The sequence below is a fragment of the Geodermatophilus sp. SYSU D01045 genome (assembly GCF_054050295.1).
This window is the reverse complement of record NZ_JBJGZB010000024.1, coordinates 1-56453: the sequence shown is the minus strand read 5'-3', so window position 1 is coordinate 56453 and position 56453 is coordinate 1. Positions and strand designations below refer to the sequence as shown.

The 56453-nt window shown below is 76.6% G+C and carries 56 protein-coding genes and 1 pseudogene (1 of these 57 running past the window's edge); 27 read left to right on the top strand and 30 right to left on the bottom strand.

The genetic code is table 11. The features are described from left to right. Positions 1 to 250, top strand: partial view of a PucR family transcriptional regulator gene (locus ACI798_RS18475; protein WP_456942804.1) — the 3' end only. 1697 nt of this gene lie to the left of the window's left edge; only the last 250 of its 1947 coding nucleotides appear in the window; the start codon falls outside the window, past its left edge; the stop codon is at positions 248 to 250. Here the strand turns inward: ACI798_RS18475 and ACI798_RS18470 are convergent. Beyond that, positions 232 to 1110: an SDR family NAD(P)-dependent oxidoreductase gene (locus tag ACI798_RS18470; protein ID WP_456942805.1), complete on the bottom strand. Its 879-nt coding sequence runs from the start codon at positions 1108 to 1110 to the stop codon at positions 232 to 234. The two genes, ACI798_RS18475 and ACI798_RS18470, sit on opposite strands and share 19 nt — an antisense overlap. An 82-nt stretch (positions 1111 to 1192) precedes the next feature. Between ACI798_RS18470 and ACI798_RS18465 the strand changes: the two genes are divergently transcribed. Together ACI798_RS18465 and ACI798_RS18460 are read left to right on the top strand one after the other, a co-directional pair. Next, positions 1193 to 1768, top strand: a complete 576-nt coding sequence (locus ACI798_RS18465) for a TetR/AcrR family transcriptional regulator (RefSeq protein WP_457048609.1) — start codon at positions 1193 to 1195, stop codon at positions 1766 to 1768. 37 nt (positions 1769 to 1805) lie between these two features. Then, on the top strand, positions 1806 to 2549 hold the full coding sequence (locus ACI798_RS18460; protein ID WP_456942807.1) for a DUF5995 family protein: 744 nt from the start codon (positions 1806 to 1808) through the stop codon (positions 2547 to 2549). Between the two features lie 86 nt (positions 2550 to 2635). Here the strand turns inward: ACI798_RS18460 and ACI798_RS18455 are convergent, their stop codons facing one another. After that, complete coding sequence (locus ACI798_RS18455; protein WP_456942808.1) at positions 2636 to 4216, bottom strand: helix-turn-helix domain-containing protein; 1581 nt, start codon at positions 4214 to 4216, stop codon at positions 2636 to 2638. Positions 4217 to 4302: 86 nt separating this feature from the next. Here ACI798_RS18455 and ACI798_RS18450 point away from each other — a divergent pair, with 86 nt between their 5' ends. Then, positions 4303 to 5055 carry an SDR family oxidoreductase gene (locus ACI798_RS18450; protein ID WP_457048608.1) on the top strand — a complete coding sequence of 251 codons (753 nt, stop codon included), beginning with the start codon at positions 4303 to 4305 and terminating at the stop codon, positions 5053 to 5055. An 88-nt stretch (positions 5056 to 5143) separates the two neighbouring features. After that, entirely contained in the window at positions 5144 to 6058 is a 915-nt protein-coding gene (locus ACI798_RS18445) for a DMT family transporter (protein ID WP_456942810.1), read from the top strand. Here the strand turns inward: ACI798_RS18445 and ACI798_RS18440 are convergent. From ACI798_RS18440 to ACI798_RS18430, 3 genes are read right to left on the bottom strand one after another with little or no spacing between them, the layout of a single operon-like run. Beyond that, positions 6049 to 6507 (bottom strand): pyridoxamine 5'-phosphate oxidase family protein, encoded by a 459-nt coding sequence (locus ACI798_RS18440; RefSeq protein ID WP_456942811.1) that lies wholly within the window; start codon positions 6505 to 6507, stop codon positions 6049 to 6051. The genes ACI798_RS18445 and ACI798_RS18440 overlap by 10 nt on opposite strands. A gap of 40 nt (positions 6508 to 6547) precedes the next feature. Then, positions 6548 to 7384 carry a DUF998 domain-containing protein gene (locus tag ACI798_RS18435; RefSeq protein ID WP_456942812.1) on the bottom strand — a complete coding sequence of 279 codons (837 nt, stop codon included), beginning with the start codon at positions 7382 to 7384 and terminating at the stop codon, positions 6548 to 6550. Between the two features lie 31 nt (positions 7385 to 7415). Next, on the bottom strand, positions 7416 to 7829 hold the full coding sequence (locus ACI798_RS18430; RefSeq protein WP_457048607.1) for a hypothetical protein: 414 nt from the start codon (positions 7827 to 7829) through the stop codon (positions 7416 to 7418). Positions 7830 to 7862: 33 nt separating this feature from the next. On the opposite strand from ACI798_RS18430, the gene ACI798_RS18425 reads away from it, so the two are divergent. After that, entirely contained in the window at positions 7863 to 9107 is a 1245-nt protein-coding gene (locus ACI798_RS18425; protein WP_456942814.1) for an MFS transporter, read from the top strand. 156 nt (positions 9108 to 9263) lie between these two features. On the opposite strand, the gene ACI798_RS18420 is transcribed toward ACI798_RS18425, so the two are convergent. Beyond that, the gene (locus ACI798_RS18420; RefSeq protein WP_456942815.1) at positions 9264 to 9464 is read right to left on the bottom strand and encodes a hypothetical protein; all 201 of its coding nucleotides are present in this window, start codon (positions 9462 to 9464) and stop codon (positions 9264 to 9266) included. A 67-nt stretch (positions 9465 to 9531) separates the two neighbouring features. Next, positions 9532 to 9696, bottom strand: coding sequence for a hypothetical protein (locus ACI798_RS18415; RefSeq protein WP_456938974.1), 165 nt, complete (start codon positions 9694 to 9696; stop codon positions 9532 to 9534). A 350-nt stretch (positions 9697 to 10046) separates the two neighbouring features. Here ACI798_RS18415 and ACI798_RS18410 point away from each other — a divergent pair, with 350 nt between their 5' ends. Further along, complete coding sequence (locus ACI798_RS18410; protein WP_457048606.1) at positions 10047 to 12674, top strand: ExeM/NucH family extracellular endonuclease; 2628 nt, start codon at positions 10047 to 10049, stop codon at positions 12672 to 12674. A gap of 74 nt (positions 12675 to 12748) precedes the next feature. On the opposite strand, the gene malQ is transcribed toward ACI798_RS18410, so the two are convergent. Beyond that, on the bottom strand, positions 12749 to 14641 hold the full coding sequence (malQ, locus tag ACI798_RS18405; protein ID WP_457048605.1) for a 4-alpha-glucanotransferase: 1893 nt from the start codon (positions 14639 to 14641) through the stop codon (positions 12749 to 12751). A 139-nt stretch (positions 14642 to 14780) separates the two neighbouring features. Between malQ and ACI798_RS18400 the strand changes: the two genes are divergently transcribed. From ACI798_RS18400 to ACI798_RS18390, 3 genes are all read left to right on the top strand, one after another. Continuing rightward, positions 14781 to 15812: a TIGR03885 family FMN-dependent LLM class oxidoreductase gene (locus ACI798_RS18400; protein WP_456942818.1), complete on the top strand. Its 1032-nt coding sequence runs from the start codon at positions 14781 to 14783 to the stop codon at positions 15810 to 15812. A 148-nt stretch (positions 15813 to 15960) separates the two neighbouring features. Continuing rightward, complete coding sequence (locus ACI798_RS18395) at positions 15961 to 17634, top strand: alpha-amylase family protein (RefSeq protein WP_457048604.1); 1674 nt, start codon at positions 15961 to 15963, stop codon at positions 17632 to 17634. A gap of 128 nt (positions 17635 to 17762) precedes the next feature. Next, the gene (locus ACI798_RS18390; RefSeq protein ID WP_457048603.1) at positions 17763 to 18329 is read left to right on the top strand and encodes a hypothetical protein; all 567 of its coding nucleotides are present in this window, start codon (positions 17763 to 17765) and stop codon (positions 18327 to 18329) included. 4 nt (positions 18330 to 18333) lie between these two features. Here the strand turns inward: ACI798_RS18390 and ACI798_RS18385 are convergent, their stop codons facing one another. The 3 genes from ACI798_RS18385 to ACI798_RS18375 all read right to left on the bottom strand — a co-directional run bounded on the left by ACI798_RS18385 (position 18334) and on the right by ACI798_RS18375 (position 20734). Then, positions 18334 to 19074 carry a hypothetical protein gene (locus tag ACI798_RS18385; RefSeq protein WP_457048602.1) on the bottom strand — a complete coding sequence of 247 codons (741 nt, stop codon included), beginning with the start codon at positions 19072 to 19074 and terminating at the stop codon, positions 18334 to 18336. A 125-nt stretch (positions 19075 to 19199) separates the two neighbouring features. Beyond that, the gene (locus ACI798_RS18380; protein WP_457048601.1) at positions 19200 to 19964 is read right to left on the bottom strand and encodes a sulfite exporter TauE/SafE family protein; all 765 of its coding nucleotides are present in this window, start codon (positions 19962 to 19964) and stop codon (positions 19200 to 19202) included. Beyond that, complete coding sequence (locus ACI798_RS18375; RefSeq protein ID WP_456942823.1) at positions 19961 to 20734, bottom strand: sulfite exporter TauE/SafE family protein; 774 nt, start codon at positions 20732 to 20734, stop codon at positions 19961 to 19963. The genes ACI798_RS18380 and ACI798_RS18375 overlap by 4 nt, the downstream gene beginning before the upstream one ends. A 77-nt stretch (positions 20735 to 20811) precedes the next feature. Here ACI798_RS18375 and ACI798_RS18370 point away from each other — a divergent pair, with 77 nt between their 5' ends. Further along, positions 20812 to 21699, top strand: coding sequence for an arginase family protein (locus tag ACI798_RS18370; protein WP_457048600.1), 888 nt, complete (start codon positions 20812 to 20814; stop codon positions 21697 to 21699). A 2-nt stretch (positions 21700 to 21701) separates the two neighbouring features. On the opposite strand, the gene ACI798_RS18365 is transcribed toward ACI798_RS18370, so the two are convergent. Continuing rightward, entirely contained in the window at positions 21702 to 24254 is a 2553-nt protein-coding gene (locus ACI798_RS18365) for a DEAD/DEAH box helicase (RefSeq protein WP_456942825.1), read from the bottom strand. A 139-nt stretch (positions 24255 to 24393) separates the two neighbouring features. On the opposite strand from ACI798_RS18365, the gene ACI798_RS18360 reads away from it, so the two are divergent. Further along, positions 24394 to 24531, top strand: coding sequence for a hypothetical protein (locus ACI798_RS18360; RefSeq protein ID WP_457048599.1), 138 nt, complete (start codon positions 24394 to 24396; stop codon positions 24529 to 24531). 107 nt (positions 24532 to 24638) lie between these two features. Beyond that, entirely contained in the window at positions 24639 to 25496 is an 858-nt protein-coding gene (locus tag ACI798_RS18355) for an SDR family oxidoreductase (RefSeq protein ID WP_456942826.1), read from the top strand. 25 nt (positions 25497 to 25521) lie between these two features. On the opposite strand, the gene mmuM is transcribed toward ACI798_RS18355, so the two are convergent. The 3 genes from mmuM to ACI798_RS18340 are packed head-to-tail and all read right to left on the bottom strand — an operon-like array spanning position 25522 to position 27521. After that, complete coding sequence (gene mmuM, locus ACI798_RS18350; RefSeq protein WP_457048598.1) at positions 25522 to 26424, bottom strand: homocysteine S-methyltransferase; 903 nt, start codon at positions 26422 to 26424, stop codon at positions 25522 to 25524. A 13-nt stretch (positions 26425 to 26437) separates the two neighbouring features. Next, a complete protein-coding gene (locus ACI798_RS18345; protein ID WP_456942828.1) occupies positions 26438 to 26899 on the bottom strand; it encodes a group II truncated hemoglobin in 462 nt (153 codons plus the stop codon). Between the two features lie 40 nt (positions 26900 to 26939). Further along, complete coding sequence (locus tag ACI798_RS18340) at positions 26940 to 27521, bottom strand: dihydrofolate reductase family protein (protein WP_457048597.1); 582 nt, start codon at positions 27519 to 27521, stop codon at positions 26940 to 26942. Positions 27522 to 27600: 79 nt separating this feature from the next. Between ACI798_RS18340 and ACI798_RS18335 the strand changes: the two genes are divergently transcribed. Next, the gene (locus ACI798_RS18335) at positions 27601 to 28266 is read left to right on the top strand and encodes a winged helix-turn-helix transcriptional regulator (RefSeq protein ID WP_456942830.1); all 666 of its coding nucleotides are present in this window, start codon (positions 27601 to 27603) and stop codon (positions 28264 to 28266) included. Between the two features lie 106 nt (positions 28267 to 28372). Continuing rightward, complete coding sequence (gene arfB / locus ACI798_RS18330) at positions 28373 to 28813, top strand: alternative ribosome rescue aminoacyl-tRNA hydrolase ArfB (RefSeq protein WP_456942831.1); 441 nt, start codon at positions 28373 to 28375, stop codon at positions 28811 to 28813. Here the strand turns inward: arfB and ACI798_RS18325 are convergent. Together ACI798_RS18325 and ACI798_RS18320 are read right to left on the bottom strand one after the other, a co-directional pair. After that, positions 28810 to 29457, bottom strand: a complete 648-nt coding sequence (locus ACI798_RS18325; protein ID WP_456942832.1) for an N-acetyltransferase — start codon at positions 29455 to 29457, stop codon at positions 28810 to 28812. The two genes, arfB and ACI798_RS18325, sit on opposite strands and share 4 nt — an antisense overlap. Before the next feature lie 22 nt (positions 29458 to 29479). Beyond that, positions 29480 to 30217, bottom strand: coding sequence for a TetR/AcrR family transcriptional regulator C-terminal domain-containing protein (locus tag ACI798_RS18320; RefSeq protein WP_456942833.1), 738 nt, complete (start codon positions 30215 to 30217; stop codon positions 29480 to 29482). A gap of 145 nt (positions 30218 to 30362) precedes the next feature. Between ACI798_RS18320 and ACI798_RS18315 the strand changes: the two genes are divergently transcribed. The 3 genes from ACI798_RS18315 to ACI798_RS18305 are packed head-to-tail and all read left to right on the top strand — an operon-like array spanning position 30363 to position 35820. Next, complete coding sequence (locus ACI798_RS18315) at positions 30363 to 32951, top strand: molybdopterin oxidoreductase family protein (protein WP_457048596.1); 2589 nt, start codon at positions 30363 to 30365, stop codon at positions 32949 to 32951. Further along, on the top strand, positions 32951 to 35479 hold the full coding sequence (nirB, locus tag ACI798_RS18310) for a nitrite reductase large subunit NirB (protein ID WP_457048595.1): 2529 nt from the start codon (positions 32951 to 32953) through the stop codon (positions 35477 to 35479). The genes ACI798_RS18315 and nirB overlap by 1 nt, the downstream gene beginning before the upstream one ends. Next, entirely contained in the window at positions 35476 to 35820 is a 345-nt protein-coding gene (locus ACI798_RS18305; RefSeq protein ID WP_457048594.1) for a Rieske (2Fe-2S) protein, read from the top strand. Before nirB ends, ACI798_RS18305 begins: the two co-directional genes overlap by 4 nt. 64 nt (positions 35821 to 35884) lie before the next feature. Here the strand turns inward: ACI798_RS18305 and arr are convergent. Then, positions 35885 to 36341: pseudogene (arr, locus tag ACI798_RS18300) on the bottom strand (NAD(+)--rifampin ADP-ribosyltransferase). 16 nt (positions 36342 to 36357) lie between these two features. Further along, positions 36358 to 36807 (bottom strand): DUF2000 family protein, encoded by a 450-nt coding sequence (locus ACI798_RS18295; RefSeq protein ID WP_457048593.1) that lies wholly within the window; start codon positions 36805 to 36807, stop codon positions 36358 to 36360. A gap of 50 nt (positions 36808 to 36857) precedes the next feature. Here ACI798_RS18295 and ACI798_RS18290 point away from each other — a divergent pair, with 50 nt between their 5' ends. Next, entirely contained in the window at positions 36858 to 37646 is a 789-nt protein-coding gene (locus tag ACI798_RS18290) for an AraC family transcriptional regulator (RefSeq protein ID WP_457048592.1), read from the top strand. 4 nt (positions 37647 to 37650) lie between these two features. Here the strand turns inward: ACI798_RS18290 and ACI798_RS18285 are convergent, their stop codons facing one another. The 4 genes from ACI798_RS18285 to ACI798_RS18270 all read right to left on the bottom strand — a co-directional run bounded on the left by ACI798_RS18285 (position 37651) and on the right by ACI798_RS18270 (position 40937). Further along, complete coding sequence (locus ACI798_RS18285; protein ID WP_456942839.1) at positions 37651 to 38172, bottom strand: hypothetical protein; 522 nt, start codon at positions 38170 to 38172, stop codon at positions 37651 to 37653. 1 nt (position 38173) lies between these two features. Then, complete coding sequence (locus tag ACI798_RS18280) at positions 38174 to 39547, bottom strand: hypothetical protein (protein WP_457048591.1); 1374 nt, start codon at positions 39545 to 39547, stop codon at positions 38174 to 38176. Continuing rightward, complete coding sequence (locus tag ACI798_RS18275) at positions 39547 to 40044, bottom strand: SigE family RNA polymerase sigma factor (RefSeq protein ID WP_457048590.1); 498 nt, start codon at positions 40042 to 40044, stop codon at positions 39547 to 39549. The genes ACI798_RS18280 and ACI798_RS18275 overlap by 1 nt, the downstream gene beginning before the upstream one ends. Positions 40045 to 40145: 101 nt before the next feature. Next, positions 40146 to 40937, bottom strand: coding sequence for a hypothetical protein (locus ACI798_RS18270; protein ID WP_456942842.1), 792 nt, complete (start codon positions 40935 to 40937; stop codon positions 40146 to 40148). Between the two features lie 148 nt (positions 40938 to 41085). On the opposite strand from ACI798_RS18270, the gene ACI798_RS18265 reads away from it, so the two are divergent. Next, positions 41086 to 42471 (top strand): MFS transporter, encoded by a 1386-nt coding sequence (locus tag ACI798_RS18265; protein ID WP_456942843.1) that lies wholly within the window; start codon positions 41086 to 41088, stop codon positions 42469 to 42471. Between the two features lie 64 nt (positions 42472 to 42535). On the opposite strand, the gene ACI798_RS18260 is transcribed toward ACI798_RS18265, so the two are convergent. The 4 genes from ACI798_RS18260 to ACI798_RS18245 form a co-directional block, all read right to left on the bottom strand. Then, positions 42536 to 43711, bottom strand: coding sequence for a uroporphyrinogen-III synthase (locus ACI798_RS18260; RefSeq protein WP_456942844.1), 1176 nt, complete (start codon positions 43709 to 43711; stop codon positions 42536 to 42538). A 77-nt stretch (positions 43712 to 43788) separates the two neighbouring features. Further along, positions 43789 to 45237, bottom strand: a complete 1449-nt coding sequence (locus tag ACI798_RS18255; protein WP_456942845.1) for a PP2C family protein-serine/threonine phosphatase — start codon at positions 45235 to 45237, stop codon at positions 43789 to 43791. Continuing rightward, positions 45237 to 45968 carry a GAF and ANTAR domain-containing protein gene (locus tag ACI798_RS18250; RefSeq protein WP_456942846.1) on the bottom strand — a complete coding sequence of 244 codons (732 nt, stop codon included), beginning with the start codon at positions 45966 to 45968 and terminating at the stop codon, positions 45237 to 45239. The genes ACI798_RS18255 and ACI798_RS18250 overlap by 1 nt, the downstream gene beginning before the upstream one ends. 79 nt (positions 45969 to 46047) lie before the next feature. Further along, positions 46048 to 47112, bottom strand: coding sequence for an MBL fold metallo-hydrolase (locus ACI798_RS18245; RefSeq protein WP_457048589.1), 1065 nt, complete (start codon positions 47110 to 47112; stop codon positions 46048 to 46050). Positions 47113 to 47166: 54 nt separating this feature from the next. Between ACI798_RS18245 and ACI798_RS18240 the strand changes: the two genes are divergently transcribed. The 7 genes from ACI798_RS18240 to ACI798_RS18210 all read left to right on the top strand — a co-directional run bounded on the left by ACI798_RS18240 (position 47167) and on the right by ACI798_RS18210 (position 51655). Beyond that, the gene (locus ACI798_RS18240) at positions 47167 to 47658 is read left to right on the top strand and encodes a PH domain-containing protein (protein ID WP_456942848.1); all 492 of its coding nucleotides are present in this window, start codon (positions 47167 to 47169) and stop codon (positions 47656 to 47658) included. Positions 47659 to 48047: 389 nt separating this feature from the next. Beyond that, on the top strand, positions 48048 to 48578 hold the full coding sequence (gene infC, locus ACI798_RS18235; protein ID WP_456942849.1) for a translation initiation factor IF-3: 531 nt from the start codon (positions 48048 to 48050) through the stop codon (positions 48576 to 48578). 102 nt (positions 48579 to 48680) lie between these two features. Further along, positions 48681 to 48875, top strand: a complete 195-nt coding sequence (rpmI, locus tag ACI798_RS18230; protein WP_456930242.1) for a 50S ribosomal protein L35 — start codon at positions 48681 to 48683, stop codon at positions 48873 to 48875. A 35-nt stretch (positions 48876 to 48910) separates the two neighbouring features. After that, the gene (gene rplT / locus ACI798_RS18225) at positions 48911 to 49297 is read left to right on the top strand and encodes a 50S ribosomal protein L20 (protein ID WP_093579784.1); all 387 of its coding nucleotides are present in this window, start codon (positions 48911 to 48913) and stop codon (positions 49295 to 49297) included. Positions 49298 to 49502: 205 nt separating this feature from the next. Further along, a complete protein-coding gene (locus tag ACI798_RS18220; protein ID WP_457048588.1) occupies positions 49503 to 50294 on the top strand; it encodes a TrmH family RNA methyltransferase in 792 nt (263 codons plus the stop codon). Positions 50295 to 50306: 12 nt separating this feature from the next. Then, positions 50307 to 50888 carry a DinB family protein gene (locus tag ACI798_RS18215; RefSeq protein ID WP_456942852.1) on the top strand — a complete coding sequence of 194 codons (582 nt, stop codon included), beginning with the start codon at positions 50307 to 50309 and terminating at the stop codon, positions 50886 to 50888. Then, a complete protein-coding gene (locus ACI798_RS18210; RefSeq protein WP_457048587.1) occupies positions 50885 to 51655 on the top strand; it encodes a TetR/AcrR family transcriptional regulator in 771 nt (256 codons plus the stop codon). Before ACI798_RS18215 ends, ACI798_RS18210 begins: the two co-directional genes overlap by 4 nt. Before the next feature lie 19 nt (positions 51656 to 51674). Here ACI798_RS18210 and ACI798_RS18205 read toward each other — a convergent pair whose 3' ends face one another. The 3 genes from ACI798_RS18205 to ACI798_RS18195 form a co-directional block, all read right to left on the bottom strand. Next, on the bottom strand, positions 51675 to 53015 hold the full coding sequence (locus ACI798_RS18205; protein WP_456942854.1) for a sodium/calcium exchanger protein: 1341 nt from the start codon (positions 53013 to 53015) through the stop codon (positions 51675 to 51677). A gap of 82 nt (positions 53016 to 53097) precedes the next feature. After that, the gene (locus tag ACI798_RS18200) at positions 53098 to 55446 is read right to left on the bottom strand and encodes a diguanylate cyclase domain-containing protein (protein ID WP_457048586.1); all 2349 of its coding nucleotides are present in this window, start codon (positions 55444 to 55446) and stop codon (positions 53098 to 53100) included. Between the two features lie 66 nt (positions 55447 to 55512). Then, positions 55513 to 56355: an EamA family transporter gene (locus ACI798_RS18195; protein ID WP_457048585.1), complete on the bottom strand. Its 843-nt coding sequence runs from the start codon at positions 56353 to 56355 to the stop codon at positions 55513 to 55515. Positions 56356 to 56453: the final 98 nt, after the last annotated feature.

Genomic DNA, 56453 nt, shown 5'->3' with positions numbered 1-56453 from the left:
GGTGCTCCTGGAGACCAACCTCAACGTCGCCGAGTCCGCCCGCCGGCTGCACTTCCACTACAACACGATGCGCTACCGGATCGGCAAGCTCGAGCGGCTGCTCGGGCCCTTCACCACCGATCCCACGCTGCGGCTGAACCTGCTGCTGGCGCTGCACGCCGCGCGCATGCGCGGGCTGGACCAGCCGCACCGCCCGCCGGTCGACTCCGGGCTGCTGCCCCCCGACGACGGCTACGACGCGCTGATCTGAGGGCGGGTCAGCTCCAGGCTGGCCTCCCACAGCTCGCGGGCGCGGCCGGGGTCGCGGCTGTCCGGGGACGACGGCGCCTCGACGCCGCGCTCCAGGTAGCGCCCGCTGGTGCCGTGCGGCCCGGTGACCGCGGCGGCGAGCCGGGCGGCGGCCTCGTCGACGCCCGACGCGAACGGCAGCCGGGCCAGCAGGGGCGCCAGGCCGGTGTAGAGCGCGCGCGCCGGGGCGGGGTACCGGTGGTGCAGCCCGGTGCCGGGGACCAGCCCGGGGTCGAACACGGCGACGTCGACCTCCGGGTGCCGGCGGGCGAGCTCGGCGCCGAAGAGGACGTTGGCGAGCTTGGACGTCGCGTAGGCGCGCTGCCCGGACTCCCGGCGCGGGCGGGCCAGCTCGCGCGGGTCGGCCCAGCGCGGCGCCGGGAAGGGGCCGGACTTCCGCCAGGTGCCCCAGTGGGTGCCGCTGCTGACCACGACCACGCGCGCGCCCGGCGCCAGGTGCGGCAGGAGCTCGACGGTGAGCAGGAAGTGCGCGAGGTGGTTGACCGCGAAGGTCAGCTCGTACCCGTCGGCGCCGGCGCGGTCGGCCACCGGCAGCTGGACGCCGGCGTTGAGCACCAGCGCGTCCAGCGGCTCCCCGGCGGCGACCCGGGCCGCGGCCGCCCGGACGGCGTCGAGGGAGGCCAGGTCCAGGTCGACCACCTCGGCCGGCGGCCCCATCCGGGCGGCCACCGCGGCGCCGCGGGCGGCGTCGCGGGCGCCGAGCAGCAGGCGCCACTCCCCGGTGGCGGCGAGGTGCCCGGCGGCGGCCCGCCCGAGCCCCGACGTCGCCCCGGTGACCAGTGCCGTGCGGGTGTCGCCCATCGTCCCTCCCGGGGCTCGCGGGACGTCGTCCCGATGTGAGACTCTGTGCCAGAACGGGATGCCGTGTCAACAGGAGGTGGCGGTGACCGAGACGGCCGCGCAGCGACGGCGCCGGCGGCTGCGTGCCGAGATGACCCGCCGCGCGGTGGCGCTGTTCGCCACGCAGGGCTACGCCGCCACGAGCACCGGGCAGGTGGCGGCGGCGGCCGACGTCTCGCGCAGCACGCTGTTCCGGCTGTTCGCCGACAAGGAGGACCTGCTCTTCGGCCTCGAGGACGACCTGCTGGCCGCCGCCGCGACGGCGGTGGCCGACGCCCCGTCCGGCCTGTCCCCGTGGGCGGCGCTGCGCGCGGCCGCCGTCGCGATCGCCGGGCAGGTGGCCCCGCTGCGCGACCTGCTGCTCGCCCGCGAGCAGGTGGTGGCCGGGGTGCCGGCGCTGCGGTCGCGGGCGGCGGCCAAGCTGCGCCGCTGGGAGGCCGCCCTCGCCGACGGGCTGGCCGCCCGCGGGGTCCCGCCCGGGGACGCGCTGCTGCTGGCCAAGCTCGTCGTCGCCTGCTTCGAGGTCGCCCAGGCCGGCTGGCTGGCCGGCGAGGCCGGGGACCTGCCGGACCTGCTCACCGCGGCCCTCGACCGGCTGCCCGGCCTGCTGGAGGCGTGACGGGCGCGCGGCGGCCGCCGCGGGGACGATCGCGGGTGTGACCGCACCGGTGGACGAGCTCGTCGCCCGCATGCAGGACCTGCTCGACGCCCTCGTCGCCGCCGGCGACCCCGCCCGCCACTTCCTCGGCACCTACCTGCGCACCACCGAGGCGGTGAACGCGGCGATCGACGCCGGCCGGTTCGAGGACCCGGACTGGGTGACCGCGTGGGACGTCGACTTCGCCGGGCTCTACCTCGACGCCCTCGAGGCGCACCGCCGGGACCCGGCCACTCCGCCGGCGCCATGGCGGGCCGCGTTCGGCACCGACCCGGCCGCCCGGCCGGAGGCGCACGTGCTGCTCGGCATGAACGCGCACATCAACTTCGACCTGCCGCAGTCGCTGGTGCGGGTCATCGGCCCGGCCGACTTCGCCGACCCGCCGCTGCTGGACTCCCGCGGTCGCGACCACGAGCGCATCGACGAGGTGCTCGCCGGCCGGGTGGCCGCCGAGGACCTCGCCCTGCAGGCGTCGGGCAGCCGCCGCACGCCGGTGGACCGGGTCATGGCGGGGCTCAACCGGACGGCGGCCCGGGTGCTGCTGCGCGAGTCGCGGCGCCGGGTGTGGGCCAACACGACCGTCCTGCACCGGGCGCGCCTGGAGGGGCCCGGGGCGCTGGCCCGCCGGGTGGCCCAGCTCGAGGCCGCGGCCGCCGCGCGGGTCACCGACCTGCAGCGCGGCGGGCCGGTGCTGCTGCGGCTGGCCGTGCGCGGCTTCGGCGTCGTGCTGGCGGAGGACTGAGCCGCCCCGCCGCCCAGGAGCGCTCAGGCACGGGAGCGACACGCACGTCCGGCCGGGGGACGTGCGTGTCGCTCCCCGAGCCGGGATCAGTCGGAGAAGACCTCGATCGAGGCGCCCATCTCGACCAGTCGCTCGTAGAGGTGCTCGTAGCCGCGGGCGATGATGTCGACGTTGCGCAGCACCGACGTGCCGCGCGCGGCCAGCATCGCCAGCAGGATGCACACCGCGGGCCGCAGCGCCGGCGGGCAGACGACCTCGGCGCTGCGCCAGCGGGTCGGGCCGGTGACGAGCACCCGGTGCGGGTCCATGAGCCGGACGTCGGCGCCCAGGCGGGTCAGGTCCGACAGGTGGATCGCGCGGTTGTCGTAGACCCAGTCGTGGATGAGCGTCGAGCCGGTGGCCGAGGCGGCGATGACGGCGAAGAACGGCAGGTTGTCGATGTTCAGCCCCGGGAACGGCATCGGGTGGATCTTGTCGATCGGGGCCTTGAGCTGCGACGGGCGGATGGTGACGTCGGCGAGGCGGGTGTGGCCGTTGGCGGCCAGGTACTCCGGCGACAGCTCGTACCGCAGGCCCATCTCGGCCAGCACCGCCAGCTCGATCTCGAGGAACTCGATCGGCGCGCGGCGGACGGTGAGCTCGGACCCGGTGACGATGCCGGCGGTCAGCAGGCTCATCGCCTCGACCGGGTCCTCGCTGATCGTGTAGTCGACGTCGGCGTCGAGCACCGCCCGCCCGGTCACGGTGAGCGTCGTCGTCCCGAGGCCCTCCACGCCGACGCCGAGCAGCTGCAGGTACAGGCACAGGTCCTGGACCATGTAGTTCGAGCTGGCGTTGCGGATGACCGTGGTGCCCTCGGTGCGGGCGGCGGCCAACAGCGCGTTCTCGGTGACGGTGTCCCCGCGCTCGGTCAGCACGATGGTGCGCCGCCCGGTGGCCCGCGGGTCGACGGTGGCGTGGTACTCGCCGGCGTGCGCCTCGACCTCCAGGCCGAAGGGGCGCAGCGCGATCATGTGCGGCTCGACGGTGCGGGTGCCGAGGTCGCAGCCGCCGGCGTAGGGCAGTCGGAAGGAGCGGGCCCGGTGCAGCAGCGGGCCGAGGAACATGATGATGCTGCGGGTCCGGCGGGCGGCGTCGGCGTCGATGCCGGCCAGGTCGAGCTCGTCGGGGACGACGAGGGTGAGGTCGCGGCCGGCGCCGTCCCAGGTGGCCGAGACGCCGATCGAGCGGAGCACGTCGAGGATCCGGTCCACCTCGACGATGCGGGCCACGTTGCGCAGCGTCGTCCGGCCGCGGTTGAGCAGCGCGGCGCACAGCAGCGCGACGGCGGCGTTCTTCGACGACTTCACCGTCACGCTGCCGCGCAGCGGCGTGCCGCCGGTGACCCGCAGGTGGGTCGGGCCGGCCGGGCCGACGCTGATCAGCTCGCTCTCGAGCGCCTCGGACAGCCGGCCGAGCAGGTCGAGGGTGAGGTTCTGCCCGCCCTGCTCGATCCGGGCGATCGCGCTCTGGCTGGTGCCCAGGCGCTCGGCCAGCTGCTGCTGGGTCAGCCCGCGGTGCCGCCGCGCGTCGCGGACCAGCAGGCCGATGCGCTGGGTGGCGCTCGTCGCGGGGGAGGGGGAGAGAGGGGTGGTCGTGGTCTCGGCCGGGAGCTCGGTCGCCGTCACGGTCGACGACGGTATCTCGCACGTGAGATACGGGGCGCGCGGCACGCCGGTGGATCGATAAGGACCGGTCCGGTCAGACTGCACCCATGGACGTCGTGGTCACCGGAGGTACGGGGAGGCTGGGCCGGGTCCTGGTCCCGTCGCTGCAGGCGGCGGGGCACCAGGTGCGGCAGGTGTCGAGGCGGGGGACCGGCCCGGGAGGGGTCCGCGCCGACCTGGCCACCGGCCGGGACCTCGCGACGGCGGTGCGCGGCGCCGAGGTGGTCGTGCACGCCGCCACCGACCCGCGGGGCAACCCGTGGCAGGTCGACGTCGCCGGCACCCGGCGGCTGGTGCAGGCGCTGGACCGCGACCGGCTGCAGCACCTGGTGCACGTCTCGATCGTCGGCGTCGACCGGGTGCCGTGGAACTACTACCGGGCCAAGTTCGCCGCCGAGCAGGTGGCCCTGGCCTCCGGCCTCCCGGTGACCATCGTGCGGATCACCCAGTGGCACGACTTCGTCGACGACATGCTCGGCACCGCCCGCCGCGGGCCGGTGCTGATCGTGCCGATGGGCTGGAGCGCGGCGCCGGTCGACGTCGGGGAGGCGGCCGGGTTCCTCACCGGGGTCGTCGCCGGGCCCCCGTCCGGCGGGGAGGTCGTCGAGTTCGCCGGGCCCGAGGACCTCTCGGCCGCCGACCTCGCCCGAACGTGGGTGGCGGCCCGCGACCCCTCGGTGCGGGTGGTGTCCACCCCGCTGCCGGGCCGGCTGTCGGCCGCCTTCCGGGAGGGCGGCGTGCTCCCCGGGCCGCAGGCGGCGCGCGGGCGACGGACCTACGCCGAGCACCTCCGCGGCTGAACGCGCCGTCCCTGCCGATCTGCGCAGGGACAGCGCCAGGTCCGGAAACCGCCGGTGCGCGGGCGGGCGCGGCCCCTACGGTCGGCTGGTGCCCCCCCGTCCGGTGTCCCTGCCCGTCCTCGCCGCCGTCTCCGTCACCGTCCTCGCCTGGGCCTCGGCCTTCATCGGCATCCGCGCCGTCGGCGCCGACCTGTCCCCGGGCGCGCTGGCACTGGGGCGGCTCCTGGTCGGGACGGCGGTGCTCGCGCTGCTGTCGCTCGGCCGCGGCTGGGTCGCCCCCACCCGCCGCGAGTGGGGGCTGCTGGCGGTCTGCGGGGTGGGCTGGTTCGCCGTCTACAACGTCGCCCTCAACGCCGCCGAGCGGCACCTGGACGCCGGGACGACGGCGATGCTGGTCAACATCGGCCCGATCCTGATCGCGGTCCTCGCCGGGGTGTGGCTGCACGAGGGCTTCCCGCGCCGGCTGGTCGCCGGGCTCGCCGTCGCCTTCGCCGGCGTGCTGCTCATCGGGGTGGCCGGGCGGGGGAGCGGCGGCGACCTGCTCGGCGTGCTGCTGTGCCTGGTCGCGGCGGTGACCTACGCCGTCGGCGTGGTGGCGCAGAAGCCGGTGCTGCGCCGGCTGCCGCCGCTGCAGGTGACCGCGACCGCCTGCGCGATCGGGGCCGTGTGCTGCCTGCCCTGGACCGGGGCGCTCGTGTCCGACCTGGCCGCCGCGCCGGCGTCGTCGGTGCTCGGGATGGTCTACCTGGGCGCGGTGCCGACGGCGCTGGCCTTCAGCACCTGGGCCTACGCGCTGGCCCGCACCGAGGCCGGCCGGCTCGGCGTCACGACGTACCTGGTGCCGCCGCTGGTCGTCGTCCTCGGGTGGGCGCTGCTGGACGAGGTGCCCCCGGCGCTCGCCGTCGCCGGGGGTGCGGTGTGCCTGGCCGGGGTGGCGCTGTCCCGCCGCCGCGGCCGGGTGCGGCAGCCGGAACCGGTGCTGGAGGCGGCCGCTCAGAGGTAGGCGCGGGGGTCCACCGCGGGCGGCAGTTCGCCGGGCACGATCCGCCGGCCGGTGACCGCCGTGGGGATCAGCCGCACCCAGTGCCCGTGCTCACCGGGCGCCCACGGCCGGAGGCCCGTGGCCCGCGTGCGCGCGACCAGGTCGGCCCGGTGCCCGGGGCCCACCTCCTCGGCGACGCCGCGCACGAGCACGCTCCAGCCGCTGCGGGTGCGCCGGTCGATCTCGTCGACCTCGAAGCTCACGTTGGCGTGTTCCGCGGCGGCCAGCTTCGTGCCGGGGGCGGTGCGGATGACGATCGTGGTGCCGTCCATCGCGTAGTTGACCGGGAAGATCAGCGGGTGGTGCTCGGCGTTCACCCCGAGCCGGCCGATCTCCTGCGTGGCCAGCAGCCGGTGGCACTCCTCGACGGGGATCTCCTGCAGCGTGGGAGCGGTCTCCTCGGCGGTCATGGCCCCATCGTGGCCGTGCCCCGGGACGCACGCGAGCGGGTCAGCGCTCCCGGCGCCGGCGCGGGCCGGCCCACGGGTCGTCGGGGTCCAGGTCGTCGTCGAGGTCGGCGGGGGAGTCGGTGGCGGCGGCCGTGTCCGGGGTCGCGCGGGTGGTGTCGGCGCGGCGGGCGGCGGCCTCGAGCGCGTCGTCCCGCTCGGCCGCGCGCCGCGCCCGCTCCAGCCGCTCCCGCTCGCGCTCCCGTGCCCGCAGCTGCCGCCGGGTCGGGCGGCTGGTGTCGGGCTCGGCGCGGGTCCGGCTGAGCCACCACAGTCCCGCGCCGGCCAGGGCCAGCCCGATCGGCAGCGGGTACGCGGCGGCCCGCTCGGTGCCGCCCTCGCCGAGCAGCTCGACCACCCCGGCGCCGTAGAAGACCGTCAGCGCGGTGGCGAACAGGCCGAGCAGCACGACGGTGGTGCCCAGCGCCTCCGACCACGGCCGCACCGCGTAGGCCAGCGCGATGAGCCCGAGCCCGCCGCCGACCAGGTACAGCACCGTGCCGGCGGTGTGCAGGCTCGGCGAGGTCAGCCGGGGGAAGACACCGACCAGCAGCACCCCGAGCGCGGCCGCGCCGAGCAGCGCCACCGCCGGGCGCGCCGCCCGACCGCGCAGCACCGGCAGCACCGCCACCGCCCCGGCGCCGATGAGCCCGGCCTGCACCACGAACGAGGCGTTCATCAGCGCGTGCGCCGGCTGGGTCGGGTCACCGAGGGCGCTGATGGGATCGGCCGAGCGCGAGTACGGCAGCACCGACTGCACCTGCACGATCGTCTCGACGACGAAGAACTGGAGGGTCAGCAGCCAGGCGACCGCGCCCCAGGTGATCCGCTTGCCGGGCATGCACCCCATGGTCCCAGCCGGTGCGGGGAGGTCAGCCGAGGTGGGCGAGGACGGCGGCGTGCTGCGCGGGGGTCAGGTAGGAGGGGTTGCTGCCGGCCGGCATGCGCAGCACCTCGGCGTCGCGGGCGGCAGGGTCGGCCAGCAGGTCGGCGCGCGGCACCGGGGCCGCGAGCAGGGTGAGCCGGACGACGACGAGCGGCCCGCCCGCGTCCTCGCCGATCTCCCCGGCGAGCTCCCCGGTCGCGTGCACCCCCGGGCGGTCGGGGCCGCTGAGCCAGAGCAGGCACGCGTCGCCGGGGCGCATGAGCCCGAGCCGGTAGGAGCGGCGCAGGCAGCGGGAGAACGTCGCCGGCTCCCCGGGGCGCCAGCCGGGGACGACGGCGCCGGGGGGCAGGGCGGTCTTCACCACCCAGCAGGCGACGTCATCGGGCCGGAGGCGGGGCACGGGACCATCCCAGCACCCGGGCACGATGGGCGCGTGCCGTCCCCGCCCGCCACCGCACCGGGCGGGGAGGAGCCGCTGCCGCGGGGGCACCGGGCCGGCGACCCGGCGCTGCGCCGCGCGTCGGGAGCGGTGTTCCTGGCCGGCGTCGCGGTGTTCGCCGTCCTGTACGCCCCGCAGGCGCTGCTGCCCGAGCTCACCCGCGCGTTCGCCGTCTCGCCGGCCGCGGCCACGCTGTCGGTCTCGGTGGCGACGGCGGGGCTGGCGCTGGGGCTGCTCGTGCTCGGCCCGCTGTCGGACCGGATCGGCCGCCGGCCGGTGCTGCTCGTGGCGCTGGCCGCCGCGAGTGGCCTGGCGGTGCTGACGGCGGTGGCGCCGGCGTGGGAGGTGCTGCTCGTCCTGCGCGGCCTGCAGGGGTTCGCGCTGGCCGGGCTGCCCGCCGTCGGCGTCGCCTACCTGCGCGAGGAGCTGGACGCCTCGGTGAGCTCCCGGGCGATCGGGCTGTTCGTCGGCGGCACGGCGATCGGCGGGCTCAGCGGCCGGGTGGTCGCCGGGGCCCTGGCCGACCTCGGCGGCTGGCGGGCGGCGGTCGGCGGCATCGCCGGGCTCGCGGTGGCGTGCACGGTCGCCGTCCGGGTGCTGCTGCCGGCCTCGCGCCGGTTCGTCGCGGTGCCGCGGGAGACGCCGGTGCTGCACCAGCTCGCCCGCGGCCTCGGCGACCCGGTGCTGCTGGGTCTCTACGGGCTGGCGGCGCTGCTGATGGGCGGGTTCGTCGCGGTCTACAACGCGGGCACGTTCCGGCTGGAGGCACAGCCGTACGGGCTGTCGCCCGCGCTGGCCGGCCTGGTGTTCCTGACCTACCTGCTGGGGTCGGTGGCCTCGCCGGTCGCCGGCGGCCTGGCCGAGCGGGCCGGGCGGCGGGTGGTGGTCCCGGTGGCGCTCGCGGTGACCGTGGCGGGCCTCGCGCTGACCCTCGCCGCGCCGCTGGCGCTGTTCGTCGCGGGGCTGGCTGTCCTGACGGTCGGCTTCTTCGCCGCGCACGGCGTGGCCAGCGGCTGGGTGGCCGCGCGGGCGGCGCTGGGGGAGCGGCCGGTCGGGCAGGCCGCGTCGCTGTACTCGTTCTGGTACTACGTCGGCTCGTCCGTGGGCGGCACGCTGGCCGGCCGGGCCTGGGCGACGGCGGGGTGGCCGGGCGCGGTGGCGGTCGCGGGCACCGGCATCGGCGGTGCGCTGGTGCTGGCCCTGCTGCTGGGGCGCAGCACCGCGCTGGGCCGGGGCTGAGGGGCGGGCGCCGGTCGGCGCCCGCCCCGAACAGGGGACGTGCTGTCCGGCCCTCCTGCTGTCCGGCCCTCCTGCTGTCCGGCCCTCCTGCTGTCCGGCCCTCGGGCAGGGGCCCGCCCCGAGCGGAGCGAGGGGTGGGGGCAGGAGTGTCCTGCGTCAATCGGTGGCGGAGTGGAACTCCGCGCCGGCCGGGTCGGCGTCGTCGGAGCCGACAGCCTGCCGCTCCTGCTCGGTGCGGAACTGCAGCGCGTCGTCGTTGGGCCGGGGGTCGGCCTTGCCGTGCTCCTGGCGGTCGCGGGGTGCCGACTCCTCGGTGTCCATCACGTCGTCGAGGGTCGGGCGGTCGGGCTCGGTCATCGCGGTACCTCCGCTGCGTCGTCGATCGGTCCCGGAGGCCATAGCCGTCGCAGAGGGCGGGAAACCCCTAGCGCTGCTCCAGCGAGCCCGCCGGCAGCCACGCCTCGACGAGCACCGGACCGTGCGGCCCGGGGACGGCGTAGGCGACCCGGCCCTGCCAGCCGCCGGCGGACTGGCGCCACTCCACGAGCAGGCCGGGGACGGTCCCGTCGGCGCCGGGCGGGGTGCGCACCCAGCAGTGCCGGCCCGCTGCCGGCTCCCGGGTGGGCGGGGGCTCGGGAGGCGGGGCCGCCGCGACGCCGGAGTCCGCGGCCCGTTCACCGAGCGACGGCCGCGACCTGCCCCGCTGCATCCCGCCTGCCACCCCGGCAGTCTGCCACGGTGATCGAACACCCGTTCGGACGGCCGGCTCCGGCGTCATGTCGCCGTGTCGGCGTGTCGACTCGGGGACACGCCGACATGTCGGTGATCCCGGTCACAGTGTGTGCGGGTGGTCACCTACTCGTTACGAACCGTTGTTGGAGTGTGCACGGCGGCTGCTTAGCGTCGCTCACGTCCTGGCACCTGTCCGAAGGGTCCTCAGTGCTCTCATCAACCGGCTCCCGGCGCCTGCTCGCGCGCCGGGCGGCACTCGGCGCCGCTGCCGTGGCCGTCGCCGTCACGGGTCTCCCGACCGCCGCGTCGGCCGCGCCCACCACGCCGTTCATCTCCGAGATCCACTACGACAACGCCGGTGACGACACCGGCGAGTTCGTCGAGGTGCAGATCCCCGCCGGCGCCACGTCCGCAGGGCTGGCCGTCGTCCTCTACAACGGCAACGACGGCAAGGTCTACGACACCGACGCCCTGCCTGCGGTGACCGCTCCCGCCGGTGCGCCGGCCGTGGCCGTGATCGACTACCCGAAGGACGGCCTCCAGAACGGCGCCCCCGACGGCATCGCGCTCGTCCGGGGGGACGAACTCGTCGAGTTCATCTCCTACGAGGGTGTCCTCACGGCTGCCGACGGACCTGCGGCCGGGGTGACCAGCACCAACATCGGTGTCAGTGAGTCCAGCTCGACCCTCGTCGGGCAGTCGCTGTCGCGCACCTTCGACGCTTCTGGCGTCTCCGTGTGGGCTCGTCCGGCGACCGCGACCAAGGGTGCCGTGAACGGCAGTGGCAGCACGACGCCACCGCCCACGACGAGCGGCTCCTGCGAGACGACGCCCACGCACGAGATCGGCGCCGTCCAGGGCACCGGCGCCGCCACCCCGCTGGCCAACGCACAGGTCACCGTTCGTGGCGTCGTCGTGGGCGACGTCCCGGGCCTGTCGGGCTTCTACCTCCAGGACACCGACGGCGACGGGAACGCCGCCACCTCCGACGGCGTGTTCGTGTTCAGCTCCGTCGCGGTCGACCTCGGCGACACCGTCGCCGTGACCGGCCAGGTGCAGGAGTACAGCGGCCAGACGCAGATCAGTGCGCGCACGACCGCCGCGGTCTGCGCCGACGGCACCGCCGAGAACCTCCCGGCGGCCACGCCGCTGGAACTCCCCGCCGACGCCGCCGCCCGCGAGCGGCTCGAGGGCATGCTCGTCGCCCCGGCCGACGAGCTCACGGTCAGCGAGGTCTACGACCTCACCAGCTACGGCGAGCTGACCCTCTCCGAGGGCGGCCTGCTCGTGCAGCCCACCGAGCTCGCCCGCCCGGGCACCGACGAGGCCGAGGCCGTGGCGGAGTCCAACGCCCTCCGCAAGATCACCCTGGACGACGGCGTCAGCGCCCGCGTCTCGGTGACCACCCGCCCGTACCTGTCGCCCACCACCCCGGTGCGGGTCGGTGACGTCCTCGACTTCCAGGAGCCGCTCGTCCTCGGCGAGGGCTTCGGCACCTACCGCCTGCAGCCGGCCGACGGCAGCGCCGCCGGCGTCCTCACACCGCAGAACACCCGCCCGGCGGCGCCGCAGCCCGTCGGCGGCGACGTCCAGCTGGGCACCTTCAACGTGCTCAACTACTTCCTGACCTTCGACGAGGACAGGGGTGGCCGCGGCGCCACCAGCCAGGCCGAGCTCGAGGAGCAGGCGGCCAAGGAGGTCGCGGCCATCCGCGGTCTCGGCGCCGACGTCGTCACCCTGCTCGAGATGGAGGACACCGACTCCACCGGTCTGACCCCGGGCAACGCCGACACGGCGCTGACCGACCTGGTCCGCCGGCTGAACGAGGCCGAGGGCTCGCCGGTCTGGAGCTATGTGCCGATGCCGGAGGAGCTGTACGCCGTCGACCGCGACGTCATCCGCAACGCGATCATCTACCGCAACGACGTTGTCCAGACGGTCGGCGCCCCGGTCGGGCTGGTCGACGAGGCCGTGTGGTCCAACGCCCGCGAGCCGCAGGCGCAGACCTTCGTCAAGGACGGCGACGCGTTCACCGTCATCGCCAACCACTTCAAGTCCAAGAGCACCGGCGACGCGACCGGCGACAACGTCGACGACGGTGACGGCCAGGGCCAGTGGAACGGCGACCGCGTCCGCCAGGCGCAGTCGGTGGCGGCGTTCGCCGCCCAGCTGGCGGAGTCGACCGGCGACACCGACGTCGTCCTCCAGGGCGACCTCAACGCCTACTCGCAGGAGGACCCGATCGAGGCCCTGCGCGAGGCCGGGTTCACCGACCTCGGCGAGGAGTTCGACCCCGCTCGCTACAGCTACGTGTTCGACGAGCTCTCCGGCTCGCTCGACCACGCGCTGGCCAGCCGCTCCCTGGCGGACAAGGTCACCGACGTGGCGCACTGGAACATCAACTCGGTCGAGTCCTTCGCGTACCAGTACACCGGTGACCCGGCCCTGTACGCGCCGGACGCCTACCGCTCCAGCGACCACGACCCGCTGGTCATCGGGATCGACCTGCAGGAGCGCTGCAACGGCCTGCTCCCGACGATCAAGGGGGACGACGGTCCCGATGTCCTCCAGGGCACCAACGGCGTGGACGTGATCATGGGCCTCGGCGGCGACGACGTCATCACCGGCGGCAACGGCGACGACGTCGTCTGCGGCGGTGCCGGCGACGACCGGCTGTCCGGGGAGAACGGGAACGACCGGCTCTCGGGTGGCTTCGGCGACGACCGGCTCGACGGCGGCAACGGCGACGACACGCTCGTCGGCGGGCCGGGCACCGACGGGCTGAACCAGGACCGCGGCGCCGGGAGCACCGAGCAGGAGGGCGCCGAGTCCTGACGACCGGTCCCTGGACGCGCGTCCGGCGCGGCACCCCGAGCGGGTGCCGCGCCGGACGTGTCCCCGGGGCCGGATCAGACGCCCTCGCGGGCCTCCCCGCCGGCCTGCTCGCCGATCGCGTCCTCCTCGGGGTCGGTCGTCGCGAGCACGCCCGCGGCGAGGGTCCGCGCGACCTCCTGCAGCAGCGGGTGGCCCGCCAGGTCCTCGACGGGCACCGGTAGCGGCAGCGACCAGTTGGGCCGGTCGGTGGTGCCGGGCATGTTGGGCCGGCGCCGCACGGCGAGCGCGTCGTCGAGGGTGGCCGACAGCAGCAGCGACGGCGCCCGCCCGAGCAGCTCGTGCGCCCGCGTCACCGCCGTCTCCGGCCTGGCGTCCTCGCGCAGCCCGGGCAGCCGTTCCAGCAGCGACCGCCGGCCGCGCTCGAGCTCCTCGTCGCTGCCGGTGCCGTGCTCGCGCTGCTCCTCGACGTCGGCCCCGGTCCACAGCCCCGCCACCGTCGGCAGGTCGTGCGTGGTGACGGCGGCCATCGCCTCCTCGGGCCACTCGGCGGGGTCGTCGTCCTCGAACCACAGCAGTCGGTAGCTGAGGATGCCGTGCTCGGCCAGGGCCTCCCGGACGCCGTCCTCGACCGTGCCGAGGTCCTCGCCGACGACGACCGCCTGCGCCCGGTGGCTCTCCAGCGCGACGATGTCGAGCAGGTCCTCGGCGGGGTACCGGACGTAGGCGCCGTCGGCCGCGCTGCCGCCCGAGGGCACCCACCACAGCCGGAACAGGCCCATGACGTGGTCGATGCGCAGGCCGCCGGCGCCGGCCATCGTCGCGCGGATCGACTCGACGAACGGCTCGTAGTCCCACTCCTGCAGGCGCCACGGCTCCAGCGGCGGGGAGCCCCAGTCCTGGCCCTGCGCGTTGAACTCGTCCGGCGGCGCCCCCACGGTCGCGCCCTGCGCGAGCACCCCCTGCCAGGTCCAGGCGTCGGCGCCGCCGCCGGCCACGCCGATCGGCAGGTCCTGGATGACGGTCATGCCCTCGGTGGCGCGCTCGAGCTGCAGCGACAGGCACCACTGCAGCCAGGCGTGGAAGGCGACGTCGCGCTCGTGCCCGGCCACGAAGGAGCCGACCGCGCCGCTGCGCGGGTCGCGCAGCTCCTCGGGCCAGGTGTGCCAGTCGGGGCCGTGGACGTCGGCCAGCGCGCACCAGGTGGCCCAGTCCTGCAGCTTCTGTCCCTGGTGCCACCACCAGTCGGGGAAGGCGGGGTCGTCGCGGCCGGTGGCGTCGAACACCCGGCGCAGCACCTCGCGCTTGCGGGCCCAGATCGCGTCGCGGTCGATGAGGTCGCCCTCGGACAGGGCGCGGCCGGCGTCGCCGCCGAGGTCGACGCGGTCGGCGCCGGGCACCTCCTCGACGCGCAGGTACACGGGGTTGCGGAAGCGGCGGGTGGCCGGCAGGTAGGGACTGGCCTCCTGCTGGGGCGTCGGGGCGACGGCGTGCAGCGGGTTGATCAGCACGAAGCCCGCGCCCTGCCCGGCGGCCATCTCGCGGACGGCGCGCAGGTCGGCGAGGTCGCCGATGCCCCAGCTGCCGCGGCTGCGGGTGGCGTAGAGCTGCACCGCCCACCCCCACGCGCGGTCCTCGGGCAGCCAGCACCGGCCGGGGGACACCACCAGCCGGCGCCGCGGGCCGCCGGGCTCCTGGAGCCAGTGGTAGCCCAGCGGGAAGTCGGCCGGCAGCTCGCCGTCGACGTGCCGGGTCGACCCGTCCTCGAGGGTGACCTCGGCCTCGTCGACCTCCAGGACGTCGCCGGGACGGGCGACGATGGGCGCCCGGTGCTCGAGGTCCTCCGGGGGTTCGCCGATCACCTCCCGCAGGCGGTCGATGGTGGCCTGGGCGACCTCGTGCTCCTCGTCGAGGGCGTCGAGCCAGGTGGCGTCGATGCCCCAGCGGTCGGTGCTGCTGGTGCGTGTCACCCCCCGATCCTCACGGCGGGCCGGGCGGATCGCAGCGCAGGACGCGGCGTGGTGCCGCTCTCCTCCCGTCCGCCCGTCCGCGGTTCCGGCACGGGGCGGTCCCGTGGCCGCCGACCAGGTCCTGGGGTAGGCACGACCGGTGACCGTGATCGGCTTCCACAACTCGCACGAGCAGGTCCACCCGGCCGAGCTCCTGGCCGCCGTCCAGCACGCCGAGGAGGTCGGGTTCACCGCCGCGATGTGCTCCGACCACCTGACGCCGTGGAACCCGCGGCAGGGCGAGTCGGGCTTCGCGTGGTCCTGGCTCGGCGCGGCGCTGGCCACCACCGGGCTGCCCTTCGGCGTGGTCAACGCCCCGGGGCAGCGTTACCACCCGGTGGTCGTGGCGCAGGCGATCGCGACCCTCGGTGCGATGTTCCCCGGCCGGTTCTGGGCCGCGCTGGGGTCGGGCGAGGCGATGAACGAGCACGTCACCGGGCACGTGTGGCCGAACAAGGACATCCGCGACGCGCGGCTGCGCGAGTGCGTCGACGTCATCCGCGCGCTGCTGGCCGGCGAGGAGGTCAGCCACGACGGGCTGGTCGTCGTCGACCGCGCGCAGATCTGGACCCTGCCCGAGCAGCAGCCCGCGCTCATCGCCCCCGCCGTCACCGCCCGCACCGCCGCGCGGCACGCCGAGTGGGCCGACGGGCTGGTCACCATCAACCAGCCGCACGACGTGCTGCGCGACGTCGTCTCCTCCTACCGGGACGCCGGGGGGCAGGGGACGCTGACCATCCAGGTGCACGTCTCCTGGGACCCCGACGAGGACCGCGCGCTGGCGATCGCGCACGACCAGTGGCGCAGCAACGTGTTCGCCCCGCCACTGTGCTGGGACCTCGACACGACGACGGCCTTCGACCAGGCCAGCGCGCACGTGCGCCCCGAGGACGTGACGACGGCGGTGCGGGTGTCCTCGGACCTGGGGCAGCACGCCGCGTGGATCGCCGAGTACGTGGACCTCGGCTTCGACCAGGTCCACCTGCACCACGTGGGCAAGGAGCAGAAGCCGTTCCTCGACGCCTTCGGTGAGCACGTGCTGCCGCGGCTCGACGTCACCCGGCCGGCGCCGGCCGTCGCGGTCCACCCGCTGCGGCCGCACCAGGAGCCCCAGCCCGCCGTCCTGAAGTAGGCGCCCGCCGGTCGATCACCGGCTGCGTGCACGATGCCCCGGCGTGTCCGCGCGTGTCCCGTGCACGCAGCCGATGATCAGCCCGGATGCCGAAGCGGCCCCGCGCCGTCCGGTTGCCGCGCGGGGCCGTGATCGACAGGCTCGCCGGGTGCGGATCACGGACACGGCGGACCTCTGGTGGAAGACGGCGGTCGTGTACTGCCTCGACGTCGAGACGTTCATGGACTGGAACGGCGACGGGTGCGGCGACCTCGCGGGCCTGGCCCAGCGGATCGACCACCTCGCCGACCTCGGCGTCACCTGCCTGTGGCTGATGCCCTTCTACCCGACCGCCGAGCGCGACGACGGCTACGACATCACCGACTTCTACGGCGTCGACCCGCGGCTGGGCACGCACGGCGACCTGGTCGAGGTCGTCCGCACGGCCACCGACCGCGGCATCCGGGTGATCGCCGACCTCGTCGTCAACCACACCTCGATCCAGCACCCCTGGTTCCAGCAGGGCCGGCAGGGCCGCGACGCGCCCTTCCACGACTACTACGTGTGGCGCGACGACGAGCCGCCGGACACCTCCGACCAGGTCGTCTTCCCTGACCAGGAGGACTCGGTCTGGACGCGCAACGAGCCGACGGGGGAGTGGTACCTGCACCGCTTCTACAAGGAGCAGCCCGACCTCGACGTCACCAACCCGCGGGTGCGCGACGAGGTCGCCAAGGTCATGGGCTTCTGGCTGCAGCTGGGGCTGTCGGGCTTCCGCGTGGACGCCGTCCCGTTCTTCCTCGAGACCCAGGACGGCGCCGACGCCGAGCACTTCCCCGACCCGCACGAGTACCTGCGCGCGCTGCGCTCGCTGGTCGGCCGGCGCACCGGCAGCGGCGTGCTGCTCGGCGAGGTGAACCTGCCGCACGCGCAGCAGAAGGACTTCTTCGGCGGCGACGACGGCGACGAGCTGACCATGCTGTTCGACTTCGTCGGCATGCAGGCGATGTACCTGTCGCTGGCCCGCGCCGACGCCGGCCCGCTGGTGCAGGCGCTCACCGGCCGGCCCGAGGTGGACCCCGACAGCCAGTGGGCCACCTTCGTGCGCAACCACGACGAGCTCACCCTCGACAAGCTCTCCGAGGACGAGCGCGAGGAGGTGTTCGCCGCCTTCGGCCCCGAGGAGCGGATGCAGGTCTACGGCCGCGGCCTGCGCCGCCGGCTGCCACCCATGCTCGACGGCGACCCGCGGCGGGTGCGCATGGTGTACAGCCTGCTGTTCTCGCTGCCCGGCACCCCGGTGCTCTTCTACGGCGAGGAGATCGGCATGGGCGAGGACCTCGACGCCGAGGGCCGGCTCGCCGTGCGGACGCCGATGCAGTGGACCGCCGGGCGCAACGGCGGGTTCTCCACCGCCGACCCCGACCGGCTGCCCGGGCCGGTGGTCACCGGCGGCTTCGCGCCCGAGTTCGTCAACGTGGCCGACCAGCGCCGCGACCCGGACTCGCTCCTGTCGTTCACGAAGCTGCTCATCCGGCGCTACCGCGAGTCGCCCGAGCTGGGCTGGGGCTCGTTCCGGGTGCTCGAGCAGCCGCACCGCGAGGTGCTCGCGCACGTCTGCGAGTGGGACGACGGCACGCTGGTCGCGGTCCACAACCTCGGTCCCGAGCCGCGGGTGGTGCCGCTCGTGCTCGACGGCTGCGACGCCTCGCACCGGCTGGAGGACCTGCTCGTCACCCAGACGACGCCCCTGGGCGACGACGGCGCGGTGGAGCTGGCGCTCGAGGGCTACGGGTACCGCTGGCTGCGGGTGGTCGCCGAGGACAGCCGCCGGCTGCTCTGACGTCGCGTAGCCTCGGGATGACACCGCGTGGTCGCGCGCCGTGTCATCCCATCCCGGGACCGGCGCGTCCCGCCGCGCGCGGTGGACCTGCGGGGGCCTGTCGGAGGGGCGTCCTAGCGTCCCCGCCGATGACCGAGCCCGCCGTCCCCGCGCACCCCGCCCCGCCGACCGCGCCCCAGACCGCCCCCGTGCAGTACCCGGCCGCCGAGCCGGGCCCGGGCGGGGCGGCCGCCGGTCAGGCGTCCCCCGGAACCGCCGCCCCTGCCCCCGGCGGCCCTCCGGGCGGGCCGGTGCGCGGCGGATCCCCGGGCGGGCCGGTCGCCGGGCCGCCGCCGGTGGTCCGCGCCCGCCAGGGGGACCCGCTGACCCGGATGGGCCCGTGGGCGCCGGCCGCCGGCGCGGTCCTCGGCCTGGTGGCCGGGGTGGTCGCCGTCCTGCTGCTCGGCGGGCGCGCCGAGGCGTTCGCCGAGCGCCTGGCGCTGGTGTTCCTCGTCGTCGGGCTGGTGGTGCTCGGCGTGGCCGGCGCGCTGCTGGCCGACGAGGTGCGGCTGGTCCGCCGCGGCACCCGGGAGGCCGGGGTGCGGCCGGCCTGGGTGGAGGCGACCGCGGGACTGGTCAACGGGCTGACCCCGGCCCGCCTGCTGCTCGCCACCGGCGCCTTCGTGCTCTTCCTCGCCGCCTACACGGCCCGGTAGGGGCTCAGCCCACCGCGTCGGGGTCGCGCAGCGCGGTGGGGTCCAGCCGGCCCTCGACGATGTCGTCGGCGACGTCGTCGACCACCCGCCCCGTGGCGAAGGCGTGCGCGCGCAGCACGGTGAGGGTGTCCACCACGTCGAGGCCGAGCGCCACCGTGGCCACGCCGGTCGCCTGCCACACGCGGCTGCGGCGGCGGGCGTCGGGGGAGTCCCACCACCGGGTCCCGCCCTCGTCGGCCACCCCGCCGGAGGACCGCACCAGCTCCTCGGTCAGGCACACGACGACCGTCTCGACGTCGTCGCGCGGGACGCCGGTGAGGGTGGCCAGCTCCCGCGCGTAGAGGTCGACGATCACGGTGGGGCCCAGCGGCGGGGCCAGCGGCACCGAGAACACCGCGCGGAAGGGCGTCTCGCCGAGCAGCGCCTCGTGCAGCTCGGGCCAGTTGCGGTGGATGTCCTCGATGTCGAAGACGATGGCGCTGCCGGTGTCGTGCGCGCGCAGGCACGGGCCGTCGCCGGCGGTGAACTGCAGCTGCTCGGCCCGTGAGGTGGTGCGGTCGCTCGCGCCGATAGGCGTCCGCAGCCCGGCGCCCTCGTGGATGCTCAGCGCCACGCCGTCCACCCGCACCGCCTGCGCCGCCGCCCGGGCCAGCCGGGAGGGCACCATCTCCGGGCCGTCCTCCCCGGTCCCGGCCGACTCCTGCAGTGCGTCCAGGAACCGCGTCGCCGCGTCACTCGCCGTCACCCGTCCACTCCCGTCGTCGCGGTCGCCGGTCCTCCGGGTGGCTGCTCACCGGACCTCGTCGTGCCGCCACCCGTGGTCACCTTGGTCCAGCGGAGCCGCCCGCACCACACCAGGGTCCCCGTGACTCATCGGAACGTCTGCACGGCGAGGACGACGGCCAAGCCCAGCCCGGCCAGCGCGATCAGCCGGCGCAGCAGGGCCTGCGGCGCCCGCCGCACCAGGCGCGGCCCGAGCCGCCCCCCGGCCAGGCAGCCCAGCGCCAGCGGCAGGGCGGCGCTCCAGGCCACCGGCGCGAGCACCACGAACCCGACGGCGGCCACCGCGTTGGCCACCCCCAGGAGGACGTTCTTCAGCGCGTTGCTGCGTGGCAGGCCCTCGCCGGTGCCCAGCAGCATCAGCGCGAGCAGCAGCACCCCGGCGGCGGCGCCGAAGTAGCCGCCGTAGACCCCGATGACGCCGGTGCCGGCGACCAGCCACCACGGGTCCCGGGCGCCGTGCAACCGGCGGCCCTCCTCGGCCAGCTCCGCCGGCGGCCGCTGCAGCAGGATGGCCAGTGCCGCACCGCCGATGAGCAGGGGGACCAGCCGCTCGAACGCCTCGGCCGGGGTGAGCAGCAGCAGCGCCGCGCCCGCCGCCCCGCCGGCCACCCCGGCGGCGGCCAGCGGCACCAGCCGCCGGCCCTGCCCGGCCAGCTCCGGCCGGGACGCGCTCACCGACCCCACGCTGGTCAGCACCAGCGCGACGGTGTTGGTGACGTTGGCGGTCACCGGCGGCAGCCCGGCGGCCAGCAGCGCCGGGTAGCTCACCAGCGAGGCCAGCCCGGCGATGCTGCCCGCCAGCCCGGCGCCGACCCCGGCGAGGACCAGCAGCAGCCACTCGACGACGTTCACCGGGCCACCAGCACACCGATGGCCACGCAGCCGAGGACGACGATCGCCGTCCGCAGGACCGCCGCGGGCAGCCGGCGGCCGTAGCGGGACCCCAGCGCGCCGCCCACCACCGAGCCGCCGGCGACCAGCCCGGCCGCCGCCCAGTCGACCCGGTCGGTCGCGACGACGACGTAGGCCGTCGCCGCGACGGCGTTCACCGCGGCGCTGAGGACGTTCTTCAGCGCGTTGAGGCGCTGCAGCGGCTCGGCCAGCAGCAGCCCGAACACGCCCATCTGCAGCACGCCCTGGCTGGCGGCGAAGTAGCCGCCGTAGCTGCCGGTCGCGTACGCGCCGGCGACCAGGCCGGCCAGCCGCCACCCGTGGGGCGTCGCGCCCTCGTCCGTGCGGCGGGCGGCCAGCCGGCGGGTGAGCAGCGGCTGGACGGCGACCAGCACGACGGCCAGCCCCACCAGCACCGGCACCACCGCCTCGAACGCCGCCGCCGGCAGGTGCAGCAGCAGGACCGCCCCGGTCAGCGCGCCCAGCGCCGACGCCGGCAGGAGCCGCAGCACCAGCCCGCGCTGCCCGGCCAGCTCGCGGCGGTAGCCGACCGCGCCGCTGACGTTGCCGGGCACGAGCCCCAGCGTGTTGGACACGCTCGCGGTGACCGGCGGCAGCCCGGTGGCCAGCAGGACCGGGAAGGTCACCAGCGTCCCGGACCCGACGACGGCGTTGATCGCCCCCGCCGCGCACCCGGCGGCGAGCACGGCGAGCACCTCGGCGACGGTCATGCGCACATCGCCGTCGAGCGTGGCACGTCCGTCCGCACGGCTCGGCCGGGGCTCCCGGACCGTGGTGGGATCGGCCCGTGACGGGGTCCCCAGCACGTCCGCCGGTCCACCTGCTCCGTGTCCCGTTCGACTCCGGCCACGAGGAGCTCCGGATGGGGGCGGGACCGACCGCGCTGGCCCGGGGCGGGGCCGCCGACCGGTTGCGCGGGCGCGGGCACGTCGTCACCGAGCAGGTGGTCCGGCCGGACGGTGGGTGGCGGGCCGAGGTGGCCACGGCCTTCGAGCTGTCCCGCGTCGTCGCCGGCGCCGTGGCCGCCGCCCGGGTGTCGGGAGTGGTCCCGGTGCTGCTGTCGGGCAACTGCGGCACGACCCTCGGCGTCCTCGCCGGGCTGACCGCGACCGGCCGGCGGCTCGGGCTGGTCTGGCTCGACGCCCACGGCGACTTCGACACCCCCGAGGAGGACCCCGGCGGCTTCCTCGACGGGCAGGGCCTGGCGGTCGTGGTCGGCCGCTGCTGGCGCGCGCTCGCCGCGCGCGTCCCGGGGTTCACGCCCCTGGCCGAGAGCGACGTCGTCCTGGCCGGCGCCCGCGACCTCTCCCCGGCGCAGCAGGCCGTCCTGCGGGCGTCGGGCGTCGCCTGGCTCCCGCCGGCGCGGGTGCGCGACGGCGCGGCGCTCGACGCCGCCCTGGCCGCCCTGGCCGCCCGCGTGGACGCCGTCCACCCGCACGTCGACCTCGACGTGTACGACCCGTCGATCGCCCCGGCCAACGGCTACGCCGCGCCGGACGGGCTCGGCGCCGGTGAGGTGCTCGACCTGGTGGCCAGGGCGGCGTCCCGGCTGCCGGTCGTCTCGCTGACGCTGGCGTCCTGCGACCCCGCCCTCGACCCGGCGGGGCGGCTGCGGGCGACGGCGCTGGCCCTGCTGGAGGAGGTCTGCGCCCGCGCCACGCCGCTGCCGTCCTGAGGTCAGGCGTCCTTGCGGCCGGCGTCGACGACGCGCAGCACCAGCTCGCCGGCCTCGTCGGAGGCGGTGAGGTCGACCTCGGCGTCGATGCCCCAGTCGTGGTCGCCGGCCGGGTCGTCGACGATCTGCCGCACCCGCCAGACGCCGGGCTCGCTCCGGTCCCACACCAGCAGCGCCGGGCCGCGGGCGTCGGCGCCGGTGCCGACCTCGGCGTGCTCGGCGAAGTAGCCGCGGACCACCTCGCCCCACCGCTCGGCGTCCCAGCCGGAGCCGGCGTCGAGCTCGCCGAGGTCGTACCAGCGGCGCCGCGCCCACAGCTGCACCCGGGCGAACAGCGCGTTGCGGACCATCGCGGTGAACGCCCGCTCGTTGCCGGTGAGCGGCCGGGCCCGCGCCGGGACGGCGACCGGTTCGTCCAGCGGCTGGTCGGGACTGGTCAGCTGCTCCCACTCGTCGAGCAGCGAGGAGTCCACCTGCCGCACCAGCTCGCCGAGCCACTCGACGACGTCGGTGACCTCCTCGGTGCGCGCGGCCGCCGGCACCCCGGACCGCAGCGCCTTCACCGCGTCGGAGAGGTAGCGCAGCACCGCACCCTCGGAGCGGGTCAGCCCGTAGGTGGAGACCAGCTCCTTGAACGTCATCGCCCGCTCCCACGTCTCGCGGACGACGGACTTCGGCGAGGGGTGCGCGTCGGCGGCCCACGGGTTGCTGCGCACGTAGACGGCGAAGGCGTGCTCGAGCAGCTCCTCGAGCGGCTTGGGGTAGGTGACGTCCTCGAGCAGCTCGATCCGCTCGTCGTACTCGATGCCCTCGGCCTTCATCTGCGCGACCGCCTCGCCGCGCGCCTTGTTCAGCTGCGCGGCCAGGATCTGCCGCGGGTCGTCGAGGGTGGCCTCGACGACGCTGACGACGTCGAGGGCGAAGGTGTCCGAGGCGGGGTCGAGCAGCTCGATCGCGGCCAGCGCGAACGTCGACAGCGGCTGGTTGAGCGCGAAGTCCGGCGGCAGGTCGACCGTCAGCCGGTACCGGCGACCGTCGGGCTCCGGCTCGGGCAGCCGCTCGAGGACGCCGGCCTGCAGCAGCGAGCGGGCGACGCCGACCGCCTCGCGGATGAGCCTGAGCTGCCGCTTGCGGGGCTCGTGGTTGTCGGTGAGCAGCCGGCGCAGCGCCGCGACCGGGTCGCCGGGCCGGTCGACGACGTCGAGCAGCATCGCCGTCGTCACCCGCATGTGGCTGGTCAGCGGCTCGGGCTCGGCGGCGACCAGGCGCTCCATGGTCGCCTTCGACCACGGCACCATCCCCTCGGGCGCCTTCTTCCGGACCAGCTTGCGGCGCTTCTTCGGGTCGTCGGCGACCTTGGCGAACTGCCGGAGGTTCTCCACCTCGTGCTCCGGTGCCTGGACGACGACGGTGCCCGCGGTGTCGTAGCCCGCGCGCCCGGCGCGCCCGGCGATCTGGTGGAACTCGCGGGCGTTGAGCAGCCGGGTGCGGCTGCCGTCGTACTTGCTCAGCGCGGAGAACACGACGGTGCGGATCGGCACGTTGATGCCGACGCCGAGGGTGTCGGTGCCGCAGATGACCTTGAGCAGCCCGGCCTGGGCCAGCTGCTCCACCAGCCGCCGGTACCTGGGCAGCATCCCGGCGTGGTGGACGCCGATGCCGTGGCGCACCAGCCGCGACAGCGTCGTCCCGAAGGCCGAGGTGAACCGGAACCCGCCGATCGCGTCGGCGATCGCGGCCTTCTCCTCCTTCGTGCACACGTTGACGCTCATCAGCGCCTGCGCCCGCTCCAGCGCCTGGGCCTGGGTGAAGTGCACGACGTAGACCGGCGCCTGCCTGGTGTCCAGCAGTTCCTGGATGGTCTCGTGCGCGGGCGTCGTCGCGTAGTAGTGGTGCAGCGGGACCGGGCGCTCGGCGCCGGCGACCAGTGCGGTGGGCCGGCCGGTGCGGCGGGTGAGGTCCTCGCGCAGCGCGTCGGTGTTGCCGAGCGTGGCGCTCATCAGCAGGAACTGGGCCCGCGGCAGCTCCAGGAGCGGCACCTGCCAGGCCCACCCGCGGTCGGGGTCGCCGTAGAAGTGGAACTCGTCCATGACGACGAGGCCGATGTCGGCGTCGGCGCCCTCGCGCAGCGCCACGTTGGCGAGCACCTCGGCGGTACAGGCGATGACCGGGGCGTCCCGGTTCACCGCGGCGTCCCCGGTCAGCATCCCGACGTTGGCCGCGCCGAACACCCCGCACAGCGCGAAGAACTTCTCGCTGACCAGCGCCTTGATCGGCGCGGTGTAGAAGCTGCGCCGCCCGGCCGCCATCGCCGCGTACTGCGCCCCGGTGGCGACCAGGGACTTGCCCGAGCCGGTCGGCGTCGCGAGGACCACGTTCGCGCCGCTGACCAGCTCGATCAGCGCCTCCTCCTGGTGCGGGTACAGCGGCGTGCCGCCGTCCTCGGCCCAGGCCGCGAAGGAGGTGAACAGCTCGTCGGGGTCGCTGCCGCGCGCCCGGAGGGCGGTGAGGTCGCCGGGGTCGTCGAGCAGGGGGAGGGGCGCGGTCGCGGTCATCGTGAGGGACAGCGTGCCCGACGGTCCCCGCCTTCCCGGACGCCGGGGCGGCATAACGAAACGGTCACGACTCCCCTGATGGGGTGTGGCGCCGGTCGCTGTCGTCTATCAAGGTGAACAGAAGGTGAACGGAAGGTGGATGAGACGCATGCTGGAGAAGAACTGCCCCGAGTGCCACTGGGTGACGGTGACCGACGCCGACGGGCGTCGCCGGATCGAGATGCGGTGGGGCTCCCCGCAGCCGGCCGCGCAGGTGCGGCCGCGGCGCGCGGCCTGAGGACGTCACCCGGGTTCCGCACGGGATCGCACGGGTAGGCGCTCGGCGAGGGCGGGACGGGGAGCAGACCCGGCCCGCCGGTCCCGCCGCGAGCAGGAGGAGCCCCCGTGTCGTCACCCCGCCCCGAGTCCCAGCCCGAGCAGCAGCAGACCCCGCCGGGCACGCTCGGCGAGATGGAGCCGAAGCCCGACCACGGTGAGGAGACCTACCGCGGATCGGGCCGGCTGGCCGGCAAGGCCGCGGTCATCACCGGCGGCGACAGCGGCATCGGCCGCGCCGTCGCGATCGCCTTCGCCCGCGAGGGCGCCGACGTGCTCATCTCGTACCTCTCCGAGCACGAGGACGCCGAGGACACCAAGAAGTACGTCGAGGAGGCCGGCCGCCGGTGCGTGCTGGTGCCCGGTGACATCTCCGACCGGGCGCACGCCAAGACGATCATCCCGAAGGCCGTCGAGGAGTTCGGCAAGGTCGACGTCCTGGTGAACAACGCCGCCTTCCAGATGTCGCACGACAGCCTGGAGGAGGTCTCCGACGAGGAGTGGGACCACACGGTGGCCACCAACCTCACGGCGATGTTCACCCTCTGCAAGGACGCCGTCCCGCACATGCCGGCGGGCGGGTCGATCATCAACTCGTCGTCGGTGAACTCCGACATGCCGAGCCCGAGCCTCGCGCCCTACGCCATGACCAAGGCCGGCATCGCGAACTTCACCGCGAGCCTCGCGCAGATGTACGCCGAGAAGGGCATCCGGGCCAACAGCGTCGCGCCCGGGCCGGTCTGGACGCCGCTGATCCCCGCGACCATGCCCGAGGAGAAGGTGGCCAGCTTCGGCCAGCAGGTGCCGATGGGCCGCGCCGGTCAGCCGGCCGAGCTCGCGCCGGTGTACGTGCTGCTGGCCAGCGACGAGGCGTCCTACGTGTCGGGCGCGCGCGTCGCGGTGACCGGCGGCAACCCGATCCTGTAGCGCCGGACCGCGCTCCGCGGTGCGGTCAGAGAGCTCCGATCGCGCCGGCGAGCGCGGCGACGCCGGCCGGCCCCACCCGGCAGCAGCCGCCGACCAGGCGCGCGCCGGCGGCCACCCACGCCGCGGCGTCGCCGGGGTCGATGCCGCCGGTGCCCGTCCAGCGCCGGGCCGCGGCGTCCCACCCCTCGCCGCTGTTCGGGTACGCGACCAGCGGGACCCCGGCGGCGGCCGCGGCTGCCAGGGCCGGGAGCACGCCGGCCGGGTCGGTGCAGTTGACGCCGACGGCGACCACCTCGGGCACGCCGCGCGCCATCGCGAACACGTCGGCCGCGCGCTCGCCGCGGCGGGTGCGCGCCACGCCGTCGGCGTCGACGACGGTGGTCAGCGACAGCCACACCGGCACGCCCAGCGCCGTCGCCTCGGCCAGCACCGCCTCCGCCTCGGCGGCGGCCGGCAGCGTCTCGCAGGCGAGCACGTCGGCGCCGGCGTCGGCGAGGGTGGCCATCCGCGGCCGGTGGAAGGCGCGCAGCCGGTCGACGCCGACCCCGGCCACGTAGGCGCCGGTGTACTCCGAGCCGTCGGCCAGCGCCGCGCCGTACGGCCCGACCGACCCGGCCACCCACGCGCCCGGCGCGCCCTCGCGGGCCAGCGCCACCGAGCGGGCGACCAGCGCCAGCGCCTCGTCCCGGTCCACCCCCACCGCGGCGAACCCCTCGACGGTCGCCTGGTAGCTCGCCGTCGTCGCCACCTGTGCCCCGGCGGCGGCGAACGCGGCGTGCGCGGCGACGACGGCGCCCGGGTCGTCGCGCAGCAGCCGCGCCGACCACAGCACCGAGGCGACGTCGTGCCCGCGGGCCTCGAGCTCGGTGGACAGGCCGCCGTCGAGCAGGACGGGGCCGGCGGCGAGCGCGGCGGGCAGGGAGGTCACCACCCCATCGTCCTCAGGAGGGCTGGTACGGCGGCGCCACGCCCCAGCCCCAGCGCGGCACCGGGGCGTGCTCGACGACGGCGGCGCCGTCCTGCGAGTTGGCCAGCGCCAGCCGGGTGCCCCACTCGACGTAGCCGACGAAGGCCGCGCGGAACTCCGGGTCGTCGGGCAGGCCGGCGTCGTCGGCGGCGCGGCTCATCAGGGTGGCGAACCGGAACCGCTGCTCGCGCACCAGCCCCAGCCGGCGGTGGTGGGCGAGCATCCGCTCGTAGCCGCCGAGCTGCTCGGTGTAGAGCGGCGGGCCGCCGAACACCTCGCACCACCAGGCGGTGACGTGCGCGCGGTGCGCCTCGGACACGCCGCCGGGGAACAGCGGGCCGAGCAGGTCGTCCCGCTCGACCCGGTCGTAGAACGCGTCGATCAGGCGCCGGAAGGCGGGGGCACCGCCGGCCCACTCGTAGAGCGTGGGTGGCACGCCGGCCAGCGCACCACGGCCCCGGCGGGCGGGGAAGGGCTCAGCGCGCGAGGCGGTAGTGGGACAGGACGACGCCGGTCGTCGTCGGCACCGACTCGACCAGCTCCCAGCGCAGGTGCGCGCCGGCCGGGAACAGGGTGCGGCCGCAGCCCAGGGCGACCGGCGCGACGGCGAGCCACGCCTCGTCGACCAGGCCCGCCGGGAGGAGGGTGGTCAGCAGGTCGGGGCTGCCGAGCACGGTGAGGTCCGCGTCGACGGTGGCCTTCAGCTCGGCGACGGTCGCGGCCGCGTCGCCGGCGAGGACCGTGGTGTTCGCCCACGTCGGCGCGTAGCCCGGGTCCCGGGTGACGACGTACTTCCGCTTGGCGTCGAGCACCGGGCCGAACGGGTTGTCGGTGGTGCCGGCCCACGCGGCCTGCATCGACTCGAACGTGCGGCGGCCGAACAGCATCGCGCCCTCGGCGGCCATCCCGCGGCCCATGACCTCGCCGAGGACGTCGTCGGGGTAGGGCGCGAACCAGCCGCCGTGGGTGAACCCGCCGCGGGTGTCCTCGTCCGGCGAACCCGGCGCCTGCACGACGCCGTCCAGGCTCGTGTTCTCGACGATGCTGAGCGTGCCCACGGCTCCTCCTCGGATCGGTTGCTACGGAATCAGTAGTAGCGACTAGGTGCGACATAGTGCAAGGGGTAGCCTCGGCGGCGTGCCGGACCGACGCAGCTACGACGACCCGTGCGGCGTCGCGCGCGCCCTCGACGTCGTGGGGGAGCGGTGGGCGCTGCTCGTCGTCCGCGAGCTGTTGCTCGGCCCGAAGCGGTACACGGACCTGGCCCGCGGGCTGCCCGGCAGCAGCCCGACCGTGCTCAGCCAGCGGCTGCGCGACCTGGAGGCGGCCGGGATCGTCACGCGGTCGGTGGCCGGGCCGCCGGTGGGCGGGCGGGTCTACGCCCTCACCCCGCGCGGCCGCGAGCTCGAGGACGTGCTGCTCGCGCTCGGCCGGTGGGGCTCGCGCACCGCGCAGACCGCGGCCGGGGACCTGGGCACCGACGCGTTCGTCCTCGCGCTGCGCACGCTCGCCGACCCCGCCGGGCTGGCCGGCTGGTCGGCGCGGGTGGAGCTGGTCGTCGACGACCCCGCGGCACCCGACCGGGTCACCCTGACCGTCGGCGGGGGCCGGCTGTCCGCCGTCCGGAGTGGCTCCGAGGCACCCGACGCCGTCCTGTCCGGCGCGCCGGCGGTGCTGCGCCCGGTCGCCTTCGGCCGCCGCTCCCTCGACGACGCCCTGGCCGCCGGGGAGCTGCGCGTCGACGGCGACGAGGCGGTCGTGCGCCGGCTGCTGGGCGCCCTCGTCCCGCCGCTGCCGGCCTGACCCCCGCGATCCCGGACTCCGCCGGGCGACACGCCGGGTGCCGTCGGCGTGTCCTCACCGGAAGGCCGTGATCGCGGCGGGCGGGGGCGTCGGCGAGACTGGGCGCGTGCCCGGCAGCGACGACACCAGCGGCGACCTCCCGGTCACCCGCTCCCTCGTCGTCCCCGCCGCGGCGCTGGCGTGGCGCTTCTCCCGGTCCTCGGGGCCCGGCGGGCAGGGCGTCAACACCGCCGACTCGCGCGTCGAGCTGTCGGTCGCGCCGCTGGAGCTGCGCGGGCTGACCGACGCGCAGCGGGACCGGCTGGCCGAGCGGCTGGGCCCGCGGCTGGTCGACGGCGTCCTGACGATCGCGGCCAGTGAGCACCGGCAGCAGCTGCGGAACCGGGCCGCCGCCCGCGAGCGGCTGGCCGCGGTGCTGCGTGCCGCCCTCGCCGCGCCGCCACCGCCGCGCCGGCGCACCAAGCCCACCCGCGGCTCGCAGGAGCGGCGGATCGCGGAGAAGAAGCGCCGTGGCGAGCTCAAGCGCCGCCGGGGGAGCTGGGACTAGAACTCCGGCATCGGCACGCCGGGCGGCCGGACCGCGACCCACAGCGGCAGCTGCCCGTCGGCCGAGCGGGTCGCCCGCGTCACCTCGAAGCCCAGGCCGCGGGCGAAGCGCACCACCGCCCAGGCGGGGGCGACCAGTGCGGCGGGCACGCCGTCGGCGTCGCAGCGGGCCAGCACCGGCGCGAGCACCGCGCCGCCGAGCCCGCGCCGGCGGGAGCGCGGCCGGGTGGCCAGCGCGCGCAGCCGCCAGTGCGGGCCCTCGGGCAGCGCGGCGGCGAGCTCGGCCTCGGTGCGCGCGACGGCGTCGGCGCGGTCGGCGTGCAGCCGCGGCACCTCCCGCTCCAGGGCCGCGAGGACGTCGGCCGGCACCGGCGTCGCGGCCCCGGCGGGGGCGTCCCAGGAGGCGACCGCGTCGACGTCCTCGCTGACCCAGGTGGTGCCGGTGGCGACCCCGCGGTGCCCGGCGTCGAGCTCGGCGAGCCGGGTGAGCCGCTGCGTGCGCCCGTCCAGCGGCAGCGCCCAGCGCACCCACCGCGACTCGGCCAGCGCCACGGTGAGGGTGGCGGCGATGCGCGGCACGTCGCGCGGCTCGGCCGCCCGGACGACCGGGACGCCGACGTGGACCGTCGGCCCGGGTTCGCTCACCCCACCATGACACCACGCGGGGTCAGGGGCCGCGCTGCTCCCGCCGGACCCCCTCCAGCCGCTCCAGCAGGGCCTCCAGGGCCAGCTCGAACTCCGCCGCCGACTCGTCGCGCGACAGCAGCTCCTCGTAGGCCACCACGTGCGGGTAGCGGCCCAGGTCGAGCGAGGTGCGCGGCCCGGCGTCGTCGGCTCGGTCCTCGGCGGTCACCGGCACGCCGCGCTGCGACACCTCCAGCAGCAGGTGACCGAGGAGGAACCCCGAGTAGGCGCGGTAGGCGCTGACCGCCGCCTCGGCCGAGAAGCCGCTGGCGGTCAGCGCGGCGAGGAAGGACTCCACCCAGCGCAGGCTGCGCAGCGGCGGCCGTACCCAGGGCGCGTCGGGCGGCCGGGTGGCCACCAGCGGGAACACCTCGGGGTGGGCCAGCGCGATCCGCCGGACGCCGTGCGCCAGCCGCTGCAGGTAGTCCTGCCAGCCGTCGGAGGGCTCCAGGTGCACCTCGGGGTCGCCGTACAGCTCGTCGACGACGGTCTCCACGACGCCGTCGAGCAGCTGCTCCCGCCCGGGCACGTACCGGTAGAGCGCCATCGCCTCGACGCCGAGGTGCGCGCCCAGCCGGCGCATGGTGAGCGCGGCCAGGCCGTACCGGTCGATGAACTCGACCGCGCCGGCGAGGATGCGCCGCCGGCCCAGCCCCGGACGGGCGGACGCCGGCGCGACGGCGTCGGGCCGGGGCACGGGCACCGTGTCGTCCGACGCCACCGCGCACCACCTCCCGTCCTCCGGCGCCCCCATCCTGACCGTCGGGCGGCCGCACCGGGCCCCGTGCCCGCCCGTGAGGTCTCCGGAACGCAGCCTTGACGTCGTCGTGGCCGCGGGGAAACCGCCGCACCCGACGCTCGGAGCCGTGTCCGCACCCCTCCCGTCCGGCGCCGCCGCACCGACCGGTCCCCGCACGCGGACCACCGCGACGCACTGTCCCTACTGCTCGCTGCAGTGCGGCACGGCGGTCACCGCCGGCGACCGTCCCGCGACGCTCGTACCCCTCGACTTCCCGACCAACCGGGGCGGGCTGTGCAGCAAGGGCTGGTCGGCGGCCGAGCTGCTCGACCACCCCGAGCGGCTGACCCGCCCGCTGGTCCGCGCGGTGCCCGGCGACCGCACCAGCCCGCTGGTCGAGTCCTCCTGGGAGGAGGCGCTCGGCCGCGTCGTCGCCGCGGTCGGGCGCACCCAGGCCCGGTACGGCCGCGACGCCGTCGGCTGCTTCGGCGGCGGGTCGCTGACCAACGAGCAGGCCTACCAGTTCGGCAAGTTCGCCCGGGTCGCGCTGGGCACCAGCGCCATCGACTACAACGGCCGCTTCTGCATGTCCTCGGCGGTCGCCGCGGCCACCCGCGCGTTCGGCCTGGACCGCGGGCTGCCGTTCCCGCTGGCCGACGTCGCCGAGGCCGACGTCGTCGTGCTGGTGGGCAGCAACCCGGCCGACACCATGCCGCCGGCGATGCAGCACCTCGACGCCGGCCGGGAGCGCGGGGCGCTGCACGTCGTCGTCGACCCCCGCCGGACGGCGACCGCCCGCAGCGCCGGGCTGCACCTGCAGCCGCTGCCCGGCACCGACCTCGCGCTGGCCAACGGGCTGCTGCACGTCGCGGTGGCCGAGGGGCTGGTCGACGAGGCGTACGTGGCCGCGCGCACCACCGGCTTCGACGCCGTGCGCGCCGCGGTGCGGAGCTACTGGCCGGACCGGGTCGAGCGGATCACCGGCGTGCCCGTGGAGCAGCAGCGGCGCACGGTGTCCGCGCTCGCCCGGGCGGAGCGGGCCGTGGTGCTGACCGCGCGCGGCGCCGAGCAGCACAGCGCGGGCACCGACACCGCGACCGCGTGGCTGAACCTGGCGCTGGCCCTCGGCCTGCCCGGCCGGCCCGGCAGCGGCTGGGGCACCCTCACCGGCCAGGGCAACGGGCAGGGCGGCCGCGAGCACGGGCAGAAGGCCGACCAGCTGCCCGGCTACCGCCGGCTCGCCGACCCGGCCGACCGCGCGCACGTCGCCGCCGTCTGGGGCGTGGACCCCGACGACCTGCCGGTGCCCGGGCGCAGCGCCTTCGAGCTGCTCGACGCGCTCGGCAGCGACGGCGGCGTGCGCGCCCTGCTGGTGCTCGCCTCCAACGTCGCCGTCTCCGCCCCCGACGCCCGCCGGGTGGTCAGCCGGCTCGGCGACCTGGACTTCCTCGCCGTCAGCGACTTCTTCCTCTCCGAGACCGCCGAGCTGGCCGACGTCGTCCTGCCCAGCGCGATGTGGGCCGAGGAGTCCGGGACGATGACCAACCTCGAGGGGCGGGTCATCCGGCGGCGGCGCGCGCTCGACCCGCCCGGCGGCGTCCGCGACGACCTGGCACTGCTCGCGGAGCTGGCGGAGCGGCTGGGCGCGCGGGGCTTCTCCGCCGACCCGGAGACCGTCTTCGCCGAGCTCGGCCGGGCCAGCGCCGGGGGAGCGGCCGACTACTCGGGCATCACCTACGACCGCATCGACGCCGAGCAGGGCGTCTTCTGGCCCTGCCCCGGCCCGGACCACCCCGGGACGCCGCGGCTGTTCACCGAGCGCTTCGCCACCCCCGACGGCCGCGCCCGCTTCGTGCCGGTGCACCACACCGGCGCGCGCGAGCAGCCCGACGCCGAGTACCCGTACGTGCTCACCACCGGCCGGGTGCTCGCGCAGTACCAGTCGGGCACCCAGACCCGGCGGACGCGCAGCCTGCAGCTGGTGGCCCCGGTCCCGCGGGCGGAGCTGCACCCCGACCTCGCCCGCCGGCTCGGCATCGCGCACGACGACGTCGTCGAGCTGGCCACCCGCCGCGGCCGCGCCTGCTTCCACGCCGCGGTCACCGACGCCATCCGCCCCGACACCGTCTTCGTGCCCTTCCACTGGGGCGGCGGGGCCAGCGCCAACGCGCTCACCGACCCCGCGCTCGACCCGGTCAGCCGGATGCCCGCCTTCAAGGCCTGCGCGGTCGCCGTCACCCGCGTCGGCGGCCCGGCCGAGCGGCCGCCCGCCCCCGACGCCGCGACCCAGCCCGTGCCGCAGCCGCACACCCGCACCGTCCCGCCCGCACCCCGGCCCCCGGCCCGGAGCCCGAGGAGGAGCCATCCCGTGAAGAGCACCCCGAGATTCCTGCAAGGCGTCTTCCCGGTCACCGGGGAGGGCCTGGCCAAGCCCGGGCCCATCGACCCGGCGCTGCGCTACCAGGTGCCCGCCGGCGCCACCGCGCAGGCGCTGTACTTCCGCGGCGGCAACTCCACCCCGGAGCTGGTCTACGTCCTGCTGGTGCGCGACGGGGAGCCGGTGCGCTGGTTCCCGATCGGCGCGAAGGGCGACGTGCACGTGCCGCTGCGTGTGGTCGAGGACCTGCCCGGCGGCTGCGTCGTCGAGCTGCACGCCGCCGCGCCCGAGGGCGTCACCGGCGAGCTCGTCGTCGACCTGGGCCTGGTGGAGGTGTGATGACCGCCGTCCTGGGCGGTCGCCCGGAGGGGCTGACCACGATCGCGATGGACGCCGACCTCGACACCCGCGCGCGGCTGGTCGTCGTCGGCAACGGCATGGCCGGCGCCCGGTTCGTCGAGGAGGTGCTCGAGCGCGGCGGCGGCGAGCAGTTCCGCACCACCGTGTTCGGCGACGAGCCGCACGGCAACTACAACCGGATCCTGCTCAGCCCGGTGCTGGCCGGGGAGACGCACGAGGACGACATCGTCCTCAACAGCCACGACTGGTACGCCGACAACGGCGTCACGCTGCGCGCGGGCGTCCGGGTGGAGCGGATCGACACCGCCGCCAAGGTCGTCCACGCCGCCGACGGGACCACCGCCGCCTACGACCACCTGGTGCTGGCCACCGGCAGCTACAGCTTCGTCCCGCCGATGACCGGCGTCCGCCGCGACGACGGCAGCCTGCTGCCGGGCGTGTACGGCTTCCGCACCATCGACGAGACCCGCGAGATGCTCGCCGCCACCCGCCGCTGCCGGAAGGCGGTGGTCATGGGCGGCGGGCTGCTGGGGCTGGAGGCCGCCCGCGCGCTGCAGGGCCACGGCCTCGAGGTCGACCTCGTGCACGCGATGCCGTGGCTGATGAACGCCCAGCTCTCCCGGGAGGCCGGCGCCGTCCTCGAGCGCAGCGTCACGGCGCTCGGCATCACCGTGCACCTCGACGTGCTGGCCACCGAGGTGCTCGGCGACGACGCCGTCGAGGGCGTGCTGCTGAGGGACGGGCGGCGGATCGACTGCGACCTGCTCGTCGTCGCCGCCGGGGTCCGCCCGCACACCGACGTCGCCGTCCGCTCGGGGCTGGAGGTGGAGCGCGGCGTCGTCGTCGACGACCAGCTGCGCACCGACGACCCCGACGTCTACGCCATCGGGGAGTGCGCCCAGCACCGCGGCTCGGTCTACGGCCTGGTCGCGCCGGCCTGGGAGCACGCGAGGGTGCTGGCCGACGTCCTCACCGGCGCCGACCCGGACGCCGAGTACCACGGCAGCCGGACGGCGACCAAGCTCAAGGTCGCCGGGGTCGACGTCGCCACGATGGGCGTGAGCACCCCCGAGCGGGACTCCGACGAGGTCCTCGTGATCTCCGAGCCCCGGCGCGGCGTGCACCTGTCCGTCGTCATCCGCGACGACCGGCTGGTCGGCGCGACGCTGCTCGGCGACACCCGCAAGGTCGCCTACCTGACCCAGGCGTTCGACCGCGGCAGCGCACTGCCCGGGGAGCGCATCCGGCTGCTGGTCGACCTGTCCGACGGGAAGGAGGAGGTCGGCGTCGCGGACATGCCGGCCGACTCGCAGGTCTGCAACTGCAACGGCGTGACCAAGGGCGCGATCTGCGGGGCGGTCGCCGACGGCTGCGGCAGCGTCGGGGCGGTCATGGACCGCACCCGCGCGGGCAAGGGCTGCGGGTCCTGCACGTCCCTGGTGGAGCAGGTCGTGGAGTGGGCCGCCGACGGCGACGTCGCCGAGGACCCGGCCGCGTCCTGGTACGTCCCCGGCATCCCGCTGGCCAAGCCGGCGCTCATGGCCGCGATCCGCGAGCAGGACCTGCGCAGCGTCTCGGCCGTCTTCGCCGCGCTCGCCCCCGGCGGCAAGGAGGACGCCCGCTCGAAGATGGGCCTCACCTCGCTGCTCAAGACGGTGTGGGGCAGCGACTTCGTGCGGGAGGAGGACGCCGAGTTCGTCAACGACCGCGTGCACGCCAACATCCAGCGCGACGGCACCTTCTCCGTCGTCCCGCAGATGAAGGGCGGGGTGACGACGCCGGCCCAACTGCGCCGCATCGCCGACGTCGCCGAGACGTACGAGGTGCCGATGGTGAAGGTCACCGGCGGCCAGCGGATCGACCTGCTCGGCGTCCGTAAGGAGGACCTGCCCGCGGTGTGGGCCGACCTCGGGATGCCCTCGGGCCACGCCTACGGCAAGAGCATGCGCACGGTGAAGACCTGCGTGGGCAGCGACTTCTGCCGCTTCGGCCTCGACGACTCCACGCAGCTCGGCATCGACCTGGAGACGCGGTTCCAGGGCATCGAGAGCCCCGCGAAGATCAAGATGGCCGTCGTCGGCTGCCCGCGGAACTGCGCCGAGGCCTACGTCAAGGACGTCGGCGTCGTCGCCGTCGGCAGCGGCCGGTGGGAGGTGTACGTCGGCGGTGCCGCCGGGGCCACGGTCCGCAAGGGCGACCTGCTGGCCACCGTCGACTCCCCGGAGGCGGTGACGACGCTGGTCGGCCGGTTCGTGCAGTACTACCGGGAGCACGCCAATTGGCTGGAGCGGACCTACGACTTCGTGCCGCGGGTCGGGCTGGAGCGGGTCCGGTCGGTGGTGGTCGACGACGCCGAGGGCACCTGCGCCGACCTCGACGCCGGCCTGCAGCGCTCGATCGACGCCTACACCGACCCGTGGGGGCAGGACGGCCCCGAGCCGGCCACGCCGGGGCAGTTCCGGCCCGCGCTGCCGCTGGTCCCGCTGCCGCAGGTGCCGGTCCGATGAGCGTCGTCGACACCCGGCCGGCCAGTTCCGCCGCCGTCCGGGCGTACGCGGTCGGCCGGGCCGGGGACGTGCCGCCGGGGGAGGGGCGGGCGTTCGTCGCCGGGGACGTGCAGGTCGCCGTCTTCCGGCTGCGCGACGGGTCGCTGCACGCCACCCAGGCCGCCTGCCCGCACGCCGGCGGCCCGCTCGCCGACGGGCAGACCGACCCGGACGTGCTCGTCTGCCCGCTGCACCTCTACGGGTTCCGGTGGGCCGACGGCGCCCCGACCGGCGGCGACGTCGGCCCGGTGCGCGTGTACCCGGTCCGCGAGGTCGACGGGATGCTCGTCGTCGACGTCTGAGGCGCAGGGTGTGCACGCAGCGCGGTCCCGGGGTCCTCCGGATCGCGCTGCGTGCCCACACCGCTCAGTCCTCGATGACGTCGAGGCCCTGCTCGCGCAGCCGCGCGAGGGACGCGAGCATCCCCGCCACGACCTCCGGAGCGTGCCCCTCCCGGTCCTCCACCTCGCCGACGACGCGCAGCGGGGAGCGGGTCCGGTAGGACCGCGTGGGGTTGCCGGGGAACCGCTCGTCGGTGACGTTCGGGTCGTCCTCGAACGGGCCCAGCGGCTCCACGACGTGGACGTGTCCCCGGTGCCCGTCCCCGGCCGGCGCCGTCGCCGGCTCCGCGCCCCCAGGCGGCGGTGTCGACCAGCGACGTGGAGTACACGTGGTCCATCACCCGGCCCGCCCGGACGTCGGAGCCGCGGCCGGGGACCAGCTCGTCGCCGACGGCGAGCGTCGCCCGCGTCCCGTGGAAGGAGGGCCCGGGGACGTCCCCGCAGTCGGTGTGGGTGACGGGGACGTGCGGCGACTCCTCCATCCCGGCGATCCTGCCCTCACGGGTGCATGCGGGCGCCCCTGGTGACCTTGTCGACGGCGTTCCGCGGTCCGTGCACGGCGATCCCGACCAGGTCGAGGTCGGCGCCGGCGACCGCGCGCACGGCGGCCCGGTTCTCGGCGTCGCCGCCGGTGGCGAACAGGTCCGCGGTGAACAGCGACGTCGGCAGCCCCCGCTCGAGCGCCCGCGTCCGCGCCCGGGCGAGCAGCTCCCCGGGACCGGTGAGGACCAGCACCGGCTGGCGGAACATCGCGAGGTACCGCGTGCCGTCGGCGTCCTCGTAGGGCCGGCCGACCAGCTCCGGCACCGCGGCGGCGACCGCGCCGGCCAGGAACGCGGTCACGTTGAGCTCCTGCCACGGCAGCAGGCCCTCCCGCAGCAGGACGGCGATCTTCGTGGGCCACGGCGGGCCGACGTCCACGGTCTCCTCGAGGGGCAGCGTCTCCACGCCCTGCAGCGTCGGGCCGGGCGGCGGTCCCGTTCTCGTACGTTCCTGACGTGACGGCCGAGGTGGTGGCCTGGCGGCCTCCGGTCCCGGGCCTGACCGAGGTGTTCCACGCCCGGTTCACCGACCACGTCCACCCGCCGCACACCCACGACGCCTGGACGCTGCTGCTCGTCGACGACGGCGCCGTCCGCTACGACCTCGACCGGCACGCCCACGGCGCGTCCCCGGCCGGGGTCACCCTGCTGCCGCCCGGCGTGCCGCACGACGGGCGGTCCCAGTTCCCCGGCGGCTTCCGCAAGCGGGTGCTGTACCTGGAGCCGGCGACCCTGGGCGAGCGGCGGATCGGCACCGCCGTCGACCACCCCGCGTACGCCGACCCCGTGCTGCGCGACCGCGTCTCCCGGCTGCACGCCGCGCTCGCGCCGCACACCGAGGCGCTGGAGGCGGAGAGCCGGCTGGCGTTCGTGCTCGAGCGGCTGGGCCGGCACCTCGACCGCGCCGTCGTCGCGGCCCCGCCCGTGCGGGACGACCCGCTCGCCGACCGGCTGCGCGACCTGCTCGACGCCCGGCTCGCGGACGGGGTGTCCCTGGAGGCGACGGCGGCCGGGTGGGGCGTGCACCCGACCCACCTGGTCCGCGCGTTCACCCGCCGGCACGGGCTGCCGCCGCACCGGTACCTCACCGGCCGGCGGGTCGACCGCGCGCGGCGGCTGCTGCTCGACGGGCTGCCCGCCGCGGAGGTGGCGACGGCGGTCGGCTTCTTCGACCAGGCGCACCTCACCCGGCACTTCCGCCGGATGCTGGCGACGACGCCCGCCGCCTACGCCCGCTCGGCCTGACCGCTCAGGGTGCCGGGACGGCGACGGTGGCCGCCATCGGGCCGCCGCACTCCTCGCTGCCGCCGACCCGCACCCAGTCCAGGTCGACGCCGACCTCGGTGAGCGCGCCGCCGCCGGCCGCGAGCACGGTGACGGTCGCGGCGTCCGGTGTCTGCATGTCCGTCGGCACGCCGGCCGTGGCCCCGGTCAGCGGCGCGGTGACCTCGGTGACCGGCTCGGGGTCCCGGTCGAGGCGGACGGCCTGCCCGCACGAGGGCTCGCAGACCACCCGCACCGACGACGGCGCCTGCCCGGTCCAGTCGCCGGTGAGCTCCACCCGCACCGCGTTGACCCAGCCGATCGCCGGGCAGACGACCTCGCCCGGGCCGCCGGACCCGCCCGCGCAGCCGGTCGCCAGCCCCGCCGCGAGCAGCACCCGTCCGGCGGGCAGCGGCACCGGCCGCCGCCGGCGCGGGGCGGTCCGGCGGTCCCGCGCCTCCTCGGCCGGCTGCCGGGCGGCGACGACGGAGGCGGGCTCGGCGGGCACGTCAGTCCCAGCCGTGGGTCGCGGCGAGCCGCTCGAGGCCGTCGAGGCCGAGCTCCTCGGCGGGGGCGAGCACGGTGCCGTCGGCGGCCAGGAACAGGACCTCGGCGCCGTCGCCCGGAACCGCGGCGACCCGGTCCCGCAGCGGCACGTCCGTGCCGTCCACCCGGGCGGTCACGGCACCCGGCGGGCCGATCAGCACGGCGCCGTCGGCCTCCGGGCACCGCAGCACGAACCCCCGTGCGGTCACCGGTGCGCCGGCCGGCAGGAGGTCGGTGGCGCACCAGGTGCCGGACGCGGCGCCGGTGCCCGCGCTCCCGGTGAGCGTCGCCTCCAGGTAGGCCGCGCCCGAGGGCAGCGTCGCCGCGAGCAGCCGCAGCGTCCCCGGACCGTCCCCGCCCGGCACGCTCCCGGACCACACGAGGTCGAGGGTGACCTCCTCCGGCCGCAGGCCCGTGACGACGAAGACGTGGTCGACCGCCGCGTCCAGGACGGGGTCCGTGCCCACCGCGAGCGCCGGGCTCGGCGGGGTGGAGTCCTCCGGTCGCCAGGTCATCGGCATCGCGGTCACCACCGTCGCGCCGTCGCGGACCACGCGGTAGCGCAGCGCCTCGTCGTAGGACCCGGTCGCCGGGTCCAGCGCCAGTGCCGCGACGCCGTCGGGCGCGTCGACCGGGACGAAGTCGCGGCCCACCGTGCCGTCGGCGGCCACCTCCGGACGGCGGGACACCTCGACGACGTCCCCCGGCGCGGCGACCACGAGCAGGGCGCCGGTGCTCGCGTCCGACAGCGCCACCGGCCGCCCCGCCGCGAGCCCCGACATCGACCCGGCCCGCTGCAGCTGCTCCGGGGCCGCGCCCTCCGGGCCGGTGAACCAGACGGCGGCCAGGGTGCCGGCGGCCGTGGGGTCGGCGGGGTCGACGGGCCGGTTCGCGGCCATCGCCGGGTCCTCGCCGGCGACCAGCACCCACCGCCGGCCGGCGGCGTCCCCGGCGTACACGACGCGGCGGGCCTCCGGCGGGGAGTCGGGGGCGTGGTCGCCCGGGCTGTCGGTCCACGGCAGCTGCCGCACGCCCTCGACGAAGGCGGCGTCCCCGGCCAGCGAGCCGCGGGTCGGCCCGGTGAGGACGTCGGCGGAGGCGGCGGCCGGCCCGGGCGCGGCCACGCCGACCGCGGGCACGTCCCCGTCGCCGGGGTCCCGGAGCGCGACCGGGACGGCGACCACCACGGCCGCCACCGCCGCGGCCACCGCGGTCAGCCCGAGCGTCTGCCGGCGCCGCGCGCGGTGCCGGGTCACCACGGCCCGGGCGAGGTCCTCCCGCGGCGGGGGAGCGGTGCGCTCGGCCAGCCGGGTCAGCCGGTCGGTCAGGTCGTCCATCAGGAGTCCTCCCCGCTCACGAGGACCGGCGGCACCAGCAGCGCGCGCAGGCGGGCCAGCCCCCGGGTGGTGTGGGTGTTCACCGCGCTGGCCGAGCAGCCCATCGCCTCGGCCGCCTGCTGCTCGGAGAGGTCGGCGTAGTAGCGCAGGACGACGGCGGCGCGCATCCGCGGCGGCAGCGAGCGCAGCGCGGCGCGCAGCTCCTCGTCGTCCTGGCGCGGCACCGCCGGGTCGGCCCGGTCGGGCAGCGCCTCGACCACCTGCTCGGTGCTCGCGAGCCGGCGCCGCCAGCTGGTGTGGGTGGTGACGACGACGCGGCGGACGTAGGCGGCCGGGTCGCCGCCGCGGGCGACCCGGTCCCAGTGCCGGTAGGTCTTCAGCAGCGCAGTCTGGACCAGGTCCTCGGCGTGCCCGCGGTCCCCGGCCAGCAGCACGGCCAGGCGCAGCAGCCCCGCCTGCTCGCGGGACACGAAGTCCTCGAAGCCCCGCTGGTCCACCCCGTGCCTCCCGCCGGTCGCCGTCACCCTCTACACGCGGCGGGGCCCCCGGCAGACCCACAGCGGCAGGTCACGGGTCGATCACGATCCGCGAGGGAGGGTCAGGCCAGGTCGGCGAGGGCGGCGGCGACCGCCTGGTCGCGCACGAAGTCCAGCGCCAGCAGCCGGTGCACGAGCACGCCGCGGCGGGTCAGCCGCAGGTCGGCCGGGCGCAGCCGGGGGAGCGCCGCGCCGCCGGGGCGCGGGGTCGCGGGCGGCGGGTCGAGCAGGCCGCGGCGCTGCAGGTCGGTGAGGTCCTCGAGCGCGCCCCACGCCGTCCAGCCGCGGGGGTCCTGCGGGACCGGCGCCATCGGCAGCGGGGTGCGCTCGCGCCGGCCGACCGCGGCCAGCAGCACCCACTGCCGCCCCGTGAGCTCCGTGGCCAACCGCAGCCCGCGGAACACGACGGCGGCGTCGAGGTCGGGGGAGACGGCGGCCTCGGCGAGCAGGTAGCCGAGGTGGCGCACCCGCCACTCCTCGGTGACCGCGCGGGCGGCGAGCACGGCGGCCTCGGCCACCTCGTCGGCGGGCGCCCGGTCGCCGGGGCCGGAGGCGAGGAAGCCGTCGGTGCGCACCGCGCGGCCCTGGGCGGCGCGGGTCACCGACAGCTCGGCGGCGAAGGCCAGCGCGGCGCCGGCGCGGCACCGGGCGCGGGAGGACACCGGCGCGGGCGGGTCGGCGTCGGCCGCGGTCGCGGTGCGCCGGAGCCACGCGGCCAGCCCGCCGTCCAGGCGCACCTTCGCCGAGCCGTCGTCGAACACCAGCCCCGCGGCCGTGCGCGCCATCGTCCCGGCGACCAGTTCCCCGGACTCCACGAGCGCGCGTCCCGGTGCCGCCTCCGTGTACTCCGCCACGCCGTCGATCATGGCCGAGCCGGCCGCTCCGTGTCGGCCCGGCGGCCGGACCCTCACCACAGCGGGGCAGGGCCGGTGAGCACAACGGAACACACGGTCAGCCCGACGGCGACGGCGGGGAAATCGCGGCCCGCGACGCTTCCGGGCCATGGCCGCCCCCACGCGCACCGCGCCACCCACCGCCCCCGCGCCGCCGAGCCCGCCGCGCGGCGGGCGCTGGATCGACGACTGGCGTCCCGAGGACCCGCTGTTCTGGGAGACCACCGGCCGGCGGGTCGCCCGCCGCAACCTGTTCTTCTCGGTGTTCTCCGAGCACGTCGGCTTCTCGGTCTGGAGCCTGTGGTCGGTCGTCGTGCTGTTCCTGCCCGAGCCGGTGTTCGGCATCGACCCGGCCGGCAAGTTCCTGCTCACCACGCTGCCGACCGCGCTCGGCGCCGTCGTGCGGCTGCCCTACACCTTCGCCGTCGCGAAGTTCGGCGGCCGCAACTGGACGATCGTCAGCGCCGCCCTGCTGCTGGTCCCCACGGTCGCCACCGCGGTCGTCCTCGAGCCCGGCGTCTCCTACACGACGCTGCTGGTCGTCTCCTGCCTGGCCGGCGTCGGCGGCGGCAACTTCGCCAGCTCCATGGCCAACATCAACGCCTTCTACCCCGACCGGCTCAAGGGCTGGGCGCTGGGCCTCAACGCCGGCGGCGGCAACCTCGGGGTCCCGGTGATCCAGCTCGTCGGCCTGCTCGTGCTCGCCACGGCCGGCGTCGAGCACCCGCGGATCGTGCTGCTCGTCTACGTCCCGCTGGTCGTCGTCGCCGCCGTCGGCGCGGCGCTGCTCATGGACAACCTGACGACGGCGCGCAACCAGCCGCGGGCCATGCGCGAGGCGACCCGCGAGCCGCACACCTACGTCGTGTCCTTCCTCTACATCGGCACCTTCGGCTCGTTCATCGGCTTCGGGTTCGCCTTCGGGCAGGTGCTGCAGAACCAGTTCGGCGCCGACTTCGCCACCCCGCTGGCGGCCGCGTCGCTGACCTGGCTGGGCCCGCTGCTGGGCAGCCTGGTCCGCCCGCTCGGCGGCTCGCTGGCCGACCGCTACGGCGGCGCGCGGATCACCTTCTGGACCTTCGTCGCGATGGCGGCCGGTGCCGCGGTCGTGTTCACCGCCGGCCAGGTGGGGTCGCTGCCGCTGTTCGTCGTCGGGTTCGTGCTGCTGTTCGTGCTCAGCGGCGTCGGCAACGGCTCGACCTACAAGATGATCCCGGCGGTCTTCCGCACCCGGGCGCTGCAGCAGGTCGCCGCGGGCGCCGACCCCGCCGCCGCCGACCGGCAGGCGCTGCGGACGTCCGGGGCGCTGATCGGCATCGCCGGCGCCGTCGGCGCGTTCGGCGGCGTGCTGGTCAACCTGGCGTTCCGCCAGTCGTTCCTCACCACCGGCAGCGGCGACGCCGCCTACCTCGTGTTCATCGCCTTCTACGCCGTCTGCGTCGCGGTCACCTGGGCGGTCTACCTGCGGCCGACCGCCCGCACGGCGGGCGTCTGAGCGCCCGTCCCCCTGTGCACGTCCGCGGAGGTGCGCAGGGGGACCCGCTCAGACCGCCAGGCGCTCAGACCGCCAGGCGGTAGCCGCGCTTGACGACGGTCTCGACGACGCCCGGCCCGAGCGCGGCGCGCAGCCGGGTCACCGCCATCTCCACGGCGTGCCCGTCCCCGCCGCCGGGCAGCCCGCGCACCAGGTCGGGCTTGGCGACGACGGCGCCGGGACGGGCGGCCAGCGCCCGCAGCACCGCCATCGGCCCCGGCGGCAGCTCCACCAGGCGGCCGTCGAGCACGGCGGCGTGCCCGCGGACCTGCAGCGCGGCGTCCCCGACCCGCAGCACCGGGTCGCGCTCGGGCAGCCGGGCGACGACCTCGCGGGCCAGGGCGCCCAGCCGGGAGCGCTCGGGCTGCAGCGTCGGCACCCCGGCGGCGGTCAGCGGGCCGGCGGTGACCGGGCCGACGGCGACCGGCAGCACCCCGCCGGTCAGCGCGGCCACCAGCTCCTCCCGCCGGCCGAGCTCCGTGGCCACCGACAGCAGGCTGGCCGCGGCCGGCGCGCTCGTGAACGTCACCGCGTCGACCGCGCGGGCCGCGACCATCCCGACCAGCCGGCGCAGCGGCGCGACGTCCTCGGGCAGCACCCACCGGTACACCGGCACGGTCAGCACCTCGGCGCCGGTGGCCCGCAGCGCGTCGACGAACTCCGGCAGCGGGTCCCCGTGCAGCTGGACGGCGACCCGGCGCCCGGCCAGCGGGCCCTCGGCGCCGGACAGCAGGTGCTCGAGCACCTCGGCCGAGGACTCCGACGCCGGCGACCACGCGTCGACCAGCCCGCCGCCGCGGATGGCGCCGCGCGCCTTGGGGCCGCGGGCGAGCACCCGGGCGCCGCGCAGGTGCCCGACGAGCGGCAGGTCCCACGCCTCGGCGGCCTCCAGCCAGCCGCGGAACCCCACGCCCGTCGTCGCGACCACCAGGTCCACCGGCGCGGCGAGCACCGCCTCGGTGGCGGCGACCAGCTCGGCGTCGTCAGCCAGCGGCACGATCCGGATCGCCGGGGCGTAGACCACCCGGGCGCCGCGGCGGTCCAGCAGCGCGCCGAGCTCCTCCCGCCGCCGCGCGGCAGTGACCGCCACGGTGTACCCGGCCAGCGGCGCGGGGCCGGCGGCCTGCTCCGGGCCGGCCTGCTCCGGGCCGGGCTGCTCCGGGCCGGTCGCGAGCGCCGGGGCGTCGGGGGAGGAGGTCACCGGTCCATGGTGGCCCGTGGGCGTTGCGGTCGTGTGACGGCCCCTGCACCGCCGGCCGGCCGCGGTGGTGCGACCGGTCAGCGCACGGCCCAGGACGCGATCAGGATGCTGGCGTCGTCCTGCAGCACCCCGCCCTGGTGGTCGAGGACCGCGCGCACCAGCCGGCGGACCGTCTCCGGCGGCGGCTGCCCGGCCGCGGCCGCGCGGGTCAGGAACTCGACCAGCCGCTGCTCGCCGAACCACCGCCCCGCGGCGTCGCGCGCCTCGGTGACGCCGTCGGTGTAGAGCACCAGCCAGTCCCCGGGCTCGAGCACCTCCTCGGCCACCTCGAACGCCGCCGTCCCGAGGCCGAAGGGCACCCGCCCGCCCGCGGTGAGCTCCTTGACCACCCGCCCGCGCCGCAGCAGCAGCGGCGGCGGGTGCCCCGCGCGGACGTAGCGCAGCCGCCCTGTGGTGACGTCGAGCTGGGCGAGCACCCCCGTGACGAAGGCGCTGCCGGTGAAGGTCGTCGCGACCACCTCGTCGACCGCGCGGACCTGGTCGTGCAGGCCGCGCCCGTCCCGCCGCACGCTGCGGGCGGTGGCCAGCGTGGCGGCGCTCATCAGCCCCGCGCCGAGGCCGTGACCCATGGCGTCGAGGACGGTCATCCACACCTCGTCCTCGGCGAGGGCGTAGTCGAAGGCGTCGCCGCCGACGTCGTCGCTCGGCTCGAGCAGGCCGGCCAGGACGAAGGCGTCGGTGGCGGCGGTCAGCGGCGGCAGCTGCTGCCACACCAGCTCGGCCGACGGCGTCCGCGGCCGGCCGCGCCGGCTGCGCTCCAGCACGTCGCCGTAGACGCCCATCGAGGTGGCCAGGTGGGCGACCATCGAGGCCAGCCACCAGCACTGCTCGCGCAGGCCGGGGTCCTCGAGGTCCCGGGCCGCCTCCACCCGCACCTCCAGGACGCCGACCCGGTCCGCGCCGTCGAGCAGCGGCACCCACAGGCGCGGCACGCCGCCGGCCTCCGACGGCAGCGGCTGCCCGTGCTGGAACACCCGCCCGGCCAGCGTGCCGTCGACGGCGATCGGCTCGCCCACCGGCCGGCCGCCGCCGGACAGCTGCACCAGCCGGCGCTGCTCGTGGTCGACGACGTGCACGGCGACGTCGACGCCGAGCACCCGGCCGGCCTGCGCGGCGAGCTGCGGCAGCCGGTCCGGCGGGGCGGTGCGGGCGGCCTCGAGCAGCTGCAGCAGCGCCGCCAGCGGGCCGGTGGTCGGCCGCGGCGGCCGCAGCGCCCGGGAGTAGGGCACCCGGCGGGCCGCGGACAGCTCGTCGAGGCGCTCGTTGACCGCGACCGCCAGCAGGTCGCCGTCGATGTCGGACAGGCACGCCAGCCCGTCCAGGTACGCCTCGACGTCGAACATGTCCGCGTTGCCGCCGAGCTCGAAGTACCGCAGCCACAGCTGCTCGAGGGTGAGGTCGGCGTGGTGCAGCGCGGCCCGCAGCGGCGTCCGCGGGTCCTCGGCGGGGCCGTCGGTCGGGAGCATCAGCGCAGCCGGCGGACGGCGGAGTCGACGATGGCCCGGGCCGCCTGGCGCAGCGTCCCGGCGTCGCCCCCGGAGCGGGACAGGAGCATGGCCAGCGCGGTCTCCTCCCCGACGCCGTGCCGGGCCATGAGCACGCCCTTCGCGGTGCTGACGACGTCGCGGGTGGTCACCGCCAGCCGCAGGTCCTCGCTGGCCCGGCGCGCCTGGTCCCGCGCGGTGACGTGCACGACCAGCAGCGCCGCCTGCGCCGCGGACAGGGTGAGCACCTGCGCGTCGTGGTCGGTGAAGGCGCCGGGGTCGGTGCCGTAGACCTTCAGCGCGCCGACGGTGCGGTCCCCGGCCACCAGCGGGGCGCTGATCGTGGACAGCAGGCCCAGGTCGGTGGCCGCCGCGGCCCAGCGCGGCCAGCGGGGGTCGGTGCACAGGTCGTCGGCGCGCACCAGCGTCCGCTCGGAGGCCGCGGCCAGGCACGGCCCCTCGTCGAGCTCGTACTGCAGCGCGTCGGCGCGCTCGACCAGCGGGTCGGTCGAGCCCGACGACCGCCGGCCGCTGCGGTCGACGATCGAGACGCCCGCGCCGGCCGCCGCCGGGACGGTCTGCAGCACCAGGGCGCTGACGAGGCCCAGTGCGGTGGAGACGGTCTCCTCGGACAGCAGGAGCCCCGCCACGCGGGCGGAGACGACCGACAGCTCGTCGGCCAGGGGGAGCGAACGAGTGGCGTCCTGGGACACGGGCACCTCGCGGGGACCGGCCGTGGCCACCCGGGTGTTCGAGGTGCCGCGGCCTGCAGGCACCCAGGTTAGTGCCGGATCAGCGCAGTGGTGCCGCCGTGTGGCGCGGCACCCGCGCGCCGTCGCGGACGACCAGCCCGCGGCTGACCAGCAGCCGCAGGTGCGCGTCGGTCTCGGTGACGGCGAAGATCCGCATCCGCCGCTCGTACTGCGACCACGGCCGCGACCACGTCAGGTGCGCGGCCAGGTCCCACGGGGTGCTCCCGGGGTGCGCCCGGACCGCGGCCAGCAGCTCGGCCAGCCGGCGTTCGTGGTGCGCGCGCAGCTCGCGGACCCGCCTGGTGAGGCCGCGGAAGCGCCACTCGTGGCCGGGCAGCACCTCGTCGGCCTCCTCCCCGGCGACCCGCTCCAGCGAGGTCAGGTAGTCGCGCAGCGGGTCGGCGGCGCCGCCGGCGTGCGTCGAGACGTTCGGGCTGATGCGGGGGAGGACGTGGTCGCCGGCGAAGAACAGGCCGGTGGCCTCGTCGGCGAAGCACAGGTGCCCGGCGGTGTGCCCGGGCGTGTGGACGGCGCGCAGCGCCCAGCCGGGCAGGTCTGCGCGGTCGCCGTCCTCGAGCAGCCGGTCGGGCAGCGCCAGCCGCCGCCACCGCGCGCGCTCCTCCGGCGTCCCGGCGTCCGCGCGCGCGTCCGCCTCGGGCGCGCCGAGCCCGACGAGGAAGGCGACCTCCACCTCGGTGGACTCCTCGGGGGAGCGGGCGGTGAAGGTGGTCAGGTCGCGGGCGTCGGCCGGGTGCATCGCCACCCACGCGCCCGACGCCTCCCGCACCCGGCCGGCCAGGCCCACGTGGTCCATGTGCATGTGGGTGACCAGCACCCCGCGGACCTCGGTGACGCCGGCGCCGATCCCGGCCAGCCCGGCGCACAGCGCCGCCCAGCTGTCGTCGGCGTCCCAGCCGGTGTCGACCAGGCCCAGCCCGCCGCCGGCCAGCTCGAGCACGTACGCGTTCACCCAGCGCAGCGGGCCGCCCATCGGCACCGGCACCGACCACAGGCCCGGCCGCACCCGCTCGACGGCGGGCACCGACCGCTCGCGCCACGCGGCGCGCTGCGCCTCGCCGGTCACCTCCACGCCGCCCGCGTCCACGCCCCGGCACTCTGCCAGCCCCGGCCGGGCGCGCCGGGCTGGGACCATGGGGGCGTGCCGACGCCGCCCGCCACCCCCACCCGGATCTCCGCCGTCCCCCTCCTCATGCGGGTGGTCTGCACGCTGCTCGCCGTCACGGTCGTCGTCGTCATGGTCGTCACCGCGCTCGTCACCCGGCCCTCGGACGAGCTCAACCCGTTCGACGCCGCCGACCGCGTGGCCATCGCCGGGATCGGCCTGTTCGTCGGCGCGGGGATCCTGCTGCTGGGCCGGCCCCGGGTCGACGCCGACGCCTCGGGCATCCGGGTGCGCAACCTGCTGGGGCAGCGGACGCTGCCCTGGGCGGCGGTGCGCGGCGTCCGGTTCGACCGCCGGGCGTGGGTGGCCACCCTGGAGCTCACCAACGGCGACGCGATGGCGATCACGGCGCTGCAGGCGGTCGACGGCGAGCGCGCGGTCACCGCCGTCGAGGGGCTGCGGGCGCTGCTGGCCGCCGACGTCGCCGCCCGCCCCGCGCCGGCGCACGGCCCGCTGCTGCACGAGTGAGCGCCGTCCCGGCCACCGGAATACCCGGCCCGACCGCGACGCTGTAGCATGGGCGTGCCTCCCCGCTACACGAGGCGCGTGAACCACCCCAGCGGCCCCGCCCCGGGCCGCTGACCAAGAGGAGCCCGCTCCCACCTGGCGCCGTCGAGGCGCCCAGGTCCCCGGTTCGCGGGAGTCCGGCCTGCCCCGGCCGGGACCCCGCGACGTGCCCGGCCCGGCGACGGGCCGGTGCCGCACCGGCGAGACGGGCCCTGTGAGCACCGCTCACGGGGCCCTCGCCGTCTCCGGTGCCCGGGTGGGCGCGACCTCCTCCCGTGTGACAGAGCAGAGGAGAGGCCATCACCGAGCCCCGTATCAACGACCGTATCCGCGTCCCCGAGGTCCGCCTGGTGGGCCCGGAGGGCGAGCAGGTCGGCATCGTGCCGATCGGCGAGGCGCTGCGCCTGGCGCAGGACTCCGAGCTCGACCTCGTCGAGGTCGCGCCGATGGCCCGGCCGCCGGTCGTCAAGCTGATGGACTACGGGAAGTTCAAGTACGAGTCCGCGCAGAAGGCCCGCGAGGCCCGGCGGAACCAGGCGCTCACCGTCATCAAGGAGATGCGGCTGCGCCTGAAGATCGACCCGCACGACTACGAGACCAAGAAGGGCCACGTCGAGCGCTTCCTCAGGAGCGGCGACAAGGTCAAGATCACCGTCATGTTCCGCGGTCGCGAGCAGTCGCGGCCCGAGATGGGCTACCGCCTGCTGCAGCGGCTGGCCGCCGACGTCGCCGAGCTCGGCGTGGTCGAGTCCAACCCCAAGCAGGACGGCCGGAACATGGTCATGGTGATCGCCCCGCACCGGAACCAGGCCGCGACCGACGGCGCGCGCCGTCAGGCCAAGGCCGACCGGGCCGCCGAGGGGCAGACCCCGACGGCCTGACCCGGTCGCACAGCAGGACCGCACCACCGAGACGGCCGGCGTCGTCTCGGCAGCCCCGTGCTGCCGGGCGGCGCCGACACCCACGAACAGGACGACGAGGACATGCCGAAGCAGAAGACCCACAAGGGCACCGCGAAGCGGGTGCGCGTCACGGGCACCGGCAAGATCATGCGCGAGCAGGCCAACAACCAGCACAAGTTCGAGCACAAGAGCTCGCGGCGCAAGCGCCGGCTGGAGAAGGACCAGGTCATGTCCCCGGCCGACACGAAGACCATCAAGAAGCTGCTGGGCATCTGAGCCCCCGCCTCCCGTAACCAGCAAGGAGTTCTCACGTGGCACGCGTGAAGCGGGCGGTCAACGCCCAGAAGAAGCGCCGGACGACCCTCGAGGCCGCCAGCGGGTACCGCGGTCAGCGTTCGCGCCTGTACCGCAAGGCCAAGGAGCAGATCCTCCACTCGGCCACCTACAACTACCGCGACCGCAAGGTGCGCAAGGGTGACTTCCGCAAGCTGTGGATCACCCGCATCAACGCCGCCGCGCGGCAGAACGACATGACCTACAACCGGTTCATGCAGGGCCTGAAGCTGGCCGGCATCGAGCTCGACCGCCGCGTGCTCGCCGAGCTCGCGGTCAACGAGCCGGCCGCCTTCGCCGCCCTGGTGGAGACCGCCCGGGCCGCCGTCGCCGCGGCCCCGGCCGGCGGCGAGCAGGCCGCCTAGAACCACCCCTCCCGGCGCCGTCGGTGCCCGGCCCCCCAGGGCCGGCGCCGGCGGCGTCGGTGCGTGTGGGGGCGGGTGTTCCTGGTCGAGATCACGCGATCTCGCCGCCGGGACGCGCGGGGAACGCCGAGATCGCGCGATCTCGCCGCGGGGCGGCGCCGGTAACGCCGAGATCGCGCGATCTCGACCGAGACGGGAGGACGACGTGAGCGAGCTGCTGACCGAGCGGTCGGGGCGGGTCGCCGCCGCGCGCAAGCTGACCCGGCGCGCCGGCCGCGACGCCGCGGGCGCCTTCCTCGCCGAGGGCCGCCAGGCGGTGTCCGAGGCGCTGGCCACCGCACCGGACGACGTCCGCGAGGTGTTCGCCACCGAGGCCGCGGCCGCCGCGCACCGCGACCTGCTCGCCGGCACGACCGTCCCCGTCCGGCTGGTCACCGACAAGGCGGCGGCGGGCCTGTCCGAGACCGTCACGCCACAGGGCCTGGTCGCCGTGTGCGCCCTGCGCGACCTGCCCGCCGAGCGGCTGGCCGCCGACCCGCCCGCGCTCGCCGTCGGCCTGGCCGGCCTGGCCGACCCCGGCAACGCCGGCACCGTGCTGCGCACCGCCGACGCCTGCGGTGCCGGCGCGGTGGTGTTCGGCGCCGGGTCCGCCGACCCGTACGGCGGCAAGGCGGTCCGGTCCAGCGCGGGCAGCCTGTTCCACGTCGACGTCGTCCGGGGCGCGCCGCTGGAACCGCTGGTCGCCGGCCTGCGGGCCCGCGGGGTCACCGTGCTGGCCGCCGACGGCGGGGGCGAGGCCGCCCTCGACGAGCTGGGGGACACCCTCGCCGGGCCGGTCCTGTGGCTGTTCGGCAACGAGGCGCGCGGCGTCCCGCCGGAGCTGGCCGCGGCCTCCGACGCCCGGGTGCGGATCCCGATGCGCGGCCGCGCCGAGAGCCTCAACCTGGCCGCCGCCGCGGCCATCTGCCTCTACGCCACCCAGCTCGCCCAGGGCTGAGAGGCTGCGCGGGTGGACGACGCCGCCAAGACCACCCTGCTGCGCTACCTGACCACCGCCCGCGAGGCGCTGCTGTGGAAGCTCGAGGGGCTGTCCGAGTACGACGTCCGCCGGCCGCTGACGGCCACCGGCACCAACCTGCTCGGCCTGGTCAAGCACCTGGCCTGCGTGGAGGCCGGCTACCTCGGCAACGTCGTGGGCCGGCCGTTCCCCGAGCCGATGGTGTGGGACGACCCGGACGCCGGGGACGACGACGACCTCTGGGTGCGCGCGGACGAGTCGCGCGCGGACGTCCTGGCGCTGTACGCCCGGGCCACCGCGCACGCCGACGCCGCCGTGGCCGCACTGCCGCTCGACGCGACCGGCGAGGTGCCGTGGTGGCCCGAGGACCGGCGGCACCCCACGCTGCACACGCTGCTGGTGCACGTGCTCGCCGAGGTGGCCCGGCACGCCGGGCACGCCGACGTGCTGCGCGAGGGCCTCGACGGCGCGGCCGGCCTGCGGCGGGACAACGACAACCTCACCCGCGACGGCGACGCCGACCGCGCCGCCTACGTCGCACGGGTGGAGGAGGCCGCGGCCGCGTTCCGGTGAGGACGGCGCGCCGCCGACGCCTTCCCGCCGCGGATCGGGAACGGCAGGGTGCAGGTCTCGAGCCGGCCCCCCCGGGGCGGCCGACGTCCCCGGGACGGAGGGCAGCTGCCATCGCGAGATCCGCGCAGGGCCTCGACGACGACCCGCGGCCGGCCGCGGACGGACGGCGCGCCCGCTGGACCGAGCACCGCCGCGCCCGCCGGGCGGAGCTGACCGGCGCCGCCGTCGAGGCGGTCCGCGCGGCCGGCCCGGGCTTCGCCGTGGACGACGTCGCCCGCGCCGCCGGGGTGTCGAAGACGGTCATCTACCGCTACTTCGCCGACAAGGACGAGCTGGTCGACGCCGTCCTCGAGCGCATCTCCTCGGCGATCCTGCTGCCGCGGCTGCTCGGCGAGCTGGCCACCGGGCGGCGCGACGACGTCGAGCGGCTGCGCGCCGTCATCGCCGCGTTCGTGCGGCTGGTCGAGGACGAGCCGGAGCTCTACCGCTTCGCCTACGCCTCGGCCGGCCGCACCGGGCGCCCGGACCTGGTGGCCGCCACCGAGCGGGAGGTCGCCAGCGCGCTCGCGGCGCTGCTCGGCGAGCGGCTGGCCGCCGCGGGCCGGCCGACCGGTGCCGCGACGACGTGGGCCTACGGCGTCGTCGGCATGGTGCAGCTGGCCGCGCACTGGTGGTCGGGCACCCGCGAGGTGCCCGCCGCCGAGCTGGTCGAGCAGCTGACCGCGCTGGCCGCCGGGGGACTGGTCGGCCTGCTGCCCCCGGCCTGAGTTCCCCTGGGCCCCACGCTCAGGCGGCCGCGGTCTCGCGCTCCTCGAGCCGGTCGAAGGGCGTGAGCGTGCCGTCGCGGGCGAGGTCGCGGGCCCGCCGGGCGCGCGTCGCCAGCCGGGCCAGCGCCAGCGCGACGTAGACGCCGGAGAGCACGAGCACCAGCACCCGGTCGGCGTCGGCGGGCAGCACGATGCTGCCGGCGAACTGCACCGCGAACAGCACGAACAGGGTGGCCGCCCCCGTCGTCGTCAGCCGCAGGCCGACCAGCAGCGAGACGGCGAACAGCGATTGCGCGGCGGTGAGCAGCAGCTCGGTGCGCTGCTGGGTGTCCAGCGGCAGGCCGTGCAGGCCCGTCGAGGACAGGGCGAACGCCAGCGGGATCGTGCCGACCAGCAGCGTCCACTGGTTGACCTTGCTCGACAGCAGCGTGCCCAGGGAGTCCGAGGCGCGCAGCCGCCAGGCGTACAGGCAGGCGACGATCAGCTCCGGCGACTCGCTGGCCAGCGGCGCCACCCACTGCACGAGCAGGAACTCGTCGACGCCGAGCGCCGCGCCGGTCTCCACCAGCGACTCGGCGAAGTGCTCGGCGCAGGCCAGGATGACCAGCGCGGCGACGGCGAACACCGCGGCCACCCAGGTGCGCCGGCGGCGCCGCGGCTGCTCGCCGAGCCAGCGCGAGGTGCCGATGAGGTCGGGGTCCTCGGCCGGCGCCTGGGCCAGCCGGCGGGCGTAGAGCACGAACACGGTCACGAGCACGACGGCGTCGACCAGGGTGAGGCTCGAGCGCAGCGGCAGGTGCAGCGAGTAGAGGGTGGCGACGCCGAGGAAGACGACCTCCGGCGACATCGTGGCCGCCAGCCGCACCTCCCGGCGGGGCGCCCGCTGCGCGGCGTCGTCCCCGGCGCGGCGGCGGCGCGCGACCGCCAGCGCCGCCACCACCACGACCAGCGGCCAGCCGACGCCGACCAGCACCCGGTTGGCGCCGGTCATGTTGGCCAGCGCCAGCGAGCAGGCGTCCTCGCCGCCGTCCGGGGGCGTGCAGGAGCCGGTGTCGCCGTAGGTGGTGCCGGCGGTCCAGGTGAAGACGAAGTCGACGGCGTACTCGGGCAGCACCGCCAGCAGCGCGAGCAGCGCCAGCGCGAGGCCGGCCGAGATGTCCACCTGGGCGGCCTCGGCGGCCCACGACAGCAGGAACGCCGCGCCGACGATCGCCGTCCCGAACAGCAGTGCCTGCAGCGGCGCGGACAGGTCGGGAGCGGGCAGGCCCAGGTAGGCGGCGGCCCCGAGCCACGCGCCGGGCAGCGTCACGAGCGTCGCCAGGCCCAGGGGGGTGGGCGGCCGGCGGCGGGAGTCGGGCACGGGCGGACCTCCGGGGCACGGGCGGGGGACGACGCCGGTGCGCCGTCGCCCGCCCCTACCCGCCCCGCGCCGGGGCGCACCCCTACGGCAGGACCGGCTCCCGCGGCGGCACCGGCGCGGCCCCCGCGGCGACCCGCGCGGTGGCGGCCCGGGCGGCGGCGTCGCGGGTGACCGCCTTGCGGTCGTACATGCTCAGGTCGGCGCGGTGCAGCAGGTCGGCGAACACGACGCCGTCCGCGGGGCAGACGCTGACCCCGATGCTCGCGCCCACGTGCACCTCCGTGCCGCGCAGCGGCACCGGGCGGCGGATCGAGGCGGCGAGCTCGTCGGCGACCCGCCGCGCCTCCTCCCGCGCCGTCTCCGGCCGCAGGTCCGGCAGCGCGACGAGGAACTCGTCGCCGCCCAGCCGGGCCAGCAGGTCGCGGCGGCGGACCCGCTCGCGCAGGCGGCGGGCGACCACCTGCAGCAGCTCGTCGCCGGCGGCGTGGCCGAGCCGGTCGTTGACCGCCTTGAACCCGTCGAGGTCGACGAACAGCAGGCCGAGCGCGTCGCCGCGGGCGCGGGCCTCCCAGATGGCGGCCTCCACCTGCTCCTCCAGGCGGCGCCGGTTGGGCAGCCCGGTCAGCGGGTCGGTGTAGGCCAGCTCCTGGATGCGGGCCAGCGCGGCCGACGTCCGGTCGCGCTCGCGGACCAGCGCCCGCTCGGCCTCCACGCGCGCGGTGACGTCCACCTGCACGCCGATGTACTGGACGACGGTGCCGTCGGCGTCGTGCACCGGCGCGAGGTGCAGCTCGTTCCACCACGGCGCCCGGTCCGCGCCGCGCACGTTGAGCAGCGTCTCCCGGCACGACCGCCCGGCCTCGACCGCGGCGCGGACGCGCGCGACCGCCCCCGGGTCGGTGTCGGGGTGCTGCAGCAGCCGGCAGTTGCGGCCGAGGATCTCCTCCGACGACAGGCCGGCCAGCTGCCGGAAGGCCTCGTTGGCGTAGACGATCGGCTGGTCGGGCAGCCGCACGTCGACGACGGTCACCCCGCTCGGCGTGGCCTCCAGGGCGCGGCGCAGGAGCACCTCCGCCTGCGTGGTGCCCACGGCGAGGCCGGTGGCCGCCGGGCCCGCCGCCACGGCGGGACGGGGCGCGACGGCCGCCGCGGGGAGGGCGTCGCCGGCCCGCGGGGCCACCCGGGACAGCAGCGACGACGCCGCGCGGGACACCGTCGTGCGCTCGTAGGTCAGCGCGTACTCGAAGGTGCGCTCCAGGTCGGGGCCGTCGTCGCCGAGGTCGCGGGCCAGCAGTGCGGCGCTGAAGTGCGGGGACAGGACGGCGACGTCCCACTCGCCGCGGACCGGGTCGTCGTCGGCGAGGTGCGCGCCGCGCAGGCCCGGCAGCGGCTCCACGGGCAGGTCCTCGCCCAGGGCGCAGACGAAGCCGGTGCGCTCCACCAGGTCGCGGTAGCGCTGGGTGGTGGAGACGGTGAAGTGGCGGGCCTCCTGGAAGGTCGCGGCGACCACGCAGGTCTCGCCCAGGCGCATGGCCTCCCGCTCCAGCTGCTTGGACAGCTCGATGAGCAGGGCCTTGGGCGCGCGGCGCAGCGGGACGTCGTCGGGCAGGCAGGCGAACGGGGACACCGCGCCGACCGCGCCGGTGGGCCGTCCGGCGCCGGGCAGCACCAGCTCGCCGACGGGGAGCCCCGGGGCCGCGCCCGGGCCGGGGCGGCCGACGTGCCAGCCCTGGCCGAGGGTGGCGCCCAGCCCGCGGGCGTAGGCCAGGTGCTCGGCGGTCTCGATGCCCTCGGCGAGCACCACGGCGCCGCTGCGCTCGGCGTAGGCGTTGACCGCGTTCATGATCTCGGCGATCGCCGGGCCGGGGCGCTCCTGCACCAGGCGCAGGTCGAGCTTGACGACGTCGGGGCACAGCAGCGGCAGGAACGCCAGCGACATCGACTCGGCGCCGACGTCGTCCACGGCGATGGCCCAGCCCAGCTCCCGCACCCGCTCGACGGTGCGCAGCAGCTCGGCCGGCCGGGCCGCGATCGCCCGCTCGGTGATCTCCATGACCACCCGCAGGTCGCCGGGCGCGCCCTCGGCGATGGCGACGAGGTCGGCCAGCGGCGCGGTGTCGAGCACCTCGGGCTCGACGTTGACGAAGACGGTCAGCGGCGCGACGAGCCCGCCGTCGACGGCGCCGCGGAAGGCGGCCGCGCGGCAGGCCTCGTCCAGCTCCGCGAGCCGGCCGGCGCCGCGGGCCGCGGCGAACAGCGCGTCGGGCCGCTCCAGCGGGCCGACCGGGCCGCGTGCGAGGGCCTCGTAGGCCACCACCCGCCCGGTGTCGATCTCGACGATGGGCTGGAAGACGCTGCGCACGCCGCGCAGGGCCTGCTCGAGGACGGTGTCGTGTCCGGGCTGCGCCGGTGCCTCCTGGGGGCGGGTCACGTCCGGGTCGTCGGCAGCGGGTCCCCGTCCCGACACCCGACGGTCCGCCGGCGTCCCCCGGGAGGGTCAGGCGGGCAGCGCGATGAGGACGACGGCGGCCGCCGCGACGGCCAGCCCGGCCCGCTGCGCCCCGGCCAGCCGCTCGCGCAGCACCACCTGCGCCAGAACGACCGTGCTCGCCGGGTACAGCGAGGCCAGCACGCCGGTGACCGCCAGCTGCTCGCCGACCTGGGTAGCGACGAGGAACAGCGCGTTGGCCGTCATGTCGGCGACGCCGGCGAGCACCACGACCGGCAGCACGCGGCGGGACACGAGCAGCGAGCGGCCCGAGGCCAGCGCGAGCCCGCCGATCAGCAGCACCGACACCACGCGGGCGGACAGCAGCGGGCTCAGTCCCGAGTCCTCGCCGGTGCGGTCCAGGAGCACGAAGAACAGCCCGAAACCGGCACCCGCGGTCAGCGCGGGCGCGACGCTGCCCAGCCGCGCGGTGCGCAGCGAGGCCAGCCCGCCCTCGGCCGCGACGAGCACCACCGCGACCAGCGCCAGCAGGATCCCGAGCGCGGCCAGGACCCCGATGCGCTCGCCGAGCAGCAGGCCGCCGACCACCGGCAGCGCCGCGGCCGCGACCGCCGTCACCGGGGCCACCACGCTCATCACGCCGGTCGCCAGCGAGCGGTAGAACAGCAGCAGCCCGGCCCCGCCGGCGACGCCCGCGGCCGCGCCCCAGCCGAGGTCGGCCGGCGTGGGGCTGCCGCCGAGCCAGGGGAGCAGCAGCACGACGGCGACCAGTCCGGCGGCCTGCGACAGCGCGACGACGGCGGCCGCGGTGGCGCGCCGGCTGGCGATCCCCCCGCAGAAGTCGGCCATCCCGTAGACGACGGCCGAGGCCAGCGCCAGCACCACCGCCATCCGGTGCGCCTCCCCAGTCCTCGTCCCGCCTGCCCGCCGATCCTGGCAGCCGCCGCCTCCCGCCCCGCCCTCCGGTCGAGATCGCGCGATCTCGCACC

Excerpts from the sequence above, each read along its gene's own strand:
- ACI798_RS18470 (WP_456942805.1), bottom strand. The coding sequence starts at position 1,110 with ATGGGCGACACCCGCACGGCACTGGTCACCGGGGCGACGTCGGGGCTC.
- ACI798_RS18450 (WP_457048608.1), top strand. The coding sequence starts at position 4,303 with ATGGACGTCGTGGTCACCGGAGGTACGGGGAGGCTGGGCCGGGTCCTG.
- ACI798_RS18440 (WP_456942811.1), bottom strand. The coding sequence starts at position 6,507 with ATGACCGCCGAGGAGACCGCTCCCACGCTGCAGGAGATCCCCGTCGAG.
- ACI798_RS18435 (WP_456942812.1), bottom strand. The coding sequence starts at position 7,384 with ATGCCCGGCAAGCGGATCACCTGGGGCGCGGTCGCCTGGCTGCTGACC.
- ACI798_RS18420 (WP_456942815.1), bottom strand. The coding sequence starts at position 9,464 with ATGACCGAGCCCGACCGCCCGACCCTCGACGACGTGATGGACACCGAG.
- ACI798_RS18390 (WP_457048603.1), top strand. The coding sequence starts at position 17,763 with ATGACCGAGCCCGCCGTCCCCGCGCACCCCGCCCCGCCGACCGCGCCC.
- ACI798_RS18375 (WP_456942823.1), bottom strand. The coding sequence starts at position 20,734 with ATGACCGTCGCCGAGGTGCTCGCCGTGCTCGCCGCCGGGTGCGCGGCG.
- ACI798_RS18365 (WP_456942825.1), bottom strand. The coding sequence starts at position 24,254 with ATGACCGCGACCGCGCCCCTCCCCCTGCTCGACGACCCCGGCGACCTC.
- ACI798_RS18360 (WP_457048599.1), top strand. The coding sequence starts at position 24,394 with ATGAGACGCATGCTGGAGAAGAACTGCCCCGAGTGCCACTGGGTGACG.
- nirB (WP_457048595.1), top strand. The coding sequence starts at position 32,951 with ATGACCGCCGTCCTGGGCGGTCGCCCGGAGGGGCTGACCACGATCGCG.
- ACI798_RS18305 (WP_457048594.1), top strand. The coding sequence starts at position 35,476 with ATGAGCGTCGTCGACACCCGGCCGGCCAGTTCCGCCGCCGTCCGGGCG.
- ACI798_RS18280 (WP_457048591.1), bottom strand. The coding sequence starts at position 39,547 with ATGGACGACCTGACCGACCGGCTGACCCGGCTGGCCGAGCGCACCGCT.
- ACI798_RS18265 (WP_456942843.1), top strand. The coding sequence starts at position 41,086 with ATGGCCGCCCCCACGCGCACCGCGCCACCCACCGCCCCCGCGCCGCCG.
- ACI798_RS18255 (WP_456942845.1), bottom strand. The coding sequence starts at position 45,237 with ATGCTCCCGACCGACGGCCCCGCCGAGGACCCGCGGACGCCGCTGCGG.
- rpmI (WP_456930242.1), top strand. The coding sequence starts at position 48,681 with ATGCCGAAGCAGAAGACCCACAAGGGCACCGCGAAGCGGGTGCGCGTC.
- ACI798_RS18195 (WP_457048585.1), bottom strand. The coding sequence starts at position 56,355 with ATGGCGGTGGTGCTGGCGCTGGCCTCGGCCGTCGTCTACGGGATGGCC.